The sequence below is a fragment of the Streptomyces dysideae genome, from assembly GCF_001514305.1.
Taxonomy (GTDB): domain Bacteria; phylum Actinomycetota; class Actinomycetes; order Streptomycetales; family Streptomycetaceae; genus Streptomyces; species Streptomyces dysideae.
Map to the genome: position 1 here is coordinate 1 of NZ_KQ949113.1, position 57671 is coordinate 57671.

Sequence of the window (57671 nt, forward strand, 5' to 3'; positions counted from 1 at the left end):
CGGCACCAGGAACAGGGCGCGCAGGGTGGCGGAGAGCCGGAAGTGCTGGTGGAAGAAGACCGCGAGGGCCAGGCCGATGGCGTACTGGAAGACCAGGCACACGACGGTGAACACCACGGTGTGGGTGAGGGCCGGGGCGAAGGTCGGGTCGTCGAAGACCTTCTGGTAATTCTCCAGGCCTGTGAAGGGTGCGTCGCCCTGGACGAAGGAGCGGACCGTGTAGTTGCGCAGGCTCAGGTCGAGGTTGCGGTAGAGCGGATAGGCGTAGAACAGGACGAGGTAGAGGGTCACCGGGGCGAGGAAGCCCCAGGCGGCCCTCCCCCAGGCTTCGCCCGGGGGGACCCCCAGCTGAGACGTCGGACGGCGCCGTGTCGTGGTGCGGGCCGGGGGCGGGGCGGCGGTGGCCGCCCCGTTCCCGTCACGCGCGGACCGGCGGTCCGACAGCTGCGTCGTGTGGTTCATCTGCGGACCGACAATCCCTCACTAGTGGGCGGCGGACTGGGCCTTGGCCAGCGCGTCCTTGGGCGACTCGGCACCGCTGAGGGCCGACTGGACCGCCTTCCACATCTGCTCGGAGATCTTCGGGTACTTGGTGCCGAGGTCGTCACTGGTGCGTCCCTTGGCCGCCTTGACCGCCTCGACCCAGGGCTTCAGCTGGGGGTTCGCCGCCACCTGCTTGTCCTGGACCTCGCTGGTGGGGGCCACGTAGGACAGGGTGGTGTCGGTGTCGTACAGGTTCTCGGTGCTGGTCAGGCAGGAGACCAGCTTCTGGGAGGTGGCGTAGCGGCCGGTGTCGCCCTGGACGGGGACGGTGACGAACTCGCCCCCGGTCGGAGCCGCGGCGTTGCCGCCCGAGGCGCCCGGGACGGGGATGACGCCGTATTCGAAGCCGGCCTTCTCGGCGTTGGCGAGCTGCCAGGTGCCGTTCTCGGCGAAGGCGTAGTCGCCGCTCGCGAACTCCTGCCAGCTGGTCGTCTGGGTGTTGTTGATGACCGAGTTGGGCGCGTAGCCCTTCTTCAGCCAGTCGGTCCACAGCTTCAGCGCCGAGACGCCCTCGGGTGAGTCGAGTTCGGTCAGCTTGGCGCCGGAACCCCAGAACCAGGGCAGAAACTGGAAGCTGCCCTCCTCGGTTCCGATCGCGGAGAAGGTGATGCCCTTCTTGCCCGCCTTCTTGACCTTCTCCAGCGCCGCCGTCAGCGACTTCCAGTCCTTGACCGATGCGGTGTCCACCCCGGCTTCTGTCAGCACCTTCTTGTTGTAGTAGAGGGCCAGGGTGTTGGCGCCGATCGGCATGCCGTAGGTCTTGCCGCCTGACTGTCCGGCCGCGAGGAGGTTGGGGTCCACCTTCGAGACGTCCAACATGTTCTCGTCGGTGGTGGCGAGCACGCCTGCCTCGGCCAGAGTCGACACCACCGGGTTGTCGACGATGAGGACGTCCGCGGAGTTGTCCTGCTGCGCCGCCAGCAGCGCCTTGTTCGACAGGTCACTGGTGTCGAATGCCGTCCGCTTGATCTTCACGCCGGCCTCGGTGCCGCAGTCGTCCAGCAGCTTCGCCCACGCCGAGCTCTTGTCGAACTGCGGGTACGGGTCCCAGATGCTGTACGTGCCGCCGCCCGCCCCCTTCGCGGACGTGTCCCCCGAACCGGAGGAGCAGGCGGAGGTGCCGGTAGCGACGACAACGACGGTCAGGGCTGCGGCGGTCAGACGCTGTCTGGTGGATCTGTTCATTGCGGGTTCCTCTTCGGATTTCGGCATGGCGGTGCCCTGGGAGGGCGAGGGAAAGGCTTTGGGGGGTGCAGGGAGCAGCAGAGCGGGTGGGGAGCGAGGTCAGCCCGGGAGGGAACCGGAGGCGGGACGGGATCCGTCGGAGGACGTACTGTTGGCGGGCCCGGTGCTGGCCCGCAGCGAGATCGGCGGCACGAGCAGGTGGTGGCGAGGGGCCACGTCGGGATGGTCGAGCCGCTCCACCAGCAGTTCGACGGCGAGTCGGCCCATCTCGGCCGCTGGTACGTCCGCCGCGGTGAGCTGCGGGGTCACCGTCTCCGCCCACCGGCCGGCCACAACCCCGGTGACGGAGAAGTCACGCGGCACATGACGGCCCGCCTCGGAGAGTCCCCGGTAGAGGCCGCCCAGGGCGGCCTCGTTGAGCGTGACCAGGGCCGTGGTGGCCGGGTCGTCGTGCAGGATCTGTTCCAGGCATGCCTGACCCGAGGCCGCGTCGTCCCCGCAGCAGTACGTCTCCACGGTCAGCCCGCGCTCGGCCGCGGCCTTGGTGAAGCCGTCCAGGCCCCGGTGCGCGGACTCGTAGCCCGCATGCAGGAGCTGCTCCGGCCGGTTGACGAAGGCGACCTTGCGGTGGCCCAGGTCAGCGAGGTGGTGGACGCACGCCGCCACCAACGCAGTGTGGTCCAGCCCCACCCACCAGCCACCCTCCGGGTCTCCGGTACGGCCGATGGCCACGGAGGGGAAGCCAAGGTCCGCCAGGTGATCGACCCGGTCGTCCGCCAGCCTGATCTCCATCAGGATCGCGCCGTCGACCCTCCGCTCCCCCAGCAGCCGCTGGAACGAGCGGTCACTGTCCACGCCGCTCGGGGACAGCAGCACGTCGTAGTCGTAGGCCGCGGCGGCCTCCACCACACTCCCGATGAAGTCCAGCTGCATCCCCGTGTAGTGATTGCCGGCCGGCGGGAAGACCAGGCCGATCGTGCTTGTCCGGCCGTTGGCCAGGGCACGGGCGCTGGCGCTGGGCCGGTAGCCCAGCTCGTCGACGACCTGCTGGATTCTCCGGCGCGTGTCCTCCGAAACCGGGCGCTTGCCGCTCAGCGCGTAGGACACCGTGCTCCGTGACACACCGGCCCGCTTGGCGATCTCACCGATGTTCACGGCAACTCCTTGCTCGGACCGCCTGGGCGCTCCAAGCGGAGCGGGAGCGCGGGCCAGGGTGGGACGGGACTGACGGCGAGGCGATATCGGTCATCGAACCGGTTCGCATGAAGTGAAGGTAGGAACCGCCCGTGCGGCTGTCAACACTCCGCACAGCACTTTCCGAAACAAGTCGGCAATCGCTCCTGAACACTGCCGAGGTGCTTGGCTCGCGAGTATCGCCGACTCGTCTGCACAGCGCCAGCAGAATCGAATCGGTTCGATGAAGCGCGCATTCCGCTGCACGCAGGAACACGCGGACGCACCTTCCCCTTGGGGCCACCGGGCCTGCGGAATGCGATCCTGGAGCGCAGGTCCAACTCCATCCAGTGCCCGGTGTTGCCGTTGTTCGCGCACCAGCGGGTCGCGGTGGAGCCGTTCACCGCCGTGGCCGCGGTGTTGCCCTTGGAGTCTCCTTGCCGTTGCCGTCCACGCTGTATGGCAAGGGTTGGCGCCTGACGCCACGTCGAAGACCCGGGTGACCTGCGCGTCCCCGATCTGGGCAGTAGTGAAGGACGTGCCGCTGTAGCCAGGCGGCAGACGAAGGCAGAAGGCGTTGTCTCTGCACGTGAAGCCGTACTGGCCATCCACCGGCTGCCACGGTCCGCCGCGCGTGCCGTAGACGGCCCGGCCACAGGTGGCCAGGAATAGACCCCGCGCACCACGGCCTGCCGATCAGCGGGTATCGCTGCCGCGCGGTCCGGGCCCCGGGTACAGATGGCAGCACTTGGGACGGAGGGACCTCGCTCGCTGTTGCAGTCGCCCATCCAGCCGACACATCAGGGTTGACTGCGACCTCGGGCTGGCGCTTGCACACCAGTCCCGTCAAACCGGGAGCGCAGCCGGTGGCGGGTGCGGTCTCGCCATCGGCGGCGTCCACCGGCCACCCGTTGACACCGTCGCGGAATGGCGGTGATCACACGCGAGTAGCCCGAAACGAGCACCAGCACCGGGTGGCCGCCCCGTCTGTCCATAGCCCAGCGGTACGTCCACGTCCGGGAACCACAGGTCGCACTGGCCGAGGCCGCCCGGTTGATAGACCGTCCGCGAGACCGGGTCGGCCGACAAGTACGCCGACCCCAGCTCGCGCACCGCTCCTTCAGGCTCATCATCCCGCGCTGCCGACCGGCCCTCTCCGCGGTCACCGTGACGGGCATCGACGGCACCTCCCGAAGAAGCTCGCGGATCTGCACCTCGACCCGCGTTCACACCGAGCCCTTCGGTACCCGCTCATAGTCCGGCGGCTAGCTAGTGCCCCAACAGGCAACATTCGCCCCGTCGCGACGCCCGGCACGCACTCGACGCCGAGCCCCAGCCGACCGACGACACTCTTACGCCGCACCCGGGCATCCTGGACGTCATCAAGAACCGGCACACCAAGCGCGGACAACTCAACTACGCCGTCCCCGAGGTCCTCCAGCTCCAACGCCGGATCCGCCGCTACAACGCCGACACCGACCTCCCCCACGGCGACATCGTCGCCCTCGCCCTCGACACCTGGCTTCGCGCCAAGGGCTACCCACCCGACCCGATGCCGGGGAAAGCGGACGGATCGTGACCGGCACGGGTGCACAACTGTCTCAAGGGGACCATCGCCGAGGCTCACCCTCAGAGGCGAACCAAATGCAGTCCTGGCGGATCAGCAGCCTGCGTCGACCTCCCTAGAAGCCGTTGTAAGTCAGCGTGATACCGAGTCGCTCCGCGAACTCGTCGGCGCTGACGCCGTACGTCTCCCGTATGCGCACGCCGTCGGGGCCGACGTCGAAGACGCCGTAGTCGGTGTAGACACGGCTGACACAGCCGACGCCGGTGAGCGGGTAGGTGCACCGCGGGACGAGCTTCGGCTCTCCGGAGCGGGTGAAGAGCGTCATCATGACGTAGACGTCCTTGGCGCCGATGGCCAGGTCCATGGCGCCGCCAACGGCGGGGATGCCGTCGGGCCTGCCGGTGGTCCAGTTGGCGAGGTCCCCGTCGAAGGCGACCTGGTACGCCCCGAGGACGCACACGTCGAGGTGCCCGCCGCGCATCATGGCGAAGGAGTCGGCGTGGTGGAAGTACGCCGCCCCCGGCAGCTCGGTCACCGGCACCTTCCCGGCGTTGGTCAGGTCCGGATCGAGCGCGTCGCCCTCGGCCCGCGGGCCCATGTTGAGCATGCCGTTCTCGGTGTGCAGCACCACCCCGGAGTCGGCCGGCAGATGGTCGGCGATCTTGGTGGGTTGCCCGATACCGAGGTTGACGAAGGCACCGGCGGGGATGTCGCGGGCGATGACCGCCGCCAGCTCGTCCATCGTGAGCCGGTGGTCGGCGCTCCGGGGGGCCTCGGTGTACGCCTGGCCGCTCGATGTGGTGGTCATCGTGCCCCCTGCACGGTGTAGTGACGGGCCTTCACCTGGACAATCCGGTCGACGTAGATGGATGGGGTGACGACGGCCTCGGGGTCGAGCATCCCCGGCTCGACGACCTCGTCGACCTGGACAACGGTCGTCGTCGCGGCCGTGGCCATGACCGGTCCGAAGTTGCGGGCGGTCTTGCGGTAGACGAGGTTGCCCATCGTATCCGCGACGTGCGCGCTGATCAGCGCGTAGTCGCCCTTGATGGGGTACTCCAGCAGGTACTTCCGGCCGTCGATCTCACGCTCCTCCTTACCCTCGGCCAGCGGCGTGCCGACCGCGGTCGGGCAGTAGAAGGCGCCGATACCGGCGCCGGCCGCGCGCATCCGCTCGGCGAGGTTGCCCTGCGGCACCACCTCGAGCTCGATCTCCCCCGCGCGATAGAGGCCGTCGAAGACCCAGGAGTCGGCCTGGCGCGGAAAGGAGCAGAGCACCTTGCGCACCCGGCCGGCGGCCAGCAGCGCGGCCAGCCCGACGTCGCCGTTGCCTGCGTTGTTGGACACGATCGTGAGGTCCTTGGCGCCCTGCCGGATGAGCGCGTCGATCAGATCGAACGGCATGCCCGCCAGGCCGAAGCCGCCCACGAGAACGGTGGAGCCGTCCGCGATGCCGGCGACCGCCGCATCGGCGCTCGCGACGGTCTCCGCCCGGCTCACTGGGCCGTCTCCCTGACGTCGCAGTTCTCGAGTACGACGGCCAGGCCCTGGCCGACCCCGATGCAGATCGCGGCGACGCCGTAGCGCTGCTTCGTCCCGCGCAGCACCTTGGCCAGCGTGGCGAGGATGCGGCCGCCGGAGGCGCCCAGCGGGTGCCCGATCGCGATGGCGCCGCCCTTCTGGTTGACGATGGCGGGGTCGATCTTCCACGCGCCGAGGCAGGCGAGCGACTGCACGGCGAAGGCCTCGTTGAGTTCGACGGCGCCCACCTGGTCCCAGCCGATCCCGGCCCGGGCCAGTGCGCGATTCGCGGCCTCGACGGGGGCGTAGCCAAAGGCCTGCGGCTCCAGGGCCATCACGCCGCGGCCGGCGATGCGGGCGATCGGGTCCGCCCCGATCGTGGCCGCGGCCTTCTCGCTGCCCAGCAGCACCGCGGAGGCACCGTCGTTGAGCGGGCTGGCGTTGCCCGCGGTGATGGTGCCGCCCTGCTCCGGGGTACGGAACACCGGCTTCAGCCCCGCCAGCACCTCCGGCGTGGACCCCGCCCGGATGCCCTCGTCCCGGGTCAGGTCGACGCCTTCGACCGGCACGACCAGGTCGTCGTAGAAGCCCGACTCCCAAGCCGCGTGGGCGAGTCGGTGGGAGCGGGCGGCGAACTCGTCCTGCCGCTCGCGGGAGATGCCGAAGCGCTCCTGGAGTTGTTCGTTGGCCTCGCCGAGGCTGACGGTCCACTCCTTCGGCATCCGCGGGTTGACCAGCCGCCAGCCCAGTGTGGTCGAGACCGCGGTGACGTCACCGGCCGGGAACGGCTTCGCCGACTTGGGCAGCACCCACGGCGCGCGTGTCATCGACTCCACTCCGCCGGTCAGCACCACCTCGGCATCGCCGGACTCGATGGTCCGACTGGCCGTCATCGCAGCATCGAGGCTGGAGCCGCAGAGCCGGTTGACCGTGGTGCCGGGCACGCTCACCGGAAGCCCGGCGAGCAGCGCCGCCATGCGACCGACGTTGCGGTTCTCCTCGCCGGCGCCGTTGGCGTTGCCCCACACCACGTCGTCGATCGCGGCGGGGTCGAGACCCGGCACCCGCGCCAGCGTCGAGGTGATCGCGGCGGCGGCGAGGTCGTCGGGGCGCACCCCGGCCAGCGCGCCGTTGAAACGACCGAACGGCGTCCGCGCAGCGGCGTACAGGAAAGCACTCATGACAGTGACGCTAGCCCCGCGCGACGATATTCTGAAGTACGCATATCGGAGCCGATTGATATGGATGGCATATGGATCTGCGTCACCTGCGGTACTTCGTGGCGGTGGCCGAGGAGCGCCACTTCGGCCGTGCCGCCGAGCGGCTCCACATGGCTCAGCCGCCGCTCTCCCAGCAGATCCGCCAGCTCGAGGCCGAACTCGGCATCGAGTTGCTCCACCGCACCACACGCCGCGTCGACCTCACCGAGGCCGGCCGGGCCTACCTCGAACGGGCGCGCGCGATCCTCACCGACGTCGACGAGGCCGCCCACCACGCACGGCTCGTCGCCGCCGGCTCGGTGGGCCACCTCGCTATCGGTTGCGTGGGCTCGGCGACGTACAGCCTCCTGCCCGCCCTCTCGCGGCGGCTCTCGGAGGAACTTCCCGGCGTCGACTTCTCCTTCCGCGGCGAGATGCTCGCGCCCGACCAGGTCGAGGCGCTGCGCACCGGCGCGATCGACGTCGCACTGCTGCGCCCGCCGGCGGCCGACCTCTCCCTCACCGTGCACACCCTGCGCCGGGACCGGCTCGTCGTCGCCGTACCGGTCGACCACCCCCTCGCCCGCCGGAAACGGTTGCGGGCAGCGGACCTGGCCGGTGCCGACCTGATCGTGCACTCCGCCGACCGCCGATCGGTGATGTACGACCTCGTCCTGGGCCTCCTGCGCGACGCCGGCGTCGAGCCGCACATCCGCCACGAGGTCGGCGAGACCTCGACGCTCATCACGCTCGTGGCCGGTGGCCTCGGCGTCGCGGTCGTGCCGGAGCCCGTGACCGCGTTGACGCTGGACGGCGTCGCCTATCTGCCGCTGGCCGGGCCCGACGCGCGCGTGGAACTGGCCGTCGCCCATCGCGCCGACCGGTCCGAGCCGCATCTGGAGCGCACCGTGGGGATCATCCGGGCGGCCTTCTGAGACATCCGCCGACGCCGGACAAGCTTCCACTTCTCTGTCAAGTTCAGCGTGTTGAGCCGAGGTGTTTCTCTTCATCCGCCGGCAAAGCGACGGCGCGCTGGCCGTGTTGAAGGTTGTTGACGGAGCCTGCGAGCGACGGCATGATGACCGACTGCGTGGCCTACGCCGAACCTCCCGCGACCGTCCCCAGCGCGGTCTCCCATCGGAGGCAAAGGGACCAGCGTCTCAGGTCGTTGTTGCAGCCCGATCGCCTCGGGCGAGGTTGCTGGGGAGCCGTCGCTCAAGGCGTGGAAGGCCGCGATGACAGCCCGCAGGAACTTCAAGCACCAGGTGCGTGCCCGCGCCGCCAAGACCGGTGAGTCCTACACGTCCGCCCTCCGGCACTTCCGTCCGACTCCATCAGGAGACGTCATGTCGGAAGCAAGGAATCCCAAGAGCGTGCGGCTCGCCGTAGCGCAGACCCCCGTACGCGAAGACCCACGAGACGTTGAAGCGCTGCGCGAAAGCGGGCGTGAGGTCCGTGCTCTGATGCGCGAGGCCAGTACTCAGGGAGCGAGGATCGTGCACTTTCCGGAAGGCGCGATCTGCTTTCCCAGCAAGTTCGTCATGTCCGTCGACGGCCCGGACACGGTCGGCCCAGCGGACTGGGACCGGTGCCAGTGGCCGGTGCTCCAATCGGAGTTGGCCGCGATCGCCGAGCTGGCCCGCGAGTTGCGGCTGTGGACGGTGATCCCGTCGGTGCACCGCCTGACCGGCCCGAACCGCCCGCACAACAGCCTCTACGTCATCTCCGATCGCGGCGAGGTCGTCACGCGTTATGACGAGCGCCTGCTGTCGAAGACGAAGGTCTCGTACATGTACTCGCCGGGCGTCTCACCGGTGACCTTTGAGGTCGACGGTGTGCGCTTCGGCTGCCTGCTCGGCATGGAGATCCACTATCCGGAGTTGTTCGCGGAGTACGAGAAGCTGGATGTCGACTGCGTGCTGCTCTCCACCAGCGGCACGCCGGGCAACACCACCGCCCGAGCCCAAGTCCAAGGCCACGCCGCGTTCAACAGCTACTGGGTCAGCCTGTCGGGGCCGGCACAGGACAGCGTCACCGCACCGACCGGAATCGTCGCTCCCAACGGCGACTGGCTTGCGCGGTGCCCCGCGGACGGTTCGCCATCGGTAGCCGTCGTAAACCTCGACGACAGCTCCGAGGCCGCCACATCGGCACTGACCTACGCGCGTCCCTGGCGTCGTGAGTCGCGCTCGGGCCTCTACACCGAGCACCAGGTGAGCGATCCTCGCAGCGAAGACCGGACAGCGGCCTTCTAGTGCCCCGGCAGGCAACGTTCGCCCGTTAAGGAGCGGCGTCCGGTGCGTGCTCTCGGCGTGCCGGGTACAAGCCCTCGTACTGGACGTACTTGGGTTTGTGCCCGGTGCGGCGAGTGGGGGCACCTCCCATGCCCTTAAGGCAGTGGGGGAGCGTGCCGGGCGTCGCGACGGGCGAATGTTGCCTGTTGGGGCACTGGCTCAGAAACAGAATCCGAGGTGTTCGCGCGCACGGGATGGCTCCGGGCGCCGCGAACACCTCGGTTTCAGTCTGTCCCGCACCTTGGTGAAGCTGACGAGCCGAAGGCGCCTGGGCAGCCCGTAGCTCCTTGAGCTGGCGGACCTGCTTGCGCAGACGCTGCTCGCTGTCCGAGGTAGCGCCGCGGGCGCGGACCTTCACGTAGAACTCGTTCTTCAAGTTGGTGTGCCGTTGAGGAAGCGGTCCACGGCGGCGCGGATGCGCTGGTGCTCATGACGCCGACTCCTGGGTGTGGAGGCGGTCTTGACGGTGACGGTCAACCAGGGAACGCAGTTTTCCGGCGCGCTGGGACAGCCGGTCGGCGAGCGGGCCGGGGAGCGCCTCGGAGAGAGCCCGCTCGGCTGGAACGGGCGTCTATCCGCCCCCTGCTGTCTCGCCCGGACATCGCGGAGGAACTCCGCTGTCCAGACTGCGCTGCTGACTGCTGTCTGACGAGACTTTGCGGCTCGCGGGAGCGAGCTCACAGCACTTGACGAAAACCAGGGAGCCGTCGCAGCCCGGCCGCCCACAGAAAGGCGCCCGCCAGGCCGAGCGCGCTGGTCGTCGCCCATGAAGCGACTGGGGAAAGGCCGCGGTCTGCCAGGCAGTACTGGACGGTGACCACCAGCGGCACGTGGAGGATGTACACGCCGTAGGAGTTGGCGGACAGCTCCGTCGACAGGCGGCTGCTGCGGGTCACCGTTTCGCGGAACGCGGTGAGCAGGCCGACGCACAGGGCCACGCACAGGGCGCTGTCGTAGGCCGCCCACGTGAGGGCCGGTGCATTGAAGCCGCCGGGACCGAAGCAGTCGGCCTCTGCGCCGATCACGAACAGTACGGCGACCCCGGCCAGAGCGCCGCCCAGCCATACCCATCCGGTCCGGGCGTCGAACCTCTCCAGCCAGTTGTAGCGATATGCCAGTACACCGAGGGTGAAGAAGGCGGCGTACTGCGGCACTCGGGCAGGCTCGACCTGCAGGAAGTCCAGCACCGGAACCCATGTGTCCAGCGGGTACTTCAGCCGGAACAGGAAGGTGGCGGCCGTGATCGCCGCGGTCGTCAGCAACAGGGCCCGGGGGCCGGGCGCTGCCCTCGTGTCCGTGGGGGGCGGGGCAGGCGCCGCAGCAGACGGCCGGCTCGGCTGAAGGCCACGTACAACACGGTGTAGGCCAGCAGGTTCTGGATGAACCACAGGTGCCCGAACTGCAGGTCTGGCCAGGACGGTCCCGTCCAGTTGGTCGGCTTGTCTCCCAGTCCGAGGTAGATGTCGGTGAAGTAGCGCGGGAAGGAGATGGACGGATAGCCACGGTAGTGGACGTAATACGCGTACATCAGACCGGGCACGATCGTCAGTGCGCCGACCGCCACCGGGATGCCGAGCCGGATCAGACGGCTTTTCAGGAACCGCCGGGTGCCGTGGCGTCGGTGGGAGCCGGGCACAAGGACGGCGGAGACGAAGAAGAACAGGCTCATGAAGAACGAGCCGTCGACCGCCGACAGCGTGGCCAGGGCAGGCGTGCGCGGCCGCCCCTCGACGTACCACCAGTCCGCGGGACCGTAGGGCTGGGCGGCGTGGTGAACCACGACAAGGACCGTCAGCGCGATCCGCAAGTTGTCCAACCAGTCCAGACGGCGTGCACGGAGTACTGCATCGGGCTGCGTTCCGGAGTCGAGTGTGTACATGCGTTCAGCTTGCTCAACAGTTGTACACCTCGCACTGGTGCTATCCCCCGCTTCGATCCTCCGGTGAGCCGTAGAGCCCCTGCAGGAGCAGGCGCTGGTTGGCGGCGCTGCGCTGTGCCAGGACCTGCGGATCGAACATCGGCTCGCCGTGATGGGGCTGCATCACCCGCTCCAGGAGCAACGGCCCAAGGACCAGGCACAGCACCTGGAATGCGGCCCACTCCCCCTCCGGCGCCCGGCTGCCGTACTCCGCGGACAACCGGGCGAGCTCGGTCCGCGCTCCGTTCAGCAGCCGTCCGAACAGGTCGGCGCTTGCTGCGCTGTCCTCCATCAGGACGTGGCGCAGGTATCCACGCAGCACCGGGTCCGCTCCGAACAGCCGGGCCGAGACCTTGCCGAGCGACTCCATCAGCCCGGCGTCCCCGTCAACCGCCTCCAGTTCCGTGCCGATCCGGTCCAACACGTAGTCGTCGACTGCTGCCCGCAGCCCCTCTTTCGATCCGAAGTGTCGGGTCACCAGCGCTGGTGACAGTCCTGCGGCCGCGGCCACCGCTCGCGTCGACGTCGCATCGAAGCCCCGTTCTGCGAACAGCTCCAGCGCCGCGTCCCGCAACCGTGCACGCCCCGTCAGGTCACTCTTGTCCACCGCCCTCATGCCTCGCAGCGTAATCACCAGTAGCGGGCCAGAACGCCGCCGCGTCGATGAGTAGGAACGGCATTACGAGACGCCGGGTGGTATCGGGCGGGCACTGTCTCGGACCCGGGTGGCGGTGGGCAGCGTGCGGACGACAGTCGTGTGGTCGGCGAGCTGCTGGCGCAGCAGGCGGTTCTCCGTGATCGACTGGTGCAGGGGGCCGACGAGTGCTTCGACGTCGCTCTTCAGATGGGTGATCTCTTCGGCGTCGGCGGCCCGCAGCTCTTTGAGCTTCCGGACCTGCTGGCGTAGCCGCTTCTCGCTGTCCGGTGTCTGGCCGCGGGCGCGGACCTGGTCGTAGAAGGCGTTCCTCAGATCCGGATGGCGCTGGGTGAGCGCGTTGCGGGGCACCTGCGCCTCCGCGGCGAGCGCGACGCTGGTCGGCAACATCGCGGTTCAGGCGCCGGTCAGCATTCTGCTGGGCGTCTGGTCGGCGGGCCACCAGCGCAATCGCGCGGTGCTGTCGGCGGTCTTCTTCCTGCCGCTGCTGCTGTCCACGGCGGCCACGGCGGCCACGGCGGCCACGGCGGCCACGGCGGCCACGGCCATCATGTGGCGACAGCTGCTCGCGATCCTGCCCTTCTCCATGTACCAGACCGCCTTCCGCACCTACGACTACGGCTACGCCAGCGCCATCGCGAGCTTCCTGCTGCTGGCCACCGGCGCCTCGATCCTGCTCACCAAACTCAGCAGATACGACAAGATGACAAGCACGTTGGAGGGAGTGTGAGGACGCGCCCCAACCACGCCGCCGGCGTCGCGGCGTTCATCTGGCTTCTGATCATCGGTGTCCCGCTGTACGCGCTGGTGAACACGGCCGTGAACACGGCCGTGCAACCGCAGACGACGTACACCGACAAGGGACCGGTCTCGATCCCCGACACCGTGACGCCGGAGAACTTCCGCACGGTGCTGGACAGCGGGTTCCTGCAGTACATCTGGAACACCCTCGTCGTGGCGGCGGCCACGGTCGCCATCGTGCTGGCGCTCGCGATGCCGATCAGCTACGCGGTCGTGCGCGGGCGGGGGTGGATCACCAAGGGGGTGTTCCGTCTGTTCCTCCTGGGTCTGGCGATCCCGTCGCAGGCCGTCGTCATACCGCTCTTCCTCATCGTCAACGACCTGGGCTTCTACGACACCCTGTGGGGGATCATCCTGCCCACCGCCGCGTTCGCGCTGCCGGTGAGCGTGCTGGTCCTCAGCGGCGGGATGCGGGACATCTCCACCGAGCTGTGCGAGGCGATGGCCCTGGACGGCGCAGGTCCGGCCCGCACCCTGCTGACCCTGGTCGTCCCCGCCCTACTCGACGCCATGACGGAGGCCGAGAAGGTGGCCCGACTCGGCAGCACCTGGCCGGACCACGACGACGGCCGCGACATGGCACCCATGCAGGAGACCTTCCGCGGCGCCGACCGCTTCGAGGAGGCCATCGTCGACGGTCTGGGACAGCTGACCCGCGAGTTCGGCACGGCACCGATCGACCCGGAGGCCGGCCGCAGGCGGCTGACCGCGCTGCAGGAACAGGTGGTGGCGGCGAACCGGTTCGGCATACCCGCCGTCGCCCACGAGGAGTGCCTGACCGGATTCTTCACCTGGCAGGCCACCGTCTACCCGACACCGCTCGCCTGGGCGGCCACCTTCAACCCCGAACTCGTCGGGCGGATGGCGCAGGCCATCGGCTCGGACATGGCGGCCGTCGGCGTCCACCAGGGCCTGGCCCCCGTCCTGGACGTCGTACGCGACTATCGGTGGGGCCGGGTGGAGGAGACCTCGGCGAGGACCCCTACCTCGTCTCGGAGCTCGGACTGTCCTATGTGCGGGGCCTGCAGTCGTCCGGCGTGGTCGCCACGCTGAAACACTTCGCCGGCTACTCCGCCTCCCGCGCGGCCCGCAATCACGCTCCGGCGGTCCTCGGCCCGCGCGAACTCGCCGACGTCATCCTCGTGCCCTTCGAGAAGGCCGTGGTCGCCGGCCGTGTCCGGTCGGTGATGAACGCCTACAACGACATCGACGGCGTGCCCTGCGGCGCGGACGAGGCCCTGCTCACCGGGCTGCTGCGGGACACGTGGGCTTCGAGGACACAGTGGTCTCCGACTACTGGGCCGTCGCGTTCCTGGCCTCCATGCACCATGTGGCGGACGACGTCACGGGCGCGGCCCGCGCCGCACTCCGGGCCGGTATCGACGTCGAACTGCCGCACACCTCCGGCTACGGGCAAGCGCTCCTGAACGACGGCGTCCCCACGGACCTCCTCGACCGCGCGGTGTTGCGGGTCCTGACGCAGAAGGCCGAACTCGGTCTGCTCGACCCGGACTGGGAGCCGGGGCAGTACACCGCCCCGGCGGACTTCGACTCGTCCCGCAACCGCGGGATCGCCCGCGACCTGGCCGAACAGTCCGTCGTGCTCCTCGACAACCCCTCGGGCACCCTGCCGCTCGCCTCCCCGCGCTCCATCGCCGTGATCGGCCCCGCCGCCGACGAGGCCAGGTGCCTGTTCGGCTGCTACTCCTTCCCCAACCACGTCCTGCCCCACCACCCCGAGGCCCCGCTGGGTGTCGAGGCACCGACGGTCCTCGACGCCATCCGGCAGGAGTTCCCCGACGCCTCGGTGCACCACGAGACCGGCTGCTCCTTCACCGTGGACGACCGCGGAGGCATCGAGGCGGCCGTCGCGGCGGCCTCGGCGGCCGACCTGACGATCCTCGTCGTGGGCGACCGCTCCGGGATGTTCGGGGAGGGAACCTCCGGTGAAGGCTGTGACGTCGGTGCGCTGACGCTCCCCGGAGTGCAGGAGGACCTGGTGGACGCCGTACTCGACGCGGCGAACCAGACCGTCCTCGTCCTCGTCTCGGGCCGCCCATACGCGATCGGCCGGCACGCCCGGGGGCGGACGCGACCCTCCAGGCCTTCTTCCCCGGCGAGGAAGGCTCGGCGGCGATCGCCGGCGTCCTCGCCGGCCGGATCAACCCCTCCGGACACCTGCCCGTGCAGATCCCCGACGGCACGGCCGGCCAGCCAGGCACCTACCTCGCGCCCCCGCTCGCCCTCAAGAGCGACGGCGTGAGCAACATCGACCCCACCCCGGCCTTCCCGTTCGGACACGGCCTGTCCTACACCACCTTCACCATCGAGGACGTACGGGCCGACGCGGAGACCATCGCGGTCGACGGGGCGGTGGCCGTACGGGCCACCGTCACCAACACCGGTCCCCGGGCGGGCACTTCGGTCCCGCAGGTGTACCTCACCGACCCGGTTGCCTCCGTCACCCGGCCCGTCCGCCGGCTGATCGGCTTCACCCGCATCGAGCTGGCCGCCGGGGAGACCCGCACCGTGGAGTTCGAGGTCCACGCGGACCTGACCAGCTTCACCGGGCGGGACCTGCGCCGCCGCGTCGAGCCCGGATGGATCACGCTGACCGTCGCGCGGTCGGCGGGTGATCCGGGCGGTTCGGTGCGGGTGAAGCTGGAAGGAGCCCCGCGCCTCGTCGACCACACCCGGACCATGACCACCGCCGTCACGGTGCTGCGAGTCTGACCTGCCTGCCCGGCGCTCCCACGGCTCCCCTCCTCGCCGTTGTGCCACCCGTCCCACGGGGGTTGTGCGACGCCCGCCGCTTGCCCTCTCGGCGGCCTCGGTATGGGCGGGCCGCGGCGCTCGAACGTGTTCGCGTGACACGACGATTGCCGTCGGCGCCTCTCAGCAACGCGGGTGGCCGACGTCAGGCACTGAGTGCGTTGCGCAGTTCCCTGAAGTACGAAGCATGAATCGTTTCAGAGCGTGAGTATGACCAAGGATGGACTCCACTCCCGAGACGCGTCAAGGCATGCAAAACAGAAGGATCCAGATTCCTGCACCGCCTTTCATCGGCTTTTCCGCCGCGACGCAACTTTCAATCGTCGAGAGCCCTCCACAGACCGCCAGCCCCGCCGCACCCCAGCCCCGCCCAACCAGGCGATGCGCCGAGCGACCGTCCGGCGGCTGTTCGGGCGGCTGGATCTGGAGCTGCACCCGGACCGGCCACCCCGCGGCCTTCCATCGATCGACCAGCAGCCCACGAAGATCGCCAAGGCCTGTCGTTCGACGATGCCATCGGGAGGACCCATGGCCAGGACGCGCATCGCCGATGTCCACCGGGGCCTCGACTCACTCCACCCCGTGGGCAACCGGGCTCCGCAGAGCGCGACAGACGGCCACCAAAGCACGCTCGCCGTGTCAGCGCATTCATGCACGTGCACACGACATTCCTCGCCCGTCCGGTTTCAGCGGTGTGACGCAGGCATTGACAGCCCCATGCAACCCCCTCAGGATGTCAGCCACTCCACTCCACCCCTTGACCCGGGAAATGCCTCCCCGCCCATTGAAACGTATCAAGGACCCACCGTGCCGCCTTTCGCCCCGCTCTCCCCCACGCCCAGACGACGCCGAAGACTCAGCAGAGCCAGAACTCCGCATGCCCTCCTGCTCGTTGTACTCACCGCCTGGTTCGCCCTCGTCGGAGGCGTGACCGGGCAGCTGCCCCTGGCGAGCGCCGCCCAGGCCGCTCCCACGGCCCTGACCGTGAACGGCCTGACCGCGCCCGTCGACGTGGCCCCCGGCGCCACCCCGCTGCTGGGCTGGCAGGTCAGCGGCGACCGGCAGACCGCCTACCAGGTGCAGGTCGCCACCACCTCCTCGGCCCTGACCGGAACCCCTGACGTATGGGACTCGGGCAAGGTCAGCTCCACAACAAACAGCAACGTCTCCTACGGCGGCCCTGCCCTGACGGCCTCGTCCCGCTACTACTGGCGTATCCGCACCTGGGACTCCTCGGACGCGGCCTCCCCCTGGTCGGCGACCGCCCCCTTCGGCACCGGGCCGGGCACCACCTGGTCCGGTGCCACCCCGATCTGGAGCGGCGCCCCCACCGCGTGGACCGACTACACCTTCCAGGGCAGCTTCGTCATCAACGCCAAGTACGCCAGCGTCACCTTCCGCGCACAGAACACCAGCAACTACTACCTGTGGCAGTTCAAGGGCAACGGCGAGAACACCATCGCCCCCCAGATCCAGAAGAACGGCACCTTCAGCGCCCTGAAGACCGCCCAGGCCCTCCCCTTCACCCTCACCACCGGCTCCACCTACGACTTCAGGATCGTCGCCTCCGGCTCCACCTTCACCACCTCCCTGAAGGCACACTCCGACACCACCTGGACCCAGGTCGACACCACCACCGACACCACCTTCGACTCGGGCGGCATCGGCTTCCGCACCGGCCTGACCGAGCAGGCCACCTTCGACGACATCACCGTCACCGACCCCAACAACCGGTCGCTGTACAGCAACGACTTCAGCGACGCTGACAACACCGACTTCACCTGCGGCACCATCACGGGCGGCGCGCTCTTCGTCGACAAGGCGAAGAACTGCGGCACCGGGTTCCCGACCGCGTGGACCGACTACACCTTCCAGGGCAACTTCGTCATCAACGCCAAGTACGCCAGCGTCACCTTCCGCGCACAGAACACCAGCAACTACTACCTGTGGCAGTTCAAGGGCAACGGCGAGAACACCATCGCCCCCCAGATCCAGAAGAACGGCACCTTCAGCGCCCTGAAGACCGCCCAGGCCCTCCCCTTCACCCTCACCACCGGCTCCACCTACGACTTCAGGATCGTCGCCTCCGGCTCCACCTTCACCACCTCCCTGAAGGCACACTCCGACACCACCTGGACCCAGGTCGACACCACCACCGACACCACGTACTCTGCCGGCGGCATCGGTTTCCGTACGGGCAGCACCGAGCAGGCCACCTTCGACGACATCACCGTCACCGACCCCAACAACCGGTCGCTGTACAGCAACGACTTCAGCGACGCCGGCAACGCCGACTTCACCTGCGGCACCATCACAAGCGGCGCTCTCTCGATCGGCACGAGCAAGAACTGCGGCACCGGGCTGATGACGGTTCCGAGCTGGACCTTCCTCCGCGGCACCACCACGCTGGCCTCCGGCAAGAGCATCGCCTGGGCGCACCTGTACGCCACGGGCGCATCCACCACCCCGGCACGGCAGTTCGTCCACAAGCTGTGGGTCAACGGCAGCTTCGTCGGCGTCGGCCCGACCCGCCCGGTCGGCTCCGAGGCCCGCTACGACGGCTACGACGTCACTGCCCTGCTCAACGCAGGCGCCGCCAACACCATCGGCGCTCTCGCCTACACCACCAGCGACCAGCGCTTCCTCGCCAAGCTGGTGGTCCGGTACACCGACGGCACCACCAAGACCTTCGGCACCGGCTCCAGCTGGAAGTCCCTGGACGGCACCCGCATCCTGCCCAACGTCGGCTCCATCGGCACCGGTTACTACACGGCACCCAAGGAGAACTTCGACGCCCGCCGCTACCCGTTCGGCTTCGCCACGCCCGGCTTCGACGCCACCGTCTGGCGCCCGGCGGTCACCAAGAGCGCCTTCGGTGACCTCCAGCCCGCGCCCACCGCGAAGGTCCGGCAGGAGTTCAAGACGCCCGTCTCGGTCACCGAGTACTCCTCCGGCAACTACTTCATCGACTACGGCCGCACCTGGATCGGCGGTCTGTCCCTGAACCTGACCGGCACCTCCGGGCAGGTGGTCGACATCCGCTACGGCCAGGTCACCTCCGGCACCAACACGGTCAAGTACCAGACCTCGGCCGGCAACACCTACCAGGACAAGTGGGTCCTGAAGTCCGGCAGCCAGCAGCTGGAGACCTGGGGCCTGCGCGTCTTCCGGTACGTCCAGGTCATAGGCGCCCCCACCGGGCTGACCGCGGCCGACCTCAAGGCCGAGGCGTACGTCTACCCATTCGACGATACGGCAGGCGTCTTCGACTCCTCCGACAGTTCGCTCAACCAGGTGTGGGAGCTCTCCCGCAACACCATCGAGGCGACCAATTTCAACCTGTACGTCGACTCGTGGGAGCGCGAACGCGACATCTACGAGGCCGACACCTACCTCCAGCTCATGGGCCACCTCTACACCGGCGGCGACGCGACACTGGGCGACTACTCGCTGAACTTCCTTAAGTCCAACCGCACCTGGCCGACCGAGTGGCCGATGTACGTCATCCTTGCCATGCACGACAGCTACGAGACGACCGGCAACACCGCGCCGCTGTCCGCCGCGTACACCGCGCTGCAGGGCAAGCTGCCGGACAAGTGGTACGAGTCCGCGACCGGCCTGATCCACAAGACCACCGGTAGCTCGGGGGCCAGCAGCTGCACCGACTGCGACATCGTCGACTGGCCCACCTCCGAGCGCGACGGCTACGTCTTCACCTCCTACAACACCGTCATCAACGCCATCGCTTACCGCTCCTACGCGGACATGGCCGACATCGCCACCGCGCTGGGCAAGGACGCCGACGCCACCACCTACCGGAACAGGGCCAACGCCATCAAGGACGCGGTCAACTCGCGGATGTGGGACTCCACGAAGGGCGCCTACCGCGACGGGCTGAACAACGACGGCACGGTGATCAACCACCACGCCGTCCAGGCCAGCGCCTTCGCGACCGCGCTCGGCATCGCCAGTCCCTCCCGGGCCGCGCAGGTGGCCTCCTACCTGGGCAGCCGCGGCATGGCGTGCAGCGTGTACTGCGCGCCATTCGTCATCCAGTCCCTGTACGAGGGCAACCGGCCCGACCTGGCCCACACCCTGCTGACGTCGACCGGCACCAAGAGCTGGATGAACATGATCAACGACGGGGCGGGAGCCACCATGGAGGCCTGGGACCTGTCCCTGAAGTCCAACACCACGTACTCCCACCCGTGGGCGGCCTCTCCGGCGTTCACCATCCCCCAGAGCATGTTCGGCATCCAGCCCAGCACCCCGGGCTACCGAACCTTCCAGGTCAAACCGCAGCCGACCTCGGTCACCTGGGCCAATGTCACAGTTCCCACCGCCCACGGCACCATCGGCGCCGCGTACGACACCACCAGCGGCGGCCGCGTCGACATCGGCGTGAACGTACCGGCCAACACGACCGCCTCGGTGTACCTCCCCGGCGGCACGGCGGGCACGACCAGCGTCTACATGGACGGCAACAGCGTCACCGCCACGTACGACAACGGCTTCATGCGCGTCGACGACGTCAAGCCGGGCTGCCACGTCGTCACCACGACCTCCGACAGCACTCCGTACGACAACACCAAACTGACCGGCATCTGCTAGACACCCGTCATCCCGCACCGAGGCGCCCCGGATCTTCCGGGGCTCCTCAGTGTCGAGCCAGGTCGACCACCGAGGCCGACTACGCCGGCTGAAAAGCCGCGGCAGGAGCAGTCCAATTCCGGTATTCTCGCGCTCTTCCTCGTCCCCCACTCCCGTCAGTTCCAGCCGTAGTCCGCGGTCTCGTCGCGGAAGATCGTGTGCTGGTGGACGCCGGGGTCCTCGTCCGCGGGCTGGTTGGAGAACTCGATCCAGGCGGACGGGCCGTCCAGGCGCACATACGTGTTGACGTTGTCGATGGTCGTGCCACCGCTCCAGCCGATGTACGTCTTGTCGTACTCGGAGACGTACTTGGCGAGGAGCTGCTTGGACGCGCCGCCGCCGCCGGCCTTCTCGTCCAGGTCGTCGATCCAGGCGGCGAGCATCGCGGTGACCTTGGCCCGCTGCTTCTTGCCCAGGCTGCTGACGAGGACGCCCTCGGGCTCGGGGAAGGGACCGTCGTTGCCGGGGCCGAGCAGCAGGTCGTCGAAGCTGCCGTCGATCTCGGCGTCGGCCAGCCGGCTCTCGCTCAGCGACTGGATGGCCGCCATGGTCGAGGACCGCTTGTCCTCCAGCGGCTTGCAGAACTTCTCCTCCCAGTCGAACTCCATCGGCTCGACGCCGGTCAGGGTGGGCGAGATGCTCACGTTCTTCCCGGCGTAGGTGATGTTGTACGCCGCGTGGTGGCCGCCGAACTGCACCATGAACTGCTTGTTCTTGCTGGGCTGTCCGAAGAAGGAGATGTAGTAGTACTGGGAGCCGAAGCTGACAGTGCCCGGGCCGCCACCGGTGCCTCCGCCAGGACCACCACCGGTTTCTCCGCCGGGCGTGCCGGTGGGCGTGGGCCTGGGCGAGGTCGTGCCGCCGGAGTCCTCGGCCGAGGCCAGGTAGTCGTCCGCCTCACGGATCTCGACGAGCTGCTCGTAGCCCTTCTTGCTGAGCGCGGCCTCCATGACCTTCATCGCCGCGGCTTCCTGCTCGTCGGTGAGGTCACCCATCATGACGCCGTTGCGCTGAAGGACGCCGTCGGGGAAGTTGGACCAGCCGCTCTTCTTGGCCTCGTCGTCGAAGTCGTACAGAGCCGTGTCCTTCTGCTCGTCGGACAGCGTGGCCGGGACTCTTTCAGCGCCCTCGTCGTGGACGTGATGATGCCGCACGTCGACGGCGTCGGGGTGTGCCGAGTACTGCGCGCCGACGGCGACCGCACTCCGGTGCTGATGCTCACCGCTCGGGCCGGGACCCCGGACCGGATCGCCGGCCTGGACTCGGGCGCCGAACGACTATCTGCCCAAGCCCTTCGCGGTGCCCGAACTACTGGCGAGGCTGCGGGCCCTGCTACGCCGAGCGGCGCTGACATCGGACGTCGCGGCAGCCGACGAGCCGGGGCCCGAGCTGCGGTTGGCTTCACTGCGGGTCGCTCCCTCCGCCCGTCGAGCGTGGTGGGGTGAGGCGGAACTGAGTTTGTCCAAGACCGAGTTCGACCTCCTGGAGCTGCTCGTACGCAACGAGGGCATTGTGCTCGACCACGTGACCGTCTACCGGGAGATATGGGGCGGCGCTCTCACCGTGGACGCCAAGAACCTGGCCGGGTACATCGGTTATCTGCGGCGCAAGCTGGCTGACGCCGATGCGCCTCAGCTCATCCACACCGTGCGTGGCGTGGGTTACGCGGTGCGGCGGCCATGAGGCTCATGAATCGGCAGGCGGGCTTCGTGGCGAGTCTCTGCGTACGGTTCGCGCTCGCTTTCGCAGTCGTCGGCGCCGTGGTCGCCGTGGTTGTCGGGAGCCTCAGCTACAGCGCCGCCGCCGACCGCATCATGGCGGAGATCGACAGTACGCTCCGGTCTGCCACGGTGGCCGCGGCCGGCGATCAGGACCCGGCGCCGCCCAGCTCCGAGACGCCCGCGCAGACCCCGGACCTCTATCCCGGCCCCGACCTACCGGGGCCCGGCGACGAGGGCGCGCGGACCGTGATCACGCGGGCCGTGGACCGCGATGGCACCGCCACCCACCTGGGCAGCCCCACCGTACGACTGCCCGTGTCCGACACCATGCGAACCCTCGCCGTCTCCGGCACCACCGGACAGTCGGCCATCACCGAAGTGAAAGTCGGCGTCCGCACGTTCCGCCTGCTCACCACCGCACTCGGCGACGATCGCGGCGCCACACAGGCGGCCGTTCACATCGACCAGACCCACCGAGTACTGGGCGGCATGGCCCGAGAGATCGCCGCGGCCAGCCTCGCGGTCATGCTCGCGGCAGCGGGCGCCGGCTCGCGTGGCGTTCCGGGTTCTTGGGCCGCTTCAAGCTCCGCCTCGGCCACACCATCGGCCTCGGCGACGTGCACCCGCGCCACGACCGCGAGGCGGTCCGCTCAGACGACACCGACGCGCTTGCCCGAAGGCCTGGACGCCCAGCTCGGGCGCCGCTTCGGCCGCGTGAAACTGTCCAAAATGCAAGGTCAGAAGGCCGCCCTGGCTCGCGCCTCGATGCGGCAGACGCCGCTGTCCCTCGGGTTGGACGAACCCACCGCTGCGCTGGACGCGCACAGCGAGCACGCCATCTTCGAACGCTGCATGGCCTACATCCGCGACCTGCGTGCGCGTACGGGACCATCACACGGCAAGTTGGGGCCTCCGACGACCATAGCCCGACACCTGCACCGCGGCGGTCGCAGAGGCGCAGTTCCCCGTCCAGGGCGTGTCATACCTCGACGTCCAAGGCGTCAGCGGCCTGCAGCTCGTGCACGACGACAGCGCCGGCAACGCACTTCACGGCAGCCCTCACCACCTCAACTTGCCCCGCCCCCCGCTGCCGGCCTCAACCCACTTCTGTGAGGACACCAGCAGCTCTGCCGCACAGCCGTCCAACTCTCCCCAGGCGGAGCAATCCTGCCTGCCACCGCCCTGACCTGCGACAACACAGCCAGGTACGCCACGACGGGCCGATTCGACCCAGATTCGACCCGGCACGCCCCTGCCGCAGCACTGACCAGCCTTGAACTGCAACAATGCAAGTTGTGCCGGTGCACCACTCAAGAACCGGCAAGTATGCCGCCAAAGAAGCATCAGAGAAGCGAGAATACGGACATATGACTCAATCAAATGGTCGCGAATGAACACCACCCGTCCCCGCAGGCAGACGGCATGACTGCTGTGTCTCTGCCGACGGGCAGCGGCACAGTGCCTCGCATCAGCGCTCTCACCAGGGAGTTTCCAAGTACTCTTCCGTGACACGGAAGCCGTGTTGCGCCCCCGCACAGCCCGTCCCGACGATGTCGCCACGACCCAACGACGGGAGCCGAACGCCATGCCGCACATCACTGCTTTTGCCAGGAACCAGTGGTACGTCGCCGCCTACAGCCACGAGGTCGGGCGCGAGGAGTTGCTCGGCCGGACCATCCTCGGTGAACCCCTCGTCTTCTACCGCACCGAGGACGACGGGACGCCGGTCGCGCTGCACGACCGCTGTGTGCACCGCCGGTTCCCGCTGTCGGAGAGCCGGCTGGACGGGGACCGGATCGTGTGCGGGTACCACGGGTTCACGTACGACACGACCGGTACGTGTGTGTACGTGCCGGGGCAGAAACGCGTCCCGCGCACCGCCCGTGTCGCCTCCTACCCGGTCGTCGAGCTGGACTCGCTGATCTGGGTGTGGATCGGCGACCCGGCGCTCGCCGACCCGCAGGTCATCCCGCGGGCGAAGCACCTCGACGCCCCCGGCTGGGTCACCGTCCGCGGCATGGAGCCCATCGACTGCGACTACGGCCTGCTCGTCGACAACCTCCTGGACCTCTCCCACGAGACGTATCTGCACGGCGGTTACATCGGCACCCCCGAGGTCGCCGAGACGCCGATCACCACGGAGGTCGACGAGGGCGCGGGCATCGTGCGAGTGAGCCGGCACATGGACGACGCCGAGTGCCCGCCGTTCTACGCCAACTCCACCGGCATCACGGGCCGGATCACCCGCTGGCAGGACATCGAGTACCACGCGCCCTGTCTGTATCTGCTGCACAGCCGGATCGCCCCGGTCGGCGTGCTGCCCGAGCCGGACGGCAGTGACCCGAACGGTTTCCACACCGAGATCACGTACGCCATCACACCGTCCGGCGACGGCAAGGTGTACGACTTCTGGGCCGTCTCGCGCGACTGGGCGACCGACAGCGCCGAGGTCAGCGAGTTCATGGGGAGCAACAACCACACCGTCGTCATGCAGGACGTCGACGCGCTCAACCTGCTCCAGAAGACGCTCGGCAGCGAGCGCACCGGCTACCAGGAGCTGAGCATCAACATCGACACCGGCGGCCTGGCCGCCCGCCGCATCCTGGCCCGGCTGGTCGAGGAGGGCGACAAGCCCATGGAGAAGGTCCAGTGACCAGTCCGACCGGCGAGATCTACCGCATCGACTGGCTGCCGGGCACCGACATCCTGCACGGCACCTGTCACTGCGGCGCCGAGCACACCGCGCAGGACCCCATCGAGATGTGGGAGTGGATGCTCGGCCACCCCGAAGGCCATGCTCCTCGAGGACAGGAACGAGGACCGGAACAGTGACCGTGTACGAAGCCGAACTCGTCGTCGACCGCAGGGAGTTGGCGGCCGACGGCGTCCTCGCCCTCACGCTGCGCCATCCGCTGGGCGAGCGGCTCCCGGCCTGGGAGCCCGGCGCGCACATCGATGTCGTCCTCGGGCCGGAGCTGGAGCGGCAGTACTCGCTGTGCGGCGATCCGGGGGACCGCGACGCCTGGCGGATCGCGGTGCTGCGGGAGCCCGACGGGCGGGGCGGATCCGCCCATGTGCACGAGGAGTTGAGGCAGGGCGACAAGGTGCGGGTGCGCGGGCCGCGCAATCACTTCGCGCTCCAGCCCGCTCCCCGGTACCGCTTCATCGCGGGCGGCATCGGCATCACCCCCGTGCTGCCGATGGTGGCCGCGGCGGAGGCGGCGGGCGCCGAGTGGACGCTGCTGTACGGCGGCAGGACGCGCGAATCCATGGCGTTCACCGAGGAGTTGGGGCGCTACGGCGACCGTGTCACCGTCGCTCCCCAGGACGAGGCCGGGCTGCTGGACCTGGCCTCGGTACTCGACGACGTCCCCGGGGGCACGCTCGTCTACTGCTGCGGTCCCGGGCCGCTGCTGGACGCGGTGGAGGAGCGGTGCCCGTCCGGGGTGCTGCACGTCGAGCGGTTCCAGCCCAAGGAACAGGAGACGGGCGAGAACACCGAGTTCGAGGTCGAGCTCGCGCAGAGCGGCCGTACGCTCACCGTCGCACCGGACGTCTCCGTGCTCGACGCCGTACGCGCCGCGGGCGTGGAGGTGCTGTTCTCCTGCACCGAGGGCACCTGCGGGACCTGTGAGACCGATGTCCTCGAAGGCACTCCGGAGCACCGGGACTCTGTCCTGACCGACGAGGAGCGGGAGGCCGGGGAGACCATGCTCATCTGTGTGTCCCGGTGTCGTGGGAAGCGGCTCGTGCTGGACCTGTGATCCGCAGGTCGGCCTCGATCCGGGCCACCGCCGACAGCAGGTGCGGCAGCAGGTCCTCCCGCACGGAGTCCATGGAGTTGCGGCCGGCGTGCACCGCGATGTTCACACCGGCCACCACCTCGCCGTCCCGCTCCCGCACCGGGGCGGCGACCGACCGGAGCCCCTCCTCCAGCTCCTGGTCGACGACCGCGTACCCCTGACGGCGCACCCGCCGGAGTTCGGCCCACAGGGCGTCCGGCGAGACGATCGTGCGCGCGGTCAGGGGACGCAGGTCCGCCCGCGCGAGGCGGGCCTCGATCTCCTCGTCCGGCAGATGCGCGAGGATGACCCGTCCCACGGACGTGACATGGGCCGGGAAGCGGGTGCCCACGGTGATCGTCGCCGTCATGATGCGGCGGGTCGGGACCCGCGCCACGTACACGATGTCGTCGCCGTCCAGGACGCACAGCGACGACGACTCCCGTACCTGCGCGACGAGTTGCTCCAGGTGCGGTTCCGCGATCTGCGGCAGCGTGACGCAGGAGAGGTAGGAGTAGCCGAGTTCCAGCACGCGCGGGGTGAGCCGGAACTGGCGTCCGTCCTGGTGGACGTAGCCCAGGTCGACGAGGGTCAGCAGCAGCCGGCGAGCGGCCGCGCGCGTCAGGTCGCAGGTGCGGGCGACCTCGCTGAGGGTGCGGGCGGGATGCTCGGCGTCGAAGGCGCGGATGACGGCGAGCCCGCGTTCGAAGGACCTCACGAAGTGCGGTGCGCGGAATGGCTCGGGCATTGACGCCTCCAAAAGAGTCAACAATATTGTCAGCTAACCCATTGACCGAGATCCGTTGAGAGATCTACCTTCCCGCTGGGCGGAGTTGAGCACTACTGTGCGGTCTGCGCACAACCTGTCGGAACATCGCTGCACCCGTTGTTTGTCTGTACAGGAGGAGCCATGCGTCGCCTGGTCGCCGGTCTCACGTCCGGCGCTGTCCTGCTCGTCGCGACGGCCTGCGGCTCGTCCGACGCCCCCTCGTCGGACGCGGGCGCGTCGTCCGGCGGCACCACCACGGTCAAGGTCGGCCTGATCCCGATCGTCGATGTCGCGCCGCTCTACCTCGGGCAGGCGAAGGGCTTCTACGAAAAGCGCGGTCTGAAGCTGGAGTTGACGACCGCTCAGGGCGGCGCGGCGATCGTGCCGGCCGTGGTCTCCGGTCAGTACCAGTTCGGGTTCTCCAACGTCACCTCGCTGATGGTCGCCCAGTCCAACAACGTCCCGGTGAAGGCCGTCGTCAACGGCATCGCCTCAACGGGCGTGCCGGACAAGGACTTCAACGCCCTCATGGTGAAGAAGGGCAGCGCCATCAAGTCTCCGAAGGGCCTGGAGGGCAAGAAGGTCGCCATCAACACCCTGAAGAACATCAACGAGACCGTGGTGCGCGAGTCGGTGCGCAAGGCGGGCGGCGACCCCGACAAGGTGAAGCTCGTCGAGCTCGCCTTCGACCAGATGCCCGCGGCCCTCGAACAGGGGCAGATCGACGCCGCGGTTGTGGTCGAGCCGGCGACCGCCACGATCAAGAGCCAGGGCGGTGTGGCGATCGCCTCGCCCCTGGTCGACGCCGCCCCGGGCCTCACGGTCGCCATGTACTTCACCTCGCAGCAGTACGAGCAGCAGAACCCCGACGTGGTGAAGAGGTTCCGGGAGGCCACAGCCGAGTCCCTCGCGTACGCCGAGGCCCACCCGGACGAGGCCCGTCAGATCGTCACGACGTACACGAAGATCCCGGCGACGGTGCTGGAGCAGGTGACCCTGCCGAAGTGGCCGGCCGAGGCGAACCGTGCCTCCATCGAGACGCTGATGAAGCTCGGCGAGGAGGACGGCCTCTTCAAGACGACGCCGGACCTGGACAAGCTGCTGCCGTGAGAGGCGGAAACGCATGAGGGGCGCGAACATCGCACTCGGTGCGACCGGGCTCGCGGCCTTCCTCGCCCTGGGCGAGGCGGTACCGCGGCTCGGCCTGGTCAAGGAGGCATACTTCCCGCCGACCAGCCGGATCGCGGAGGCCTTCGCCGACGAGCTGTCCGACAGCACCTTCTGGACGGCCCTCGGCGACACCCTCACCGGCTGGGCGCTGGGCCTGGCGATCGCGGCGGTCGCGGGGATCGCGTTCGGCGTCCTCGTCTCGGTCGTCCCCTATCTCCGCGAGGCGACGGCCTCCACGATCGAGTTCCTGCGCCCGATCCCGTCGGTCGCGCTGATCCCGCTGGCGGTGCTGTTGTACGGCACCGAACTGCGCTCGGTGCTGTTGCTCGTCGTGTACGCCTCCTTCTGGCAGGTACTGATCCAGGTGCTGTACGGCGTCCAGGACGTCGACCCCGTCGCCGACGAGACGGCACGGTCGTACGGTCTCGGCACCTGGGCGCGGATCCGGCATGTGCTGTGGCCGACCGCGCTGCCGTACGTCATGACCGGCGTCCGGCTGGCCGCTGCGGTCGCGCTGATCCTCGCCATCACCGCCGAACTCATCGTCGGCGCCCCGGGGTTGGGCAAGCGCATCGGGGTCATGCAGGCCTCGCAGGCCGTGCCCGAGATGTACGCGCTGATCGTGGTCACCGGACTGCTGGGCCTGCTCATCAACGTGGGCGCGCGGTCGGTGGAGCGGCGGGCGCTGGCCTGGCACCAGTCGGTGCGCGGGGAGGTGGCGGTGTGAGGCGGGTACTGCTGCGGGCGGCCTTCGTGATCGCCCTGCCCGTGCTGCTGGTCGCGGGCTGGTGGGTGACGTCCGACGACAGCACGGACGTGTACTGGCCGCCGCTGCGGACGATCCTGGAGACCTTCCCGGACGTCTGGACGGGCGAGCGCCTCAAGGACGACGTGCTGCCCAGTGTGCTGCGACTGACGGGCGGTTACGCCCTGGCGGCCGTCGTCGGGGTGGCGCTCGGCACGGTCATCGGCTCCTACCGGCGGGTGCGGGCGGTGTGCGAGCCGGTGCTGGAGTTCCTGCGGGCGGTGCCGCCGCCGGTGCTGGTGCCGGTCATCATGCTGTTCGCGGGCATCGGCGACACCATGAAGGTCACGGTGATCGCGAGCGGCTGTGTCTGGCCGATCCTGCTCAACACGGTCGAGGGCGTACGGGCCGTGGACCCGGTGATGACGGAGACCGCACGCTCGTACGGCATCACGGGCACGACCCGGCTGCGGAGCCTCGTCCTGCGCTCGGCGAGCCCGCAGATCTTCGCGGGCCTGCGCCAGGCCCTGTCGATCGGCATCATCCTCATGGTCATCAGCGAGATGTTCGCCGCCAGCAACGGACTCGGCTTCACCATCGTCCAGTTCCAGCGCGGCTTCGCGATCCCCGACATGTGGACCGGCATCCTCGTGCTCGGTCTGCTCGGCTTCCTGCTGTCCGTCGTATTCCAGCTGGTCGAGCGGCGGGTCCTGGGCTGGTACCACGGTCTGCGCGCCTCCTCCCGGCGGTCCCCGTGAGCATCACGAAAGGACGGTCCATGCACGCGCTTCTTGACGTATCCGGCCTGCAGAAGGTCTACGAGGGATCCGGACGGCGGGTCGAGGCGGTACGCGACCTCACCTTCACCGTCGACACCGGCGAACTGGTCTGTCTCGTCGGCCCGTCGGGCTGCGGCAAGACGACGCTGCTGAAGTGCATGGGCGGGCTGCTCACGCCGACCAGCGGCGAAGTCCTGCTGGAGGGACGGAAGGTGAACGGCCCGCCGCCCGGGATGGCGTTGGTGTTCCAGGAGTACGGGCGGAGTCTGTTCCCGTGGATGCGGGTCGGGGAGAACGTCGAACTCCCCCTGAAGCAGAAGAACATGAGCAGGACGCAGCGCCGGGAACTGGTCCGGGACGCCCTGGAGTCGGTCGGGCTCGCGGACGCCGCCGGGGCGTATCCCTGGCAGCTGTCCGGCGGCATGCAGCAGCGGGTCGCCATCGCCCGCGCCCTGGCCTACGAGCCCCAAGTCCTGCTGATGGACGAACCGTTCGCGGCGGTCGACGCGCAGACCCGCGCCGATCTGGAGGACCTCGTACGCGGCCTGTGGCGGGAGCGCGGGATCACCATCCTGTTCGTCACCCACGACATCGACGAGGCCGTCTACCTCGGCGAGCGGGTGATCGTACTGTCCGCCTCCCCCACCGTCGTCCAGGAGCAGCTGAAGGTCGATCTGCCGGACGAACGGGACCAGTTGCACACGCGGGTCGCCCCGCGCTTCGCCGAGCTGCGCACCCATGTGTACGAGCAGATCCAGGCGGCGAAGCGCGGAGAGGCCGAGCCGGGATCCCCCGCGAGAAGCGTCACCTGAGGTTGGTGACGTGGCCCTACCTGGCGGCCCAGAGACCCCGCACATGGCCGATGTGCCGGGTCATGACCTCGTGGACCGCCTTCTCGTCGCGGGCGGTCAGCGCGTCCAGGAGTTCGAGATGCTCCTCGGCGGAGGCCAGCAGGCGGCCGGCCTCGGCGAGGGCGGTCAGCCCGTAGAGGCGGGAGCGCTTGCGCAGGTCGCCGACGACCTCGACGAGGTGGGCGTTGCCCGCGAGGGCGAGCAGGCCCAGGTGGAAGCGGGTGTCGGCCTCGACGTAGGCGATGAGGTCGGCGGAGACCGCGGCCTGGACGATCTCCCGGGCGGCCGGGCGCAGCGCCTCCAGGGAGACGGGGTCGGCGGTCCGGGCCAGCGCCACGACGGTGGGGATCTCGATGAGGGCGCGGATGTGCGTGTACTCGTCGAGCTGCTTCTCTGAGACGGCGGTGACCCGGAAGCCCTTGTTGGGGACGGTGTCGACCAGGCCCTCTTTGGCCAGGTCCAGCATGGCCTCGCGCACCGGGGTCGCCGAGACGCCGAAGCGGGCGGCGAGCGTCGGGGCGGAGTACACCTCGCCGGGGCGCAGCTCCCCGGCGATCAGCGCGGCCCGCAGGGCGTCGGCGACCCGCTCCCGGTAGCTGCTCTTCTTGCCGCCCAGGATGGGCAGGGCCGGGGCAGCGGTGGACGGTGCGCTGGTGCGCTGGGCGGCCATGGGGGTGTCTCCTAGCTGTGCAATGTCACGCGATATCCGTCACCCTAGAGGACGAATCCGGCCGGGAACGGGTCGGTCGGATCGAGCAGGTACTGGGCGGTGCCGGTGATCCAGGCGCGGCCGGTGAAGCTGGGCAGGACGGCGGGGCGGCCGGCGACCTCGGTGGTGCCGAGGAGGCGGCCGGTGAACTGTGTCCCGATGAAGGACTCGTTCACGAACTCGGTGTCGAGGGGCAGTTCGCCGCGGGCGTGGAGCTGCGCCATGCGCGCGCTGGTGCCGGTGCCGCAGGGTGAGCGGTCGAACCAGCCGGGGTGGATCACCATCGCGTGCCGGGAGTGGCGGGCGGTGGCGCCGGGTGCGATCAGGTGGACGTGGTGACAGCCGTGGATGGACGGGTCCTCGGGGTGGGCGGGCTCGTCCTCGGCGTTGATCGCCTCCATGAGGGACAGCCCCGCCTTGAGGATGTCGTCCTTGCGGGAGCGGTCGAAGGGCAGGCCGAACTGGTCCAGCGGCAGGATGGCGTAGAAGTTGCCGCCGTATGCCATGTCGTATGTCACCGTGCGTCCGTCGGCCAGTGTGATCTTGCGGTCGAGGGCGACGGAGAAGGACGGGACGTTCCTGAGGGTGACCGCCTTCGCTGCACCGTCCTCCACCGCCACCTCGGCGACGACCAGGCCGGCCGGGGTGTCGAGCCGGATCGTGGTGACCGGCTCGACGACCTCGACCATGCCGGTCTCGACGAGCACGGTGGCCACGCCGATGGTGCCGTGCCCGCACATCGGCAGATAGCCGGAGACCTCGATGTAGATCACGCCCCAGTCGCAGTCGGGGCGGGTCGGCGGCTGGAGGATCGCTCCGCTCATCGCCGAGTGGCCGCGCGGCTCGTTCATCAGGAGCTGCTTGATGTCGTCGCGGTGCTCACGGAAGTACAGCCGCCGCTCGTTCATGGTCGCGCCGGGGACCGTGCCGATCCCGCCGGTGATCACCCGGGTGGGCATGCCCTCGGTGTGCGAGTCGACGGCGTGCAGGACGAGTTTGCTGCGCATGACCAGCCTCCTTATGCGAGCCCTGCCGCGACGGCCTTCTCGGTGGCGGAGCGGACCGCGGCCTCCTGCTCCGACAGCAGCGGCATCCGTGGCGGACGGCAGCGTCCCCCGGGCCGGCCGACGATGTCCATCGACAGCTTGATGGCCTGCACGAACTCGACCTTGGAGTCCCAGCGCAGCAGCGGGTGCAGCTGCTCGTACAGCTTCTTGGCCGTGCCCAGGTCGCCGTCGACGGCCGCGTGGTACAGCTCGACGCTCGCGGCGGGCAGCGCGTTCGGGTAGCCGGCCACCCAGCCCTTGGCCCCGGCGACCGCGAGCTCCAGCAGTACGTCGTCGGCGCCGATCAGCAGGTCGAGTTCCGGGGCGAGTTCGGCGAGCTGGTAGGCGCGGCGGACATCGCCGGAGAACTCCTTGACCGCGCGGATGTACCCCTCGCCGTGCAGCTTGGCGAGCAGTTCGGGGACGAGGTCGACCTTGGTGTCGATGGGGTTGTTGTACGCCACGACCGGGATGCCCGCCCGGGCGACCTCCTCGTAGTGGGCGAGGACGGAGCGCTCGTCGGCGCGGTACGCGTTCGGCGGCAGCAGCATCACGGACGTACAGCCCGCGTCGCGGGCCTGCTCCGCCCAGCGGCGGGACTCGGCGGAACCGTACGCGGCGACGCCGGGCATCACGCGGGCGCCGCCGATGGCTGCCACGGCCGTCTCGACGACCCTGGCGCGCTCCTCGGGGGTGAGGACCTGGTACTCGCCGAGGGAGCCGTTCGGTACGACGCCGTCGCAGCCGTTCTCGACCAGCCAGGCGCAGTGCTCGGCGTACTTGTCGTGGTCGACGGTGAGGTCGTCGTTCAGCGGGAGCGCGGTGGCGACGAGGACGCCGCGCCAGGGGCGGTGCTCAACAGTCATTCGAGGATCCCTCTCCATGAGGTGTGACATTTCATTGGTCCTCGTGCTCTCCGGCCCGGGCCAGTACGCCGAGTGGCACCGGCCGCGCGAACGGCCTCCGGGACGGTGTGAGTCCGCACCCGGTGAGCCCCGCGACCGCGGGCCCGCAGACCCGGCCCTGGCACCAGCCCATCCCGGCCCGCGTCAGCAGCTTCACGGTCCGTACGTCCCCGGCGCCGAGTTCCGCGACGGCCTCCCGGACCGTGCCGCCGGTGACCTCCTCGCAGCGGCAGACCACGGTGTCGTCGGTGATCTGCTCGGTCCAGTGGGCGGGCGGTGCGTACACGGTGCCGAGGGCGGCGAAGAACTCCCGCAGCCGGGTACGGGACTTGGCGGCCGCCGCCCACGCGCGCGGATCGGGTTCGGTGCCGTGCAGGCGGGCCGCGGCCGAGCGTCCGGCGATGTGTCCCTCGGCCAGCGAGAGGGCCGCGCCGCCGATGCCGGTCGTCTCACCGGCGGCCCAGACGCCGGGCACGTCGGTGCGCTGTTCGTCGTCGACGTGGACGTCGGTGCCGTCGAGGCGGCAGCCGAGGGTCTCCGCGAGGTCGGTGTGCGGGAGCATGCCGTGGCCGACGGCGAGGGTGTCGCAGGGGATACGGCGGCTGGTGCCGGGCCTGACCCGCCCGTCGGCGTCGAGCGCGGCGACGGTCACGGCCTCCACCCGGTCGGTGCCGTGCGCCTCGACGACGGTGTGCCGCGCGAGGAGCCGTACGCGGTGGCGCAGCAACTGGGCCGCGTACCGGGCGCCTTCGGCGACCTTGCCGGGCTGCGCCGCCAGCGCGCGGGTCCGGTGTACGAACGCCTTCGGGTCGGCGGACTCGACCAGCGCCGGCACCTCGACGCCGGCCGCGGCGAGGCCCGTCGCCACCGGCAGCAGCAGGGGCCCGGTGCCCGCGACGACCGCCGTGCGGCCGGACAGCGCGAGGGTGCCCTTGAGCATGGCCTGGGCGCCGCCCGCGGTGACGACACCGGGGAGGGTCCAGCCGGGGAAGGGCAGGACCTTCTCGTAGCCGCCGGTGGCGAGCACCACGGCGTCCGCGCGCATCTCGACCGGGTCCTCCTGTTCGGGTCCGAGGAGGGCGTGCACGGTGAGGCCGCCGGACGGGCGACGCTCGACGCACCAGACGTGATGGTCCGTCAAGTGCCGTACCGCGCCTACCGTTACGTACGCACGCAGGCCGTCCCGCAGGCGCTCCCAGGTGCGCCACTGGTGATGCAGGGCCTGCGGGCGGCGGGCACGCAGCTCGGCGGCGGGCTGACGGTAGAACTGGCCGCCCGCCCGCGTCGCCGCGTCGAGCAGTGTCACCCGGACGCCGTGGGACGCGGCGGCCGCCGTCGCGGCGAGGCCCGCCGGGCCGGCGCCGAGCACGGCGAGGTGCGGTCGGTCAGTCATCGTGGCCCGTCCCCTCCTGCGTGCGGATGACGTCGCCCGGGTGCAGGGGCAGCAGGCAAGCACGTTGGTTCGGGCGGTCGTTGACGGTCACCAGGCAGTCGAAGCAGACGCCGATGCCACAGAAGACACCGCGCGGGCGGCCCGCGTCGCGGGTGGTGCGCCAGGAGGTGACACCGGCCGTCCAGAGCGCGGCGGCGACCGTCTGGCCGGGCAGCGCCTCGATCTCACGCCCGTCGAGGGTGACCCTGAAGGCGGGGCCCGGCTCGGCCTGGGCCAGATGCAGGGGGGAGCTCACGCGGCCTCCTCGGGGAAGCGGTCGGGGCGGAACGGCGTCAGGTCCAGCTCAGGGGTCTTGTCCGTGAGCGCCTGGGCGATCAAGTGGCCGGTGCCGGGGGCGAGTCCGATGCCCGCGCCCTCGTGTCCGCAGGCGTGGTACAGGCCGGGGACCCGGGAGTCGGGTCCGATGGCGGGCAGGTGGTCGGGGAGATACGGCCGGAAGCCGACGTAGGAGCGCATCGCGCGGACGTCCGACAGGAACGGGAACAGCAGGGTCGCGCCCGCCGCCAGCGCCCGTACGACCGGCAGCGAGAAGGACCGGTCGAAGCCGACGCGTTCGCGGCTCGCGCCGATGAGGATCGGGCCGGCGGCCGTGCCCTCGACGACCGGTGAGGTCTGCAGCGCGGCCGAGTCGCTGGCGACGTCGGCCACGTAGTCGGCGGCGTACACCTTGTGGTGGACCCTGCGCGGCAGCGGTTCGGTGACGAGGACGAAGCCGCGGCGCGGGAGGACGGGGAGGTGGACGCCGGCGAGTGCGGCGAGGTCGCCGCCCCAGGTGCCGGCCGCGTTGACCACCGCGGGGGCGTGGAGGTCGCCCCGGTCGGTGCGGACACCGCGGACCGCGCCGCCGGGGCCGCGCAGTACGCCTGTGACGGTGTGGCCGGTGAGCAGGCGGGCGCCCGAGGCGCGGGCGAGGTGGGCGGCGGCCAGGGCGGGCATCACCTGGCGGTCCTGGGGGTAGTGGACGCCGCCCGGGAGGCCGGGGGCGAGATGGGGTTCGAGGTCGTACAGGACGTCGCCCGCGACGGGTTCGGCGACGACTCCCGCGGCGCGCTGCTCCGTGGCGAACCGCTCCAGGGCCGTGAGTCCGCCGGGGGACGAGGCCACGACGACGCCGCCCTTCGCGTCGTACTCGACGGCGTCCCCGAACTCCCGCGCCAGCTCGGCCCACAGCCGCCCGGACAGCAGCGCGAGGTCCAGCTCGGGGCCCGGCTCCTTGTCGGAGACGAGGACATTGCCCTCCCCGGCGCCGGTCGTGCCGCCGGCCACCGGACCGCGGTCCACGAGGGTCACGTCGAGGCCCGCCCGGGCCGCGTACAGAGCGCAGGCCGCGCCCACCATTCCGGCTCCGACGACCACGACATCGCAGGTCAGTCGCTTGCTCACACCAGTACTATGTCACATGCCTCTCTCGCTGGGAACACCACCGCACACGCGCGGCGGCGACACCGCGCGTGGTTCTTCCGGCGGAGGCACGTCGAGGGCAACGACGTCGGCCGTGGAGCCGCGCGGTCACTCGGAGGCGGGGACCACCCTCAGATGGGCGGCGGCGCGGCGCGGCCCGCGGGGCCTGGGCGGCGTACGGCGGGTTTCGCGCAGTACCAGCGTCAGCCGGGTGCAGCCCAGCTCGCGCAGGGTCGCGGGCGTCTCGTCGACGACGCGGCAGTCGGTGGCACCCCAGCGCGGGTCGGGGTGCAGCAGCGGACGGACGGCGCCGTCGTGGGCCACGGCCTGTTCGCCGACCGCGCTGATCCAGTGCGGCAGGCCGTAACGGTAGGCGGCCTCCATGATCGGGTCCTGGGCGATGTCCCGGCGGATGGCCTGCAGCCCGTGGTCGTGGCCGTGGCGCTCCACGGCGGCGGCGAAGTGGGCCAGCATCGGCAGGCACCAGCTGGACTCGTGCTCGCCGAGGACCGTGCCCGCGTCCGGGTGGAAGAGCACGAATCTGAGGAAGTTGTCGCCGGGCATGGCCGTCGGATGCGGGCCGACACCGCCGAAAAGTGACGCGAAAGCGGTGTTGGCCAGGACGACGTCCCAGCGGTGGTCGAGCACGACGGACGGAAAGGGGACGGCCTCCAGAAGGGTGGCGTAGTCCTGCAGATACGCCTGCGTCTCGAGACTCTCGGGGACCGGCCGCGGTACGGACCGCCGCCGTCCTGCCTGATGTGCCATCGGGAGGTCACCCCTCTTGCCTATGCGGCCTTCACGCGGCGCCCTGATCCTGCTGCCCGGACGCGAGTGGTGTCAACTATCGTGGCATTTCATGCCTGTTGACGGCTGAAATTGGCCACAGTTGTGGCGAGACCTGGATGTGAGTTCGAACCACCCGGTAATCTCCGTCGGGTTCACGGCAACCGCCGGTGAGAAGCCAGTGAGAGACGTAGGAGTTCTGTCGGTGACGGAAGGCTTCGAGGGTCCGGGTGCCACGGGGTCGGCCGCGCTGCCGGCCGTCGTAGCCCGCGTCGCCGCGCTCGCCGACCGGCTCGGCGTGCCGCACGCGGAGGTCTTCGACACCGGCCGCCTGTCCGTCGCCTCCGGCGTCCCCGAGCCCGTGGTCAAGGCCCTGCTGAGCGGCCGGCCGGCGGGCGAGCCCGATGTTCAGGCGCGCTTCCTGCAGCGCCTCGACCTGCTGCGCCGCACCCGGCTGAAGCCCAACGGGCGCAAGTACACCCAGCAGGAGATCGCCGACGGAGCGGCCATGTCGCGGCAGCAGGCGGGCGCCCTCATCAACGGCGACCGGCGCCCCACCATGGAGCACTGCGACGCGATCCAGCGGTTCTTCCGTGTGCACGCCGGTTTCCTCACGGCCGAGGACCCCGAGGCACTCGCGGGCGCGCTGCAGCGCTCCGAGCAGGAGTTGCTGCAGCGGGTCGCCGAGCGGGAGGCGGCCGCGGCCGCCGAGGACCCGCTCGAGCGGCTGCTCCAGGACCACGGCGTGCGCGGGATCGCCTGGCGGGCCGCCCAGCTGCCCACCGACCAGCACCGCGACAAGGTCGCCGAGTGGCTGGACATGCTCCTGGAGAGCGTCAAGCGGCCCGAGTCGTGATCCGCGCCGTGAGCAGCGCTCTGATCTACGACTTGATCCACGACTTGATCCGCGGGGGAGAACGGGAGAACTGTGGGCATCGGTAGGGACATGCGCCGCCTGTGCGGCGAGCTGGTCGCGGAGCTGCCGCTGCCCGCGCCGGCGCGGCCCGAGGAGCTGTACGGCGCGTTGTGCGACGCCATGAGCAGACGCCGCGGCCGCCCTGTCCACTTCCGTACGGCCGCCTTCCCGCCCGGGACCGCCAGCGGGCTGTGGCTCGACATGGCCGACCAGGACCTCGTCGTGATCGAGGAACGCACCGCGCCCGACCACCAGTTGGTGATCCTCGGCCATGAGCTGTGGCACATGAAGGCCGGGCACTGCGGCCATCACGTCGAGGGCGCCGCGGTCGCCACCCGTCTGCTCTGCGACGGCGCCGACCTCCAGGCGACCGTCCGCAAGGTCGCCGCCCGTAGCCGCTTCGACCTCGCCGACGAGCAGGAGGCGGAGAGCTTCGGCCTGCTCCTCGCCAGCAAGTGCCGTACCTGGCTGGCCGGTTCGTCGGTGCGCGGACAGCGGGACCATCTGGCGGGGCGGATCGAGGCGTCGTTGGGGTACCTGGGACCGCAGGGCTGAGGAGCCCGCGGGTCAGGTCGCGCTGCGTTCGCTCGCCTCTCTCAGGTCGCGTTCCACCGCCCGGGTGCGGGGCGTGTCGGGCCGGCCCGCTGCGGTGCCGGGGCGGCCCTCGCGCAGGAGTTCCCGCCAGTGGTCGCGGCTCCAGTCGGCGGGCGACGTGGTGCTGGTGAAGTCCTCGACGGCGGAGACGAAGCGGGCGGGGTCGGTGTGGAAGGGGAAGTGGCCGGCGCCCCCGAAGATCTCCAGCCGGCTGTGCGGCATCGCCTCGTGGGCGCCGTAGGCGTGCCGGACCGGCACCACGCTGTCCCGGTCGCCCCACAGCAGCATGGTCGGCATGCCCTCGGTCAGATAGCAGCGGTCCAGCATGGTGACGACCTGGCCACGCCAGTCGACGACCGCACGCAGGGTGCGGATGAAGGCGTTGCGGGAGGTCTCGTCGGGCAGCGCGTCCACCAGGGTGAGCAGCTCGGGGGCGTCCTGGCCGAGGTCGGTGTCCAGCAGCCGCATCAGACGTACGGCGAGGCCGACTTGGAGCCGCATGCCGGGCAGCCGCAGCGTGGACAGCAGCAGATGAGCGCCGGGCACCGAGACCAGCCGCAGCACGGGGTTCACCTCGCGGCCGACGCCGCCCGCGCTGACCAGGATCAGGCGTTCCGTGCGCTCGGGGAACTGGTAGGCGAACTGCATCGCCACTCCCCCGCCCAGCGAGTGCCCGACCAGGGTCGCCGACTCGATGCCGAGGGTGGTGAGCAGATCGCGGACGCCGTTCGCGTACGCGGCCACCGAGTAGTCGGCGCGCGGCTTGTCCGAGGCGCCGTGGCCGAGCAGGTCGGGGGCGATCACGGTGTGGGTGCGGGCGAGGTCGGGGATCAGCTCGGCCCAGGTGTCGGAGGAGTCCCCTATGCCGTGGATGAGCACCAGCGCGGGACCCTCACCGGCCATGCGGAAGGCACGCCGGTAACCGTGCACGACGCGGTACTGCAGCTCCAGTTCTCCGTCGCCCACCGGACGCAGCCGTACGGCGCGCACCGGGCGCCGTGGCGGGACGTCGACCACGCACTCGCCTCCCGTTCGCAGGGCCGCGCGGACGCGGCCGAAAGCCCTTCGCTCCAGCCTAGGACCGCTTTCCCACAAGGGATTTCGGGGAGGTTTCGCCTCCGCTAAGCGGGCGAACCGATGCGTAGCCGGACCCGATTGTCAGTGGTGGGCGGCAAGCTGGAGACGCGCCCCCGTCTGCGGGGCGGCACCGACGACGCCGACTTGGGGAGAGCCGACCGATGCCCACCGCCGTACTGACCGACCGCGAGCGCACCGCCGTCCAGGCCTACCTGAGACTGATGCACACGGTACGAGCCGCGTTCGACGGCCCTCCCGGAGCCCGCCGACCACCGGTGGTCCCGCCCTCCGTGCTCGCCGAGGCGGAACAGGCGCTGGCGGACGCGGGACTGGCCGGGAACGAGGAGGAGTTCTTCCGGCTGCTGCAGAGCTGGTGCCCGGAGCCGTAGCGGGCGCGCGGGGGCTCAGGCGTGCGGCACGCTCACGGCCGTCGCCACCAGCCCCCGCCGTACCGTCCACCGGCCCGTGAAGTGGCCGAGCCGCCGCTCGCCCACCCACGGGCCGGGCACGAGGAGTTCCGCGCGGAAGCCGCCGCTGTGCCCGTCGCCGGGGTCGGCGAAGACGTCGATGTCGGCCTCCGCGAAGTCCAGCCACTCGCCGGTGAGGGGGAACCACGCCTTGTAGACGGACTCCTTGGCGCTGAACAGCAGCCGGTCCCAGTGGATGTCGGGCCGGACCCCGGCCAGCCGGCGCAGCCGGTCCGCCTCGGCGGGCAGCGAGACGGCGGACAGGACACCGTCCGGGAGCGGCTCGTGGGGTTCGGCGTCGATGCCGAGGGAGGCCAGGTCGGTGTCGCGGACCAGCGCGGCGGCGCAGTAGCCGTCGCAGTGGGTCATGCTGCCGGCCAGGCCGGCCGGCCACTGCGGGGCGCCGCGCTCGCCGGGCAGGATCGCCCGCGGGGGCACGCCGAGCTTCTCCATGGCGCGGCGCGCGCAGGAGCGTACGACGGCGAACTCTCGGCGGCGTTTGGCGACCGCCTGCGCCACGATCGCCTCCTCCTCGGGATAGAGGACGGCGTTGCCGGGTCCGTCGTGGCCGTACGCCTCCACGGTCACCACCGCGTCCGGCAGCAGTTCCTCGATCACCGGGTGCCGTCCTCCCCGGGCAGGATGCGGCGCAGCTGTCCCGGCGGGCCCGGGCGCTTGCGCCACTCGCGGGGGTATCCCACGGACACCTCCTCGAAGCGGACGCCGTCGTGCCAGGTGGTCCGCGGGATGTGGAGGTGGCCGTAGACCATGGTCGCGACGCGGAACCTGCGGTGCCAGTCCGCGGTGAGCCGGGTGCCGCACCACATGGCGAACTCGGGATACCACAGGACCTCGGTCGGGTGCCGGTCCAGCGGATAGTGGTTGACGAGGACCGTCGGCAGGTCGTCGGGCAGGGCGGCGAGCCGGCGCTCGGTCTCGGCGACCCGGGCCCGGCACCAGTCCTCGCGGGTGGGGTACGGGTCGGGGTGCAGCAGGTACTCGTCGTTGCAGACGACGCCGGTGCCGTGCGCGTACTCCAGCCCCTGTTCCTTGGTCGTGCAGCCGGCCGGCAGGAACGTGTAGTCGTACAGCAGGAACAGCGGTGCGACGGCGACCGGGCCGCCGGGGCCGTCCCAGACCGGGTACGGGTCCTCGGGGGTCGTCACGCCGAGTTCCCGGCACATCGCGACCAGGTGGTCGTAGCGGGCAGCGCCGCGCAGGGTGACGGTGTCCTTGGGGTGGGTCCACAGTTCGTGGTTGCCGGGGGCCCAGACGACCTTGGCGAAGCGGCCGGCGAGGGTCTCCAGGGCCCAGCGGACGTCCGCCACGGTCTCCGCGACGTCACCGGCGACGAGCAGCCAGTCGTCGTCGGAGTCGGGCCGCATCTTCTCGACGAGGGCGCGGTTCTCCTCGTAGCCGATGTGCAGGTCGCTGACGGCCAGCAGCTGTCCGGCACCGCCGACCGTCGACGTCACCTCTCGCCCCCTTCGAACACACGAATACCACCACGACAACACAGGGTGCGCCGCAGGTACAAGTCCTGATCACGTCAGGGCGGCGGTCCCGGGCGGTCATGATCGGGGAATCCGTAACACGCACGTTGCACGCGGCGCCCTGCCGAAGCCGTATGATCGCCCCAACACCACCGCCATGTACCTCCCTTCGCACGGGGCGGTTTGGTGTCCCTCCAACCACCCTGCCCGGGCACGGGCCTGCTCTGCCCTGCCCGCGAACCGTGAAAGGCGGCCTGCATGGTCTCTCGCGTACGCGTCTGGCTCAACCGCACGTACGCGGAGAACGTCTTCTTCATGGATCAGCTGCGACGAAATCCCAGTGATCGCGCCGTGGACATCCATGCGACGCACGGAGACGCCGACTCCCCCGTGCTGGCCGCCGCCGACACCGCCGACCTCGAGCCGGAGGGCCTGTCCCCCGCCGCGTACGTCGAGTACGCCCTCGACCAGTGCCAGCGCCGCGGCATCGACGTGTTCGTGCCCCGGCTGCACCAGTCGGCGATCGTCGCGCACCGCGCCGACTTCGAGGCGGTCGGCACGGCGCTGCTGGCGCCGCCACCGGAGGCCGTGGCCGTCTTCCACGACAAGGTGATCGCGTACGAGGCCGTGCAGGCGATCGGCGTGCCCGTGCCGCCGTGGTGGCGAGTGCGGACGGCCGACGAACTTGTCGCCGCCGTCGAGGAGTTGGAGGCGGGCGGGCACAAGGCGTGCTTCAAGCCGGCGTCCGGTGCGGGCGGGGTGGGCTTCCGCGTCGTCACGCGCGCCCCCTTCTCGCTCACGCACCTCAACGGGTTCCCCACCCCCTACGTCCAGCTGGACCTGGTCGTGGAAGCGCTGCGGCAGGCCGACGAGCCGGTGGACCTGATGGTCATGCCGCGGCTGGAGCAGCCGGAGGTGTCGGTGGACTGCCTCACCGGGCCCGACAACCGGGTCCGGCTGGCGATCGGCCGCACCAAGAACGGCCGCCGTCGTGGGTTCACGCTGCACGAGCAGTGGCTGGAGCCGGCGCGGCGGATCGCGGAGGGGTTCGGGCTGCACTACCTGTCCAACATCCAGTTCCGGATGTTCGGCGAGACGCCGGTCCTGATGGACGTCAACACACGCCCGGCCGGCGGACTGCACCAGCTGTCCCTGTGCGGCGTCAACGCCCCTTGGGCCGCTGTGCAGTTGGCGCTCGGCGAGGATCCCGGTGAGGTCGTGCCGCCGTTCCTCGGGCAGGACTACACGGTGGTGTCGGGGCCGCGGCCGTTGCGAGCGGTGTCGCTGCCGCAGCAGCGGGCGGAGGCAACGGCCACGCTGCCCGTGGTACCGGCGCCTGCGGCCGCTGAACCGGCGTCGTCAGTCAACGCCGTGGGGAGTGCTGCGGCTCAGGTGCTGCCCCTTTAGGTTGGCGGCGGGCCGGCGGGCGTACCGAGCCGAAAGAGGCGTTACGGGACCCCGAGCCATGGCTCCCGGATCTCGGCCCCGGTCGACGACTCTGTCGTCTACGCCCTGTACGCCTTCCGCTCTCCCCTCACCGAGTTCGCCCGCTCCCGCAGGGAAGCCCGGCGGGAGCGGATCCACGGACGGGACGGGTACCTGTGACCTGATCGGGGGGAAATTCCTTTCGCGTGGGGGTGTATCAGGGCGCTGCCCGCGCGCTCATAAGAGTGAAAGACAACGGGGGAACACGGGGGAAGCGAAGGGGCTCGGATCGGTCGGTCGGTGGTACGGGGGCGACCGATCGGCCCGAAGCCCTGTCGCGCTGTCAGAAGCGGCCCGATCCGCGGTACAGGTCCAGCTCGCCGTCCAGTTCGACGGCGAGCACCGTGGCGTGCGGATCGAGGTCGGCCGCGGTCGGCGGGGCGATCCAGAGGACGCCGACGGCCTCGTGCAGGCCGCCGACGACACGGTGGGAGAGCTCGGTGCCGGTGCCGAGGACCGTGACCTTGCGGACCGGCGTGACCAGGCCGCGGACGCCTATCTCGGCGCGCGGGATGTCGTACAGCGTGAGATAGAGGGTGCGGCGGTCGGCGGAGAGGGTGCTGGGCCCGTAGTGGTGCCCGGCCGGGAGTCCCCGCACGGTGCCGTACACGGCGTCGGCGTGCCCGGCGATCCAGTCCCCCAGGCCTTCGAGACGCTCGACCTGCGGCTGCGGGATGGTGCCGTCCTCCATCGGGCCGACGTCCAGGAGCAGGTTGCCGCCCCCGCCGATGGTCTCCGTGAAGTAGCTGATCAGCTGACTCAGGGACTTGTGGTTGTGGTCGTTGTGCTGGAAGCCCCACGAGTCGTTGATCGTCAGGCACAACTCCCAGGGGCCGGTGGGGGGTTCGATGGGGGCGCCCTGTTCCGGCGTGGCGTAGTCGCCCTCGCTGAGCATGCGGGCGTTGAAGACGACGTCGGGGCTGTACGAGCGGATGAGCGCGGCGAGTTCGGGGATCCGCCACTGTTCCTCGCTGCGGTCCCACTCTCCGTCGAACCACATCAGGTCGGGCCGGTAGCGGGAGGCCAGTTCGCGGATCTGGCCGTCGCGGTAGGCGATGAAACGCTCCCAGGCGTCGAGGTCCTCGTCCTCGGCGGAGCACTCGGAGTAGCGGTTGTCCTCCATCTCCGGCGGGCGGCCCGGCTTGCGGGTGGTGGCGTAGTCGGGGTGGTTCCAGTCGGAGTGCGAGTAGTACAGGCCGACCTTGAGGCCCTCCTCGCGCAGGGCGTCGGCGTAGCCGGTGATGTGGTCGCGGCCCAGGTTGAGATCGCCGTACGCGGTGTCCCAGAGGGCGACGCCGTCGTGGTGGCGGCTGGTCAGGACGGCGTACTTGGCGCCGGCGCGTGCGAAGAGCTTCGCCCAGGCGTGCGGGTCGTACTTCGCGCCGGTGAAGCGGTCGAGCTGGGACATGTACTGGTCGTGCGGCACGATGTCGTCGTAGAACGACCAGGACTCCTGGACGCCGTCGACGGCGTAGATCCCCCAGTGGACGAAGATCCCCAACTTGGCGTCGGTGAACCACGGCTGCATGGGCACGGCTGAACTCCTCGGCGGAAGAAGGGGACTTCACGTGGGGGGTGGGGGCGGGCGCGGTGTGCGCGCCCGCCCCGGGTGCCGGTGGCTACCGGGCGGTGGTACCGCGCCGCAGACGCAGCGTCAGGACCTGGAAGGGGCGCAGTGAGACCGCGACCCCGCCGTCGCCGTCCACGTCCGTGTCCTCGAGCGGCCGCTCCAGGAGGTCGGTCACCTGTGCGCCGGCCAGCGGGAATCCGGTGCGCAAAACGCCCTGCGCACGGCCGCCACGTGACTCGTACAGGCGTACCACCACGTCGCCCGACGCGTCGTCGGCGAACTTGACCGCCTCGACGGTCACGCCGTCGCCGGACACCGAGACGACCGGTTCCGGAGCGCCCGCCGAATCCGCCACGCGCAGCGGCAGGTTGAGGGCGTAGCCCTCGGCGACCGTGTCCTCGATGGTCGCGCCGGGCAGCAGCGCGTAGGTGAAGCGGTGCCTGCCCTGGTCGGCCTCGGGGTCCGGGATCCGCGGGGCGCGGACCAGGCTGAGCGCGACCGTGGTGGTCGTACCTCCGTCCTCGCGGACCGTGCGGGAGACGTCGTGGCCGTAGGTGGAGTCGTTGAGGACGGCGACGCCGTAGCCGGGCTCGGCGATGTGCACCCAGCGGTGGCCGGAGACCTCGAAACGGGCCGCCTCCCAGGTGGTGTTGGTGTGGGTGGGCCGCTGGACGTGGCCGAACTGGATCTCCGCGGAGGAGTGCGCGGCCCGGACGTCCACCGGGAAGCCCGCCTTGAGGATCTTCTCGGCCTCGTGCCAGTCGATGTCGGTCTCGATGTCGATACGGGAGCTGCCCGCGCGGACCGTGATCGTCTGGGTGATCGTCGACCCCTTGCCGAAGGCGCGCTCGACGCGGATCGCTCCGACGAGCGGGCTCTCCTCGACGACCGTGACGGACTCGGCGTCCAGCAGGTCCTTGTAGCGGTTCTTGTAGTGCTTGTCGATGTCCCAGGCATCCCAGTAGTTCGGGAGGTCGGTGTGCAGGCGCAGCAGGTTGCCCTTGCCGGCGAGGACTTCACGGTCGGCCCGTAGATCGAATACGGACGACAGTGTGCCGTCCTCCGCCACTTCCACCCGGACCAGACCGTTGTCCAGGACCCGACCGGTCACGGTCACGGTCACGGGCCGGGCGGGCTCGGCGTCCGCCAGGGGCGCGCAGCCGTTCGCGGGCACCTCGACGTACACCGGTGCGCCCTCGGGCGTGCGGACCACCTCGGCACGGTCGTACGGGCTCGTGTTGAAGACCCGCGGGGTGCCGCCACCCAGCGCGGCGACCGCCTCGGCGGTCAGCGCCTCCAACTCCTCGGCCACCCGCGCGTATTCGGCCTCGGCCTCCCGGTGCACCCAGGCGATCGAGGAGCCCGGCAGGATGTCGTGGAACTGGTGCAGCAGGACCGTCTTCCACAGCCGGTCGAGCTTCTCGTACGGGTACGTGTAGCCCGGCGCGTGCAGTGCGGCGGTTGTCGCCCACAACTCGGCCTCGCGGAGCTTGTGTTCGCTGCGCCGGTTGCCCTGCTTGGTGCGGGCCTGCGAGGTGTAGGTGGCGCGGTGCAGCTCGAGGTAGAGCTCGCCGTTCCAGACCGGGGCGTCCTCGTATTCCGCACGGGCCTTCGCGAAGAACTGGTCCGGGTGCTCCACGACGACCTTGGGTGAGCCCTCCAAGTCGGCGAGCCTGCGGGCCCGTTCCATGATCTCGCGGGTGGGGCCGCCACCGCCGTCGCCCCAGCCGAAGGGGGCGAGGGAGCGCGTACCGCCGCCCTTCTCCGAGTAGTTGCGGACGGCGCGGTCCATCTCCTCGCCGCTGAACCGGGCGTTGTAGGTGTCGACCGGCGGGAAGTGCGTGAAGATGCGGGTGCCGTCGATGCCCTCCCACCAGAAGGTGTGGTGGGGGAACTTGTTGGTCTGGTTCCAGGAGATCTTCTGGGTGAGGAACCACTCGTTGCCGGCCAGTTTGGCGAGCTGCGGGTAGGCGGCGGTGTAGCCGAAGGAGTCCGGCAGCCAGACGCCCTTGGTCTCGATGCCGAAGTGCTCGATGAAGAACCGCTTGCCGTGGATCAGCTGGCGGGCCATCGCCTCACCGCCGGGCAGGTTGCCGTCGGCCTCCACCCACATGCCGCCGACCGGCGCCCACTGGCCCTTCTTCACGGAGTCCTGGATGCGGGCCCACACGTGCGGGTAGTTGTCGCGCACCCACTCGTACTGCTGGGCCTGCGAGCAGGCGAAGATGAAGTCGTCGTACTCGTCGGCCAGCGAGGTCACGTTGGAGAAGGTGCGCGACGTCTTGCGCTTGGTCTCCCGGATGGGCCACAGCCAGGCGGAGTCGATGTGCGCGTGGCCGACGCCGGAGATGGTGTGGGCGCTGGCGTGCGCGGGCCGGGCCAGGACGGGGGCGAGTACCTCGCGGACAGCGGCGGCGCTGCCGGCGACGTCGTCCAGGTCCAGGGTGTCCATGGCGCGGTCGAGGGCGTGCATGATCTCGTGGCGGCGCGGCTCGTGCTCGCCGAGGTGGACCATGAGCCCGCGCAGCACTTGGAGGTCCAGGTCGAGGTGCCAGACCTCCTCGTCCAGAACGGCGATGTCGGCGCGCTGGAAGACGTAGATCGGCTTGTCGCCGGCCGTGAGGATGTCGCCCATGGGCGTGATCTTGGAGAAGTTGTCGGCGAGGATGTCGGGGTTCGAGGCCGCCTCGACCAGGTAGTCGATCCGCTCGCCGCCCGTCGCCGGGTTGGCGATCGGCACGTACTGGTTGAGCGGGTTGACCGCCTTCAGCGGCGTCCCGTTCGTCAGGTGGACCAGCGCCTCGGCCTGGTTGCCGGGCCATTCGCCCACGAAGCCGAGGTCGATGACCGCCTCGACGCGCTTGCCGGCCCACTCGGCGGGCACCTGTCCGCGCATCCGGAACCAGGTCGTGCCCCACGGCGGACCCCACGGGGTGTCCATCGCGACGGGCTCGTACGGCGCCGCGGCGGCCTCCGCGAACGGGACCGGCTCGCCCGGCGCCTGCCAGGCCTCGACCTCGAAGGGGACGGTGGCCGCGTAGATCGCGGGCTTGATGCGCTGGGTGTGGACGCGCTCGACGCGCTCCTCGATCCTGCGGCGTTCGTCGTGCATGAAAATCTCCAGAAAACCGGGAAGCCAGGGAGAGTGGAAAGCGCTTACCAGCAGCGCGCTTACTTAAGGTACGCCAGGCCGGGATGGACGTCGGTGTAGCCCTCGACCAGCCTGCGGGCGACGTTCACGGAGTCGACCAGCGGGTGCAGCGCGAACGCCTTCACCGCCGTCCTGCGGGAGCCGGACTCGGCGGCGGCCAGCACCTCGCGTTCGACCGCCTTGACCGCGCAGACCAGGCCGGTGGCGTGGTCGGGCAGCGGGGCGACGGCGACCGGGTGGGCGCCGTTGGCGTCGACGAGGCAGGGGACCTCGATGACGGCGTCCGTGTCGAGCACGGAGAGGGTGCCCTGGTTGCGGACGTTGAGGATCAGGGTGGTGCGCTCGTCACGGGCGATGGCCCGCATCAGGGCGAGGGCCACCTTCTCGTAGCCGCCGGACAGGTCGTCGGCCTCGCGTTCGCCGGCGCCCGCCGTCTCCCGGTTCTCGGACATGTAGGTGGCCTCGCGCTCGGCGCGGGTACGGTCCCAGGCGGTCAGGGCGGCCGCGTCGGGGCGCTTCATCTCCTCGTAGAAGCGGGCCTGCTGGTCGGCCAGGAAGGCGCCGCGGGTCTTCTCGGCCTCCTGGTAGGAGCGGACGGCTTCCCGGTTGAAGTAGTAGTAGTGCAGGTACTCGTTGGGGATCGCGCCCAGCGACTGCAGCCAGTCGACGCCGAAGAGCTTGCCCTCCTCGAAGGAGCCGAGCAGATCGGGGTCGGCGAGCAGGCGCGGCAGCTCGTCGCGGCCGGCGATGCGCAGGCCGCGCACCCAGCCGAGGTGGTTGAGGCCGACGTAGTCGATCCATGCCTCGCCCGGGTTCTTGGCGCCGAGCACCCGGGCGATACGGCGGCCGAGGCCGACCGGCGAGTCGCAGATGCCGATGACGCGGTCGCCGAGGTGGCGGGACATGGCCTCGGTGACCAGTCCGGCCGGGTTGGTGAAGTTGATGAGCCAGGCGTCGGGAGCCAGGCGGGCCACGCGCTGGGCGATGTCGACGGCGACCGGAACCGTCCGCAGACCGTATGCGATCCCTCCGGCGCCGACCGTCTCCTGGCCGAGGACGCCCTCCGCGAGCGCGACCCGCTCGTCGTTCGCCCGGCCCTCCAGGCCGCCGACGCGGATCGCGGAGAAGATGAAGTCCGCACCGCGCAGGGCCTCGTCGAGGTCGGTGGTGGCGGTCACCTTGGGGGCGTCGGGCACGTCGCCCGCCTGTTCGACGAGGACCCTGGTCACGGCCGACAGCCGACCCGCGTCCAGGTCGTGCAGCACGACATGGGTGACCCGGCCCTCGGCGCGGTCCCCCAGCAGTGCCCCGTACACGAGCGGCACCCGGAATCCGCCGCCGCCGAGAATCGTCAGTTTCACCGGCTTCCTCCAAAGATTCCCCGGCGTTCAGACTGGGCAGCGATCGGATCTCCACAGAGCATGACACGGGACAGATCTTCGCCCGTTGAGCAGATATCTGCCCGCATGCACGAGTAGGGTCCACACAGTGCGTTGCGAGAACCAAGCACGCGCCGTCTCCTTGCACTTGTTCCAAGAACCCGGGCTGGTTTCAACCCGGCTGGTGTTGATCGTGTAGGACTCGACCGCTTGCTGAGCGTTCGAGCAGCGTGAGCCAGGAATCTCCTTCGGTTTCGAGGGAGAGGATTCAAGCTTGCACCTCTCCTGCCACCACTACCTCGACGCGGGCCTCCTCCAGGGAGGCCCGCGTCGCCGCGTTCACCGGCGCGTTCGTCACCACCACGTCCAGGTCCTCGGGACCGCAGACCTTCGCCATGCCCGTACCCGGGAACTTCGCAGCGTCGGCGAGCAGCACGACCTTGTCACTTGCCTTGATCATGGCCCGTTTCACCGGCACCTCGACGACCGTCGTGTCCATCACCTGCCCACCCGGGCGCACTCCACTGGTGCCGAGGAAGAGCCAGTCGGCGTGCAGCTGGCGCAGGTTGTCCTCGGTGAGGAAGCCGACCAGGGAGCGGTACTCGCGGCGGACCATGCCGCCGAGGAGGACCAGCTCGATGCCCTCGTCGTCGGCGAGCTCCTCGTACACCACCAGGTTGCTGGTGATCACCGTGAGGCGGCGACCGTGCAGCTGGCGGGCCAGCCGGTAGGCGGTGGTGCCGATGTCGAGCAGCACCGACTGGCCGTCCGCGACCATGGCGGCCGCGTGCGCGGCTATCGCGTCCTTCTCGGCCACGCGCACCTCGGCGACCTCGGCGAAGGGCTGGTCGCCCTCGTCGACGACGGCGCCGCCGTGCACCCGGGTGAGCAGTCCGTCTTCCTCCAGTTTGACCAGGTCGCGCCTGATCGTGGCGGGGCTCACACCCAGCTGCTCGGAGAGATCGGTCACGGCCGCGGGGCCACCGGAGCGCAGGGCCCGCAGGATGAGTTGATGTCGTCGTTCTGCCAGCACACCATGAACACTACTCGTCATCTTCAATCATTTCTATGCTTGCTTCTGCTCAGGTATTGACCAATGTCGCTGGGCGGCGCACGATTCCGATCACCGAATCGAAGAGTTTTGACGAACTCTGCGACGAGAGGATGTGCGCGTGGACGACGACCGGCCCGACGTGCTGCTGACCGGGCTGCTCTTCTACGACCTCGTTCTCACGGGTCTGGGCAGGCCGCCGACGCCGGGCGAGGAGATCTGGACCGGCGGCATGGGCTGCGGCCCGGGCGGTATCGCCAACCTGGCGGTGGCCGCCGCCCGCTTCGGCCTGCGGACGTCCCTGGCCACGGTCTTCGGCGACGACTTCTACGGGGAGTACTGCCGTGACGTCCTCGACGGCCAGGAAGGCGTCGACCTGTCCCTCTCGCGCACGGCGGACGGCTGGCACACCCCGGTCACCGTCTCCCTCGCCCACGGCGCCGACCGGGCCCTCGTCACCCACGGCCAGGAACCGCCGTACTCGCAGGACACCCTGATGGGCGACCCACCCGAGGCGCTGACGGCCCTCGTGCACATCGAGGCCGAGCCCCGGGCCTGGCTGGCCAAGGCGGCGGCGAACGGCACACAGATCTACGCGGACGTCGGCTGGGACCCCTCCCAGGAGTGGTCGCGCGACCTGCTCGACCAGCTCTCCCTGTGCCATGCCTTCCTCCCGAACGAGACCGAGGCGATGGCCTACACCCGCACCGACAGCGCGGTCGCCGCGCTCGGCACGCTCTCCGAGCTGGTGCCGGTCGCCGTGGTCACCCGGGGCGGGGACGGCGCGATCGCGGTGGACCAGACCACCGGCGAGTACGCGGAGGTCCCGGCCCTCGACATCGACGTCCTGGACGCGACGGGCGCCGGTGACGTCTTCGGCGCGAGCTTCGTCGCCGCCTCGCTCGGCGGCTGGCCGCTGGAGGAACGGCTGCGGTTCGCGGTCCTCTCCGCCGGCCTGTCCGTCCGGCACCACGGCGGTGCGCTGGCCGCTCCCGGCTGGTACGGCGTCGACCGGTGGTGGCGCTCGCTGACCGACCCCGAACTGAAGCGCGCGTACGGCTTCCTGGCGGAGCGGCTGCCGGACGACCCCGGCCCGCCGGTCGAGTACGCGCCCGTCACACCCCCGAACAGCACCTCCCACTGACCCCTTGTCGCACACGGCACACATTCGAAAGGCGGTGGGAGCTGTGCGGCTCTCACGAAGAGGCCTGCTGCGCGCGGGCCTGGCCGGTACGGCCGCCACGGCGCTCGGCGGACTGGCGACCGGCTGCGCCGTTCCGACCGGGTCGACCGGCCGGAACATGGTCCTGTGGTACTGGAGCGGCGGTCTGAGCGACACCGTCGTCAAGGAGGCCAAGGCCCGCTACGACGGCGACGTGACCCTCAAGGCCCAGCAGATCGGCGGCTACTACCGGTCCAAGCTGATCACCACCATGGCCGGCCGCGCCCACATCCCCGACATCGCGGGGCTCAAGGGCGAGGACATGGCCTCGTATCTGCCGAACGCCGGCCAGTTCGTGGACCTGCGGACGCTCGGCGCGGACAAGCTCAAGAGCCAGTACCTGGACTGGAAGTGGCAGCAGGCGGTGGCCCCCGACGGCAGCCTCATCGGCTTCCCGATCGATGTCGGCCCGGTCGTGCACTACTACATGCCCGCCGTATTCGAGAAGGCCGGCCTGCCTCACGAGCCGGACGACGTGTCCCGGGGGCTCGACACCTGGGACAAGTTCTTCGCGGCGGGCGAACAACTGAAGAAGCGGATCCCCGGGACGTACATCCTCACCGACGTCGGCAGCGTCTTCGAGATGTCGATCGGCCAGGGCACCAAGCGATTCGTCGACAAGGACATGCGTTTCATCGGGGACCAGGACCATGTGCGCACGTGCTGGGACCGTGCCGTGGAGGCCAAGCGGCGCGGGATCGTGTCGAGCATCGTGAGCGGTACGCCCGACTCGATCTCGGCCAAGGAGAAGGGGCTGCTGCCCAGCGCGCTGAACGCCTCCTGGGCCGCGGGCGACCTCAAGCTCGAAGTGCCGAAGACCGAGGGCAAGTGGCGGGTGGCCAACTGTCCGGGCGGTCCGTCGAACGTCGGCGGTTCCTTCCTGGCGATCACCAAGGCGTGCCGGGAACCCGAGCGGGCCTTCGAGATCATCACCTGGATGCTCGACGCGGACAACCAGGCGCAGGGCTTCGTGGAGGCCGGGCTCTTCCCGTCGACGCCGGCCTCGTACTCGATGAAGAAGCTGCGCGAGCCCGACCCGTTCTTCGGCGACCAGATCACGATGGACGTCTACGGGCCGGCCGCCGAGAAGATCCCGGTCGCCTTCAACAGCCCGTACGACATCGCCCTCGGGCAGCCCATCCGGGACGAGATCAAGAACGTGGGCGTCCTCGGCAAGAATCCCGACGAAGCCTGGAGTGACGCCATGAGCAAGTGCCGTCGCATAGCGGACCACCTGGGGGTGAGTTACTGATGGCTACCGCTCCCCTGCTCGAACAGCCCCCGACGGCCGTGGCCGAGGCACCGACGGTCCACCCCGGGAAGGGCATCCTCAGCCACTGGCGGCTGTACGCCGCGATCTCGCCCTTCTACCTCCTCTTCCTCTGCTTCGGCCTGATCCCCGTCGGCTTCTCGCTCTACCTCTCCTTCCACCGCTGGGACGGCCTCGGCTCGATGGAGTGGGCGGGTCTGTCGCAGTACCAGTACCTGCTGGGCGACAGCGACTTCTGGTCCTCGATCGGCAACACGATCATCATCTGGGCGCTGGCCACCTTCCCCATGATCTTCCTGGCGATGGTGACGGCCGTGATGCTCAACTCGGCGGTCCGCTTCAAGAACGTCTACCGCTTCGCGTACTTCCTGCCGAACGTCACCTCGATCGTCGCGGTCGCGATCATCTTCGGTTCCGTCTTCTCCACCAACTTCGGCCTGATGAACGCCCTGTTGCAGGCCGTCGGGCTCGACCAGGTGGCCTGGCTGAACACGCCGTGGGGCATCAAGGTAGCCATCGCCACGCTGATGACCTGGCAGTGGACCGGCTACAACGCGATCATCTTCCTCGCCGGACTGCAGACCGTCCCGACCGAGCTGTACGAGGCGGCCCGGGTGGACGGCGCCGGTCCCGTGCAGACCTTCTTCCGGATCACGCTGCCGATGCTGCGGCCGACCCTGCTGTTCGTGCTCGTCGTCTCGACGGTCACCGGACTGCAGAGCTTCGCCGAGCCTCAGGTGCTGCTGCAGACCACGGCCAACGAGTCGACGTACTCGGGCGGCCCCGACCACGCCGGCCGGACCATGGTCCTCTACTTCTTCCAGCAGACCTTCGACAACAACGACTTCGGCTACGGCGCCGCCGTGGCGTGGGGCATCTTCCTCGTCGTCGTCCTCTTCTCGATCATCAACTGGCGCCTGGTGCAGCGCCGGGGCGAAGAATAGGCGGGCCGGTCACCATGGCATCCATCAAGGGCTCCGGACGCCGGGGCATCGCGCTGCACACGGTCCTGGTCATCGGCCTGCTGCTGTCGGCCTTCCCGTTCTACTGGGCCGTCATCATGTCGACGCACACGTCGACCGAGATCTTCTCCTACCCGCCCAAGCTGGTGCCGGGCTCGCACTTCCTGGAGAACCTCCGCCATCTCTTCGACAACATCGACTTCTTCGGGTCGATGTTCAACTCGCTGCTGGTCGCGGTCTCGGTGACCGTGCTGGTGCTGTTCTTCGACTCGCTGGCGGCGTTCGTCTTCGCCAAGTTCCAGTTCCCGGGGCGCCGGGTGCTGTTCGCGCTGATGATGGCGATCTTCATGGTGCCGGCGCAGCTGGCCGCCATCCCGCAGTTCGTGATCATGGCGAAGCTCGGCTGGATCGGCACGATGACCGCGCTGATCGTGCCGGCGGCGGCGAACGCGTTCGGCATCTTCTGGATGCGCCAGTACATGAAGAGCGCGATCCACGACGAGCTGATGGACGCGTCCAGGCTGGACGGCGCCGGATTCATGCGCCAGTACTGGCACGTGGCTCTCCCGGTCGTCCGGCCGGGCCTCGCCTTCCTCGGCATCTTCACCTTCATGGGCCAGTGGAACGACTACGCCTGGCCCCTGATCGCCCTCACCAACCCGGACAACGTGACCCTCCAGGTCGCCCTGTCCCAGCTCAACGGCACGCACGGCACCACCGACTACGGCATGGTGATGACCGGCGCGCTGCTCGCCCTCGTCCCGCTGCTGATCGTGTTCGCGATCGGCGCCCGGCAGATCATCGGCGACCTCGGCAAGGGGGCCATCCGCTGATGGACCCGCTGCCGGCACTCCGCCCCTGGGAGGCACCCGAGGTGACCTCCTGGGGGCGGCTCCCGATGAACGCCGTGGACCGACGCGCGGGAGCCGTCCCGCTGGACGGCGACTGGCGTTTCCAGCTGCTGCCGGCGCCGGACGCGCCGGTCGCGGACGAGTGGTTGTCGTCGTACGTCCCCGGCGTATGGACCATGCAGGACACGGACGACCGTCCGCAGTACACCAACGTCCGTATGCCGCATACAGAATTTCCGCCACTGTCGCCCGCCGGCAATCCGACGGGTGTCTACGAGCGTGAGATCGACGTCCCCGCCGACTGGGCGGGCCGCCGGATCGTGCTCCAGGTCGGGGCCGCCGAGAGCGTGCTGCTGGTGCACGTGGACGGGCGGCCCGTCGGGATCTCCAAGGCCTCCCATCTGGCCGCCGAGTTCGACCTGTCCGACGTCGTACGTCCCGGTGCGCGGGCCACCGTGCGGCTGACGGTCGTGAAGTGGTCGGATGCCTCGCACATCGAGGACCAGGACCAGTGGTGGCACGGCGGGATCACCCGCTCGGTACTGCTGTACGCCACCGACCCGCTGCACCTCGCCGACGTGACCGTACGGGCCCGGCGGGACGGTGAACTGCGCGTCGACTGCCGGGTGCGGAACACCGGCGGTGCGCTGCCGGACGGGTGGTACGTCAGTGGGGAGCTGGACGGTCAACTCCTCACCCAGGACACGGAGTTCGACCGGGCCAACGCCGAGGACGACCGGGTCTCCGACCTCCTCGGCGAGGCGCGGATGTGGGCCACCGTCCCCGGCGTCCGCATCTGGAACGCCGAGACGCCCGAGCTGTACGGCCTCACCGTCCGGCTGCACCGCGCCGACGGAACGGTCGCCGACACCTCGTACCGGCGCATCGGATTCCGTGACGTCGAGATCGTCGGCCGGGACCTGCTGGTCAACGGCGAGCGGGTGTTCGTCCGGGGCGTGAACCGGCACGACTTCCATCCGCTGACGGGGCGGACGGTGTCGTACGACGACATGCGCGCCGACCTGGTGCTGCTGAAGCGGTTCGGCTTCAACGCGATCCGCACCGCCCACTACCCGAACGACCCCACTCTCTACGATCTCGCCGACGAGCTCGGCTTCTACGTCGTCGACGAGGCGGACATCGAGTCCCACGACCACGCCCACGAGATCGCCGACGACCCGCGTTATCTGGCCGCCTTCGTGGACCGGGTCTCCCGGATGGTGCTGCGGGACAAGAACCACCCGTCGGTCATCATCTGGTCGCTGGGCAACGAGTCCGACTACGGCGCCAACCATGACGCGGCGGCGGGCTGGGTGCGCCGGCACGATCCGACGCGGCCGATCCAGTACGAGGGCGCGGCCAAGCTCGGCTGGGCGGACCCGGGGCTCGCCTCCGACATCGCCTGCCCGATGTACGCGCCGCTGGAGGACTGCGTGGCGCACGCGCTGTCCGGGACGCAGACCAAGCCGCTCATCCAGTGCGAGTACTCCCACGCGATGGGCAACAGCAACGGCACGCTGGCCGACCACTGGGCCGCCATCGAGTCCACCCCGGGTCTTCAGGGCGGCTTCATCTGGGAGTTCTGGGACCACGGAATCCTGCAACGCGTGAGCGATGGAAGACCGGTCGGGCGCGCGGGCGCCGGGCTCTACGACAACGGTGTCGCCGCGCCCGGCCACCGCTGGGCGTACGGCGGCGGGGCACGGCGTACGGCACTTCACGCTGTCGGCGCCGGACGCCACGGGGCTCGCCGTCGCGTTGGACGAGCCGCGGCAGGTCTCCGTGACCCGCTTCCGGGCCGAGGACCTCATCGCCGCGGCGCACCATGACGAGCTGGCGCCGCGGCCCGGCTGTGTGGTGCACATCGACGCCGCCCACCGCGGCCTGGGCACCGCCTCGTGCGGGCCCGACACGTTCCCCTCGTATCTCGTCGCACCGGGTGTCCACCGCTGGAGCTGGACCCTGCGCGTTCTCTGACCTCCCCCCACGCCCTCCTTCTCACGGATCCTTCCTACGGAGCACACGTGTGTACTTCGCATGAGCACGACCAGGGCGAGGCCGCGCAGGCCGGTGCCGGACGCCGCGGTTTCCTCCGGGCCACCGCGCTGCTGGGCGCCGCCGCCACGGCCGGGGTCGCCCGGCCGACGGCCGCCGAGGCGGCGCCGGCCGCGGTGACCGGTTGGCGGCCGGACCCGGACAGCCGCCGTTTCACGCTTGCGGTGATGCCGGACACGCAGTACCTCTTCGACGGGCCGAGCATCGACAAGGCGCCGGTGGAAGCGTCCCTGCGCCATCTGATGGAACGCTGCGAGGAAAAGGACGCCGAGAACATCGTCTTCCTGTCCCACCTCGGCGATCTCACACAGAACGGCAGCCCGGCCGAAGTCGCCGCGATCGGCGAGGCGTTCGGGCTGCTGGACCGGCGCGGGGTCGGCTACAGCGTGCTCGCGGGCAACCACGACGTGAGGTCCTCGACGAACGACCAGCGCGGCGCGACGCCGTACCTGGACACGTTCGGGCCGCGGCGCTTCAAGGACAAACCGACGTACGGCGGGGCCTCCCCCGACGGCTACAACACCTTCCACCTCTTCACGGCGGGCGGCCGGCAGTGGATGGTGCTGGCTCTCGACTGGCGGCTGTCGGACAAGGGCTACGCATGGGCCAAGGAGGTCATGGCGCGGCATCCGAAGACGCCGGTGATCCTCACGACGCACGAACTGGTCGTCGAGGACGGCTCGTTGTCGACGTACGGGCAGCAGCTGTGGGACCGGCTCGTCGAGGACCACGACCAGGTCTTCCTCACCGTCAACGGCCACTACTGGCCCGCCGCCCGCACGACCCGGAAGAACGCGGCGGGACATGACGTCCACCTTCACCTGACGAACTATCAGAACCGTTACTTCGGCGGCGCGGCGATGATCCGCCTCTACCGCTTCGACCTCGACCGGAACGTCATCGACGTGGAGACGGTCTCCCCGTGGATCCTGGGCCGGGCCGCGCGGGGGCTCAACGAGCTGGAGCGACAGGAGATCGAACTCAGCGGCGACGCCGACCGGTTCACGGTCGACATCGACTTCACGGCTCGCTTCTCCGGCTTCGACCCGGTGCCCGCACGTCCGGCGCGCCCCGTCTCGAGGATGCTGGTCCCGGGCACGGTGGCGTACTGGCGCTTCGAGCAGTCCGTCACCGACACCGTCCGCGACCAGTCGGGGCGCGGCAACGACCTCACCCTTGTCACCGTGGGCGGCGGCGAGCTGGGCTGGTCCGCCGACCACCATCCCGACCAGCCCGGTCACGGCAGCCTGGAGTTCCAGGGATTCAAGTCCCCGCTGAAGGGCGCGTATCTGCGCACGGTCGACGGCGCTCCGCTCAACTCGGCGACGTTCAGGGGCGGTTACACCATCGAGGCCTTCTACCGCCTGCCCGCCGACTGGGACCCGTCCCACCACGCCTGGTCCGGCGTCGTCAGCCGCACCGGCACGGGCGGCGCGGCCGGCAAAACCGGCGACGATCCCGACGAGCCGCTCGCCACGCTGTCCCTGTCCAACGACCGCGAGCCACAGTGGGCCGTGCGTCCGCTCAACCAGGAGGGCATCGCCACCAACTGGGGCCAGGAGACACCGCTGGAGACCTGGTGGCACCTGGCGGTCGTCAACGACGGCGAGCACACGACGCTGTACGTCGAGGGCTGCCCGGTCGTCCGCAATCCGAAGGCGGCCGCCGTCGGTGTCACCTCCGTCGGCCTGCCCTGGCTGCTCGGCGGCTACGAGTACGGCGGCCGGATCGAC

48 protein-coding genes and 3 pseudogenes (1 of these 51 running past the window's edge) are annotated in these 57671 nt (G+C 69.9%); 25 read left to right on the plus strand and 26 right to left on the minus strand.

Features of this window, described 5'->3' with window-relative positions; all coding sequences use genetic code 11:
- The 6 genes from AQJ91_RS39900 to AQJ91_RS39925 form a co-directional block, all read right to left on the minus strand.
- A partial coding sequence (locus AQJ91_RS39900; RefSeq protein WP_199848147.1) for a carbohydrate ABC transporter permease occupies positions 1–462 on the minus strand: 462 nt, incomplete at its 3' end.
- 21 nt (positions 463–483) lie between these two features.
- Positions 484–1728, minus strand: a complete 1245-nt coding sequence (locus AQJ91_RS39905; RefSeq protein WP_067032278.1) for a sugar ABC transporter substrate-binding protein — start codon at positions 1726–1728, stop codon at positions 484–486.
- Positions 1729–1827: 99 nt separating this feature from the next.
- Positions 1828–2883, minus strand: a complete 1056-nt coding sequence (locus AQJ91_RS39910; RefSeq protein ID WP_067032281.1) for a LacI family DNA-binding transcriptional regulator — start codon at positions 2881–2883, stop codon at positions 1828–1830.
- 1700 nt (positions 2884–4583) lie between these two features.
- Complete coding sequence (locus AQJ91_RS39915; RefSeq protein WP_067032284.1) at positions 4584–5276, minus strand: 3-oxoacid CoA-transferase subunit B; 693 nt, start codon at positions 5274–5276, stop codon at positions 4584–4586.
- Positions 5273–5968: a 3-oxoacid CoA-transferase subunit A gene (locus tag AQJ91_RS39920; RefSeq protein ID WP_067032286.1), complete on the minus strand. Its 696-nt coding sequence runs from the start codon at positions 5966–5968 to the stop codon at positions 5273–5275. The genes AQJ91_RS39915 and AQJ91_RS39920 overlap by 4 nt, the downstream gene beginning before the upstream one ends.
- Positions 5965–7170 (minus strand): thiolase family protein, encoded by a 1206-nt coding sequence (locus AQJ91_RS39925; protein ID WP_067032289.1) that lies wholly within the window; start codon positions 7168–7170, stop codon positions 5965–5967. Before AQJ91_RS39925 ends, AQJ91_RS39920 begins: the two co-directional genes overlap by 4 nt.
- Positions 7171–7241: 71 nt before the next feature.
- Between AQJ91_RS39925 and AQJ91_RS39930 the strand changes: the two genes are divergently transcribed.
- Both AQJ91_RS39930 and AQJ91_RS39935 read left to right on the plus strand, forming a co-directional pair.
- Positions 7242–8123, plus strand: a complete 882-nt coding sequence (locus tag AQJ91_RS39930; RefSeq protein ID WP_067032292.1) for a LysR substrate-binding domain-containing protein — start codon at positions 7242–7244, stop codon at positions 8121–8123.
- Between the two features lie 300 nt (positions 8124–8423).
- Positions 8424–9443: a carbon-nitrogen hydrolase family protein gene (locus AQJ91_RS39935; RefSeq protein WP_067032295.1), complete on the plus strand. Its 1020-nt coding sequence runs from the start codon at positions 8424–8426 to the stop codon at positions 9441–9443.
- Positions 9444–10159: 716 nt separating this feature from the next.
- Here AQJ91_RS39935 and AQJ91_RS56685 read toward each other — a convergent pair.
- The 4 genes from AQJ91_RS56685 to AQJ91_RS39950 form a co-directional block, all read right to left on the minus strand.
- Positions 10160–10744 carry an acyltransferase family protein gene (locus tag AQJ91_RS56685; RefSeq protein ID WP_234383331.1) on the minus strand — a complete coding sequence of 195 codons (585 nt, stop codon included), beginning with the start codon at positions 10742–10744 and terminating at the stop codon, positions 10160–10162.
- Positions 10738–11361, minus strand: a complete 624-nt coding sequence (locus AQJ91_RS56690; RefSeq protein ID WP_234383332.1) for an acyltransferase family protein — start codon at positions 11359–11361, stop codon at positions 10738–10740. Before AQJ91_RS56690 ends, AQJ91_RS56685 begins: the two co-directional genes overlap by 7 nt.
- A gap of 40 nt (positions 11362–11401) precedes the next feature.
- Complete coding sequence (locus AQJ91_RS39945) at positions 11402–12016, minus strand: TetR/AcrR family transcriptional regulator (RefSeq protein WP_067032298.1); 615 nt, start codon at positions 12014–12016, stop codon at positions 11402–11404.
- Between the two features lie 63 nt (positions 12017–12079).
- On the minus strand, positions 12080–12406 hold the full coding sequence (locus AQJ91_RS39950; RefSeq protein ID WP_067032301.1) for a hypothetical protein: 327 nt from the start codon (positions 12404–12406) through the stop codon (positions 12080–12082).
- Between AQJ91_RS39950 and AQJ91_RS54835 the strand changes: the two genes are divergently transcribed.
- The 3 genes and pseudogenes from AQJ91_RS54835 (at position 12387) to AQJ91_RS57575 (ending at position 20239) form a co-directional block, all read left to right on the plus strand.
- A complete protein-coding gene (locus AQJ91_RS54835; protein ID WP_067032304.1) occupies positions 12387–12785 on the plus strand; it encodes a hypothetical protein in 399 nt (132 codons plus the stop codon). The two genes, AQJ91_RS39950 and AQJ91_RS54835, sit on opposite strands and share 20 nt — an antisense overlap.
- 263 nt (positions 12786–13048) lie before the next feature.
- Positions 13049–15589, plus strand: a pseudogene (locus tag AQJ91_RS58570) (glycoside hydrolase family 3 N-terminal domain-containing protein).
- Between the two features lie 966 nt (positions 15590–16555).
- Positions 16556–20239, plus strand: a complete 3684-nt coding sequence (locus AQJ91_RS57575) for a family 78 glycoside hydrolase catalytic domain (protein WP_067032307.1) — start codon at positions 16556–16558, stop codon at positions 20237–20239.
- Between the two features lie 155 nt (positions 20240–20394).
- Here the strand turns inward: AQJ91_RS57575 and AQJ91_RS39970 are convergent, their stop codons facing one another.
- Positions 20395–21381 carry a DUF3500 domain-containing protein gene (locus tag AQJ91_RS39970; RefSeq protein WP_407696998.1) on the minus strand — a complete coding sequence of 329 codons (987 nt, stop codon included), beginning with the start codon at positions 21379–21381 and terminating at the stop codon, positions 20395–20397.
- On the opposite strand from AQJ91_RS39970, the pseudogene AQJ91_RS39975 reads away from it, so the two are divergent.
- From AQJ91_RS39975 to AQJ91_RS39995, 5 genes and pseudogenes are all read left to right on the plus strand, one after another.
- Positions 21289–21961, plus strand: a pseudogene (locus AQJ91_RS39975) (response regulator transcription factor). The gene AQJ91_RS39970 and the pseudogene AQJ91_RS39975 overlap by 93 nt on opposite strands.
- Complete coding sequence (locus tag AQJ91_RS56700; RefSeq protein ID WP_234383333.1) at positions 21958–23112, plus strand: hypothetical protein; 1155 nt, start codon at positions 21958–21960, stop codon at positions 23110–23112. The pseudogene AQJ91_RS39975 and the gene AQJ91_RS56700 overlap by 4 nt, the downstream one beginning before the upstream one ends.
- Before the next feature lie 472 nt (positions 23113–23584).
- A complete protein-coding gene (locus tag AQJ91_RS39985) occupies positions 23585–24652 on the plus strand; it encodes an aromatic ring-hydroxylating dioxygenase subunit alpha (RefSeq protein ID WP_067032313.1) in 1068 nt (355 codons plus the stop codon).
- Positions 24649–24831 carry a hypothetical protein gene (locus tag AQJ91_RS39990; protein WP_067032316.1) on the plus strand — a complete coding sequence of 61 codons (183 nt, stop codon included), beginning with the start codon at positions 24649–24651 and terminating at the stop codon, positions 24829–24831. Before AQJ91_RS39985 ends, AQJ91_RS39990 begins: the two co-directional genes overlap by 4 nt.
- Entirely contained in the window at positions 24828–25763 is a 936-nt protein-coding gene (locus tag AQJ91_RS39995) for a PDR/VanB family oxidoreductase (protein ID WP_067032318.1), read from the plus strand. Before AQJ91_RS39990 ends, AQJ91_RS39995 begins: the two co-directional genes overlap by 4 nt.
- Here the strand turns inward: AQJ91_RS39995 and AQJ91_RS40000 are convergent.
- Entirely contained in the window at positions 25714–26529 is an 816-nt protein-coding gene (locus AQJ91_RS40000; RefSeq protein ID WP_067032321.1) for an IclR family transcriptional regulator domain-containing protein, read from the minus strand. The genes AQJ91_RS39995 and AQJ91_RS40000 overlap by 50 nt on opposite strands.
- Before the next feature lie 162 nt (positions 26530–26691).
- Here AQJ91_RS40000 and AQJ91_RS40005 point away from each other — a divergent pair, with 162 nt between their 5' ends.
- From AQJ91_RS40005 to AQJ91_RS40020, 4 genes are read left to right on the plus strand one after another with little or no spacing between them, the layout of a single operon-like run.
- The gene (locus tag AQJ91_RS40005) at positions 26692–27660 is read left to right on the plus strand and encodes an ABC transporter substrate-binding protein (protein WP_067032324.1); all 969 of its coding nucleotides are present in this window, start codon (positions 26692–26694) and stop codon (positions 27658–27660) included.
- A gap of 13 nt (positions 27661–27673) precedes the next feature.
- Positions 27674–28447: an ABC transporter permease gene (locus AQJ91_RS40010; protein ID WP_067032327.1), complete on the plus strand. Its 774-nt coding sequence runs from the start codon at positions 27674–27676 to the stop codon at positions 28445–28447.
- Positions 28444–29223 carry an ABC transporter permease gene (locus tag AQJ91_RS40015; RefSeq protein ID WP_067032330.1) on the plus strand — a complete coding sequence of 260 codons (780 nt, stop codon included), beginning with the start codon at positions 28444–28446 and terminating at the stop codon, positions 29221–29223. Before AQJ91_RS40010 ends, AQJ91_RS40015 begins: the two co-directional genes overlap by 4 nt.
- 20 nt (positions 29224–29243) lie before the next feature.
- The gene (locus tag AQJ91_RS40020; RefSeq protein ID WP_067032333.1) at positions 29244–30056 is read left to right on the plus strand and encodes an ABC transporter ATP-binding protein; all 813 of its coding nucleotides are present in this window, start codon (positions 29244–29246) and stop codon (positions 30054–30056) included.
- A gap of 16 nt (positions 30057–30072) precedes the next feature.
- On the opposite strand, the gene AQJ91_RS40025 is transcribed toward AQJ91_RS40020, so the two are convergent.
- The 7 genes from AQJ91_RS40025 to AQJ91_RS40055 all read right to left on the minus strand — a co-directional run bounded on the left by AQJ91_RS40025 (position 30073) and on the right by AQJ91_RS40055 (position 36377).
- Positions 30073–30765: a GntR family transcriptional regulator gene (locus tag AQJ91_RS40025; RefSeq protein WP_067032336.1), complete on the minus strand. Its 693-nt coding sequence runs from the start codon at positions 30763–30765 to the stop codon at positions 30073–30075.
- A gap of 44 nt (positions 30766–30809) precedes the next feature.
- Positions 30810–31811, minus strand: coding sequence for a proline racemase family protein (locus tag AQJ91_RS40030; protein ID WP_067032339.1), 1002 nt, complete (start codon positions 31809–31811; stop codon positions 30810–30812).
- An 11-nt stretch (positions 31812–31822) separates the two neighbouring features.
- Positions 31823–32716, minus strand: a complete 894-nt coding sequence (locus AQJ91_RS40035) for a dihydrodipicolinate synthase family protein (protein ID WP_067032342.1) — start codon at positions 32714–32716, stop codon at positions 31823–31825.
- Positions 32717–32747: 31 nt separating this feature from the next.
- The gene (locus tag AQJ91_RS40040; protein WP_067032345.1) at positions 32748–34148 is read right to left on the minus strand and encodes an FAD/NAD(P)-dependent oxidoreductase; all 1401 of its coding nucleotides are present in this window, start codon (positions 34146–34148) and stop codon (positions 32748–32750) included.
- Complete coding sequence (locus tag AQJ91_RS40045) at positions 34141–34443, minus strand: (2Fe-2S)-binding protein (RefSeq protein ID WP_067032348.1); 303 nt, start codon at positions 34441–34443, stop codon at positions 34141–34143. Before AQJ91_RS40045 ends, AQJ91_RS40040 begins: the two co-directional genes overlap by 8 nt.
- Positions 34440–35591 carry an NAD(P)/FAD-dependent oxidoreductase gene (locus AQJ91_RS40050; RefSeq protein WP_067032351.1) on the minus strand — a complete coding sequence of 384 codons (1152 nt, stop codon included), beginning with the start codon at positions 35589–35591 and terminating at the stop codon, positions 34440–34442. Before AQJ91_RS40050 ends, AQJ91_RS40045 begins: the two co-directional genes overlap by 4 nt.
- A gap of 126 nt (positions 35592–35717) precedes the next feature.
- Positions 35718–36377, minus strand: a complete 660-nt coding sequence (locus tag AQJ91_RS40055) for an MmyB family transcriptional regulator (protein WP_067032354.1) — start codon at positions 36375–36377, stop codon at positions 35718–35720.
- 223 nt (positions 36378–36600) lie between these two features.
- Between AQJ91_RS40055 and AQJ91_RS40060 the strand changes: the two genes are divergently transcribed.
- Together AQJ91_RS40060 and AQJ91_RS40065 are read left to right on the plus strand one after the other, a co-directional pair.
- Positions 36601–37251 (plus strand): helix-turn-helix domain-containing protein, encoded by a 651-nt coding sequence (locus AQJ91_RS40060; RefSeq protein WP_067032357.1) that lies wholly within the window; start codon positions 36601–36603, stop codon positions 37249–37251.
- Positions 37252–37341: 90 nt separating this feature from the next.
- Positions 37342–37866: a toxin-antitoxin system, toxin component gene (locus AQJ91_RS40065; RefSeq protein WP_067032360.1), complete on the plus strand. Its 525-nt coding sequence runs from the start codon at positions 37342–37344 to the stop codon at positions 37864–37866.
- Positions 37867–37878: 12 nt separating this feature from the next.
- On the opposite strand, the gene AQJ91_RS40070 is transcribed toward AQJ91_RS40065, so the two are convergent.
- Positions 37879–38922 (minus strand): alpha/beta fold hydrolase, encoded by a 1044-nt coding sequence (locus tag AQJ91_RS40070; RefSeq protein WP_067032363.1) that lies wholly within the window; start codon positions 38920–38922, stop codon positions 37879–37881.
- Between the two features lie 221 nt (positions 38923–39143).
- Between AQJ91_RS40070 and AQJ91_RS40075 the strand changes: the two genes are divergently transcribed.
- Positions 39144–39371, plus strand: a complete 228-nt coding sequence (locus AQJ91_RS40075; protein ID WP_067032366.1) for a hypothetical protein — start codon at positions 39144–39146, stop codon at positions 39369–39371.
- Between the two features lie 15 nt (positions 39372–39386).
- On the opposite strand, the gene AQJ91_RS40080 is transcribed toward AQJ91_RS40075, so the two are convergent.
- Positions 39387–40067 carry a 4'-phosphopantetheinyl transferase family protein gene (locus tag AQJ91_RS40080; protein WP_067032369.1) on the minus strand — a complete coding sequence of 227 codons (681 nt, stop codon included), beginning with the start codon at positions 40065–40067 and terminating at the stop codon, positions 39387–39389.
- The gene (locus tag AQJ91_RS40085; protein WP_067032372.1) at positions 40064–40924 is read right to left on the minus strand and encodes a metallophosphoesterase family protein; all 861 of its coding nucleotides are present in this window, start codon (positions 40922–40924) and stop codon (positions 40064–40066) included. The genes AQJ91_RS40080 and AQJ91_RS40085 overlap by 4 nt, the downstream gene beginning before the upstream one ends.
- Positions 40925–41200: 276 nt before the next feature.
- On the opposite strand from AQJ91_RS40085, the gene AQJ91_RS40090 reads away from it, so the two are divergent.
- A complete protein-coding gene (locus AQJ91_RS40090) occupies positions 41201–42349 on the plus strand; it encodes an ATP-grasp domain-containing protein (RefSeq protein WP_067032375.1) in 1149 nt (382 codons plus the stop codon).
- 361 nt (positions 42350–42710) lie between these two features.
- Here the strand turns inward: AQJ91_RS40090 and AQJ91_RS40095 are convergent, their stop codons facing one another.
- From AQJ91_RS40095 to AQJ91_RS40110, 4 genes are all read right to left on the minus strand, one after another.
- Positions 42711–43961: an alpha-L-fucosidase gene (locus AQJ91_RS40095; RefSeq protein WP_199848148.1), complete on the minus strand. Its 1251-nt coding sequence runs from the start codon at positions 43959–43961 to the stop codon at positions 42711–42713.
- A gap of 85 nt (positions 43962–44046) precedes the next feature.
- Positions 44047–47109, minus strand: coding sequence for an alpha-mannosidase (locus AQJ91_RS40100; protein WP_067032381.1), 3063 nt, complete (start codon positions 47107–47109; stop codon positions 44047–44049).
- 59 nt (positions 47110–47168) lie between these two features.
- Complete coding sequence (locus AQJ91_RS40105; RefSeq protein WP_067032384.1) at positions 47169–48509, minus strand: 6-phospho-beta-glucosidase; 1341 nt, start codon at positions 48507–48509, stop codon at positions 47169–47171.
- A gap of 286 nt (positions 48510–48795) precedes the next feature.
- Positions 48796–49560 (minus strand): DeoR/GlpR family DNA-binding transcription regulator, encoded by a 765-nt coding sequence (locus tag AQJ91_RS40110; protein ID WP_067032386.1) that lies wholly within the window; start codon positions 49558–49560, stop codon positions 48796–48798.
- A gap of 139 nt (positions 49561–49699) precedes the next feature.
- Between AQJ91_RS40110 and AQJ91_RS40115 the strand changes: the two genes are divergently transcribed.
- The 7 genes and pseudogenes from AQJ91_RS40115 to AQJ91_RS40140 form a co-directional block, all read left to right on the plus strand.
- Positions 49700–50722 carry a carbohydrate kinase family protein gene (locus AQJ91_RS40115; RefSeq protein ID WP_067032389.1) on the plus strand — a complete coding sequence of 341 codons (1023 nt, stop codon included), beginning with the start codon at positions 49700–49702 and terminating at the stop codon, positions 50720–50722.
- Positions 50723–50765: 43 nt separating this feature from the next.
- Positions 50766–52052 carry an extracellular solute-binding protein gene (locus AQJ91_RS40120; RefSeq protein WP_067032392.1) on the plus strand — a complete coding sequence of 429 codons (1287 nt, stop codon included), beginning with the start codon at positions 50766–50768 and terminating at the stop codon, positions 52050–52052.
- Entirely contained in the window at positions 52052–53014 is a 963-nt protein-coding gene (locus AQJ91_RS40125; protein WP_067032395.1) for a carbohydrate ABC transporter permease, read from the plus strand. The genes AQJ91_RS40120 and AQJ91_RS40125 overlap by 1 nt, the downstream gene beginning before the upstream one ends.
- Before the next feature lie 14 nt (positions 53015–53028).
- A complete protein-coding gene (locus tag AQJ91_RS40130; protein WP_067032398.1) occupies positions 53029–53865 on the plus strand; it encodes a carbohydrate ABC transporter permease in 837 nt (278 codons plus the stop codon).
- Positions 53865–55580 (plus strand): annotated as a pseudogene (locus AQJ91_RS40135) (glycoside hydrolase family 2 TIM barrel-domain containing protein); the annotation flags it as partial. The gene AQJ91_RS40130 and the pseudogene AQJ91_RS40135, both read left to right, overlap by 1 nt.
- Positions 55498–55860 carry a beta-galactosidase small subunit-related protein gene (locus tag AQJ91_RS58790; protein WP_456113465.1) on the plus strand — a complete coding sequence of 121 codons (363 nt, stop codon included), beginning with the start codon at positions 55498–55500 and terminating at the stop codon, positions 55858–55860. The pseudogene AQJ91_RS40135 and the gene AQJ91_RS58790, both read left to right, overlap by 83 nt.
- Positions 55861–55907: 47 nt before the next feature.
- Positions 55908–57671 carry the 5' portion of a LamG-like jellyroll fold domain-containing protein gene (locus AQJ91_RS40140; protein ID WP_067032401.1) on the plus strand. It continues 78 nt past the right edge of the window, so 1764 of the gene's 1842 nt are visible here — the first part of the coding sequence; its start codon is at positions 55908–55910; its stop codon lies off the right edge, out of view.

Excerpts from the sequence above, each read along its gene's own strand:
- AQJ91_RS56700 (WP_234383333.1), top strand. The coding sequence starts at position 21,958 with ATGAGGCTCATGAATCGGCAGGCGGGCTTCGTGGCGAGTCTCTGCGTA.
- AQJ91_RS40010 (WP_067032327.1), top strand. The coding sequence starts at position 27,674 with ATGAGGGGCGCGAACATCGCACTCGGTGCGACCGGGCTCGCGGCCTTC.
- AQJ91_RS40100 (WP_067032381.1), bottom strand. The coding sequence starts at position 47,109 with ATGCACGACGAACGCCGCAGGATCGAGGAGCGCGTCGAGCGCGTCCAC.
- AQJ91_RS40075 (WP_067032366.1), top strand. The coding sequence starts at position 39,144 with ATGCCCACCGCCGTACTGACCGACCGCGAGCGCACCGCCGTCCAGGCC.
- AQJ91_RS40065 (WP_067032360.1), top strand. The coding sequence starts at position 37,342 with ATGCGCCGCCTGTGCGGCGAGCTGGTCGCGGAGCTGCCGCTGCCCGCG.
- AQJ91_RS40005 (WP_067032324.1), top strand. The coding sequence starts at position 26,692 with ATGCGTCGCCTGGTCGCCGGTCTCACGTCCGGCGCTGTCCTGCTCGTC.
- AQJ91_RS39905 (WP_067032278.1), bottom strand. The coding sequence starts at position 1,728 with ATGAACAGATCCACCAGACAGCGTCTGACCGCCGCAGCCCTGACCGTC.
- AQJ91_RS40125 (WP_067032395.1), top strand. The coding sequence starts at position 52,052 with ATGGCTACCGCTCCCCTGCTCGAACAGCCCCCGACGGCCGTGGCCGAG.
- AQJ91_RS40040 (WP_067032345.1), bottom strand. The coding sequence starts at position 34,148 with ATGACTGACCGACCGCACCTCGCCGTGCTCGGCGCCGGCCCGGCGGGC.
- AQJ91_RS39925 (WP_067032289.1), bottom strand. The coding sequence starts at position 7,170 with ATGAGTGCTTTCCTGTACGCCGCTGCGCGGACGCCGTTCGGTCGTTTC.
- AQJ91_RS40025 (WP_067032336.1), bottom strand. The coding sequence starts at position 30,765 with ATGGCCGCCCAGCGCACCAGCGCACCGTCCACCGCTGCCCCGGCCCTG.
- AQJ91_RS40055 (WP_067032354.1), bottom strand. The coding sequence starts at position 36,377 with ATGGCACATCAGGCAGGACGGCGGCGGTCCGTACCGCGGCCGGTCCCC.
- AQJ91_RS40020 (WP_067032333.1), top strand. The coding sequence starts at position 29,244 with ATGCACGCGCTTCTTGACGTATCCGGCCTGCAGAAGGTCTACGAGGGA.
- AQJ91_RS39945 (WP_067032298.1), bottom strand. The coding sequence starts at position 12,016 with ATGAGGGCGGTGGACAAGAGTGACCTGACGGGGCGTGCACGGTTGCGG.
- AQJ91_RS39985 (WP_067032313.1), top strand. The coding sequence starts at position 23,585 with ATGCCGCACATCACTGCTTTTGCCAGGAACCAGTGGTACGTCGCCGCC.
- AQJ91_RS40000 (WP_067032321.1), bottom strand. The coding sequence starts at position 26,529 with ATGCCCGAGCCATTCCGCGCACCGCACTTCGTGAGGTCCTTCGAACGC.
- AQJ91_RS39915 (WP_067032284.1), bottom strand. The coding sequence starts at position 5,276 with ATGACCACCACATCGAGCGGCCAGGCGTACACCGAGGCCCCCCGGAGC.
- AQJ91_RS40130 (WP_067032398.1), top strand. The coding sequence starts at position 53,029 with ATGGCATCCATCAAGGGCTCCGGACGCCGGGGCATCGCGCTGCACACG.
- AQJ91_RS39930 (WP_067032292.1), top strand. The coding sequence starts at position 7,242 with ATGGATCTGCGTCACCTGCGGTACTTCGTGGCGGTGGCCGAGGAGCGC.
- AQJ91_RS58790 (WP_456113465.1), top strand. The coding sequence starts at position 55,498 with ATGGAAGACCGGTCGGGCGCGCGGGCGCCGGGCTCTACGACAACGGTG.
- AQJ91_RS56690 (WP_234383332.1), bottom strand. The coding sequence starts at position 11,361 with ATGTACACACTCGACTCCGGAACGCAGCCCGATGCAGTACTCCGTGCA.
- AQJ91_RS39935 (WP_067032295.1), top strand. The coding sequence starts at position 8,424 with ATGACAGCCCGCAGGAACTTCAAGCACCAGGTGCGTGCCCGCGCCGCC.
- AQJ91_RS40035 (WP_067032342.1), bottom strand. The coding sequence starts at position 32,716 with ATGACTGTTGAGCACCGCCCCTGGCGCGGCGTCCTCGTCGCCACCGCG.
- AQJ91_RS40030 (WP_067032339.1), bottom strand. The coding sequence starts at position 31,811 with ATGCGCAGCAAACTCGTCCTGCACGCCGTCGACTCGCACACCGAGGGC.
- AQJ91_RS40090 (WP_067032375.1), top strand. The coding sequence starts at position 41,201 with ATGGTCTCTCGCGTACGCGTCTGGCTCAACCGCACGTACGCGGAGAAC.